The 57,671-nt window shown below is 66.0% G+C and carries 50 protein-coding genes and 1 tRNA gene (2 of these 51 only partly in view); 15 read left to right on the top strand and 36 right to left on the bottom strand.

What is annotated here, in order from left to right:
- The 10 genes from B7P44_RS22985 to B7P44_RS36610 all read right to left on the bottom strand — a co-directional run.
- Positions 1-477: the 5' end (the start) of a cytochrome P450 gene (locus B7P44_RS22985; RefSeq protein WP_157721095.1), read on the bottom strand. It extends 705 nt beyond the left edge of the window; 477 of the gene's 1,182 nt are visible here — the first part of the coding sequence; the start codon lies at positions 475-477; the stop codon falls past the left edge of the window.
- A 61-nt stretch (positions 478-538) separates the two neighbouring features.
- Positions 539-1,333, bottom strand: a complete 795-nt coding sequence (locus B7P44_RS36615; protein WP_157721094.1) for a hypothetical protein — start codon at positions 1,331-1,333, stop codon at positions 539-541.
- A 68-nt stretch (positions 1,334-1,401) separates the two neighbouring features.
- Complete coding sequence (locus B7P44_RS22980) at positions 1,402-2,937, bottom strand: class I adenylate-forming enzyme family protein (protein ID WP_162296927.1); 1,536 nt, start codon at positions 2,935-2,937, stop codon at positions 1,402-1,404.
- Between the two features lie 68 nt (positions 2,938-3,005).
- The gene (locus B7P44_RS37215) at positions 3,006-3,533 is read right to left on the bottom strand and encodes a cispentacin moiety biosynthesis protein AmcG (RefSeq protein ID WP_162296926.1); all 528 of its coding nucleotides are present in this window, start codon (positions 3,531-3,533) and stop codon (positions 3,006-3,008) included.
- Positions 3,534-3,599: 66 nt separating this feature from the next.
- Entirely contained in the window at positions 3,600-4,778 is a 1,179-nt protein-coding gene (locus B7P44_RS22975; RefSeq protein ID WP_084908284.1) for a cispentacin biosynthesis acyltransferase subunit AmcF, read from the bottom strand.
- Positions 4,779-4,822: 44 nt separating this feature from the next.
- Entirely contained in the window at positions 4,823-5,518 is a 696-nt protein-coding gene (locus B7P44_RS22970) for a thioesterase II family protein (RefSeq protein ID WP_084908283.1), read from the bottom strand.
- Positions 5,519-5,742: 224 nt separating this feature from the next.
- Positions 5,743-6,555, bottom strand: a complete 813-nt coding sequence (locus B7P44_RS22965) for an aldo/keto reductase (RefSeq protein WP_084908282.1) — start codon at positions 6,553-6,555, stop codon at positions 5,743-5,745.
- 102 nt (positions 6,556-6,657) lie between these two features.
- Entirely contained in the window at positions 6,658-7,056 is a 399-nt protein-coding gene (locus B7P44_RS22960; RefSeq protein ID WP_084908281.1) for an ectoine synthase, read from the bottom strand.
- 28 nt (positions 7,057-7,084) lie between these two features.
- Positions 7,085-8,440: an adenylate-forming 2-oxoglutaryl-ACP ligase AmcH gene (locus tag B7P44_RS22955; protein WP_084908280.1), complete on the bottom strand. Its 1,356-nt coding sequence runs from the start codon at positions 8,438-8,440 to the stop codon at positions 7,085-7,087.
- A gap of 198 nt (positions 8,441-8,638) precedes the next feature.
- Positions 8,639-9,052, bottom strand: coding sequence for a hypothetical protein (locus B7P44_RS36610; RefSeq protein WP_133117883.1), 414 nt, complete (start codon positions 9,050-9,052; stop codon positions 8,639-8,641).
- Between the two features lie 84 nt (positions 9,053-9,136).
- Between B7P44_RS36610 and B7P44_RS22950 the strand changes: the two genes are divergently transcribed.
- Together B7P44_RS22950 and B7P44_RS22945 are read left to right on the top strand one after the other, a co-directional pair.
- Entirely contained in the window at positions 9,137-9,397 is a 261-nt protein-coding gene (locus tag B7P44_RS22950) for a cispentacin biosynthesis acyl carrier protein AmcB (protein WP_084908279.1), read from the top strand.
- A gap of 280 nt (positions 9,398-9,677) precedes the next feature.
- Positions 9,678-10,865: a multidrug effflux MFS transporter gene (locus B7P44_RS22945; RefSeq protein WP_084908278.1), complete on the top strand. Its 1,188-nt coding sequence runs from the start codon at positions 9,678-9,680 to the stop codon at positions 10,863-10,865.
- Between the two features lie 91 nt (positions 10,866-10,956).
- Here the strand turns inward: B7P44_RS22945 and B7P44_RS22940 are convergent, their stop codons facing one another.
- Positions 10,957-12,072: a hypothetical protein gene (locus B7P44_RS22940; protein WP_133117882.1), complete on the bottom strand. Its 1,116-nt coding sequence runs from the start codon at positions 12,070-12,072 to the stop codon at positions 10,957-10,959.
- Between the two features lie 571 nt (positions 12,073-12,643).
- On the opposite strand from B7P44_RS22940, the gene B7P44_RS36605 reads away from it, so the two are divergent.
- Both B7P44_RS36605 and pbpG read left to right on the top strand, forming a co-directional pair.
- Positions 12,644-12,952 (top strand): hypothetical protein, encoded by a 309-nt coding sequence (locus B7P44_RS36605; protein ID WP_133117881.1) that lies wholly within the window; start codon positions 12,644-12,646, stop codon positions 12,950-12,952.
- A 179-nt stretch (positions 12,953-13,131) separates the two neighbouring features.
- A complete protein-coding gene (gene pbpG / locus B7P44_RS22935) occupies positions 13,132-14,247 on the top strand; it encodes a D-alanyl-D-alanine endopeptidase (protein WP_084908276.1) in 1,116 nt (371 codons plus the stop codon).
- On the opposite strand, the gene B7P44_RS37755 is transcribed toward pbpG, so the two are convergent.
- Entirely contained in the window at positions 14,234-14,356 is a 123-nt protein-coding gene (locus tag B7P44_RS37755; protein WP_265341362.1) for a hypothetical protein, read from the bottom strand. The two genes, pbpG and B7P44_RS37755, sit on opposite strands and share 14 nt — an antisense overlap.
- Here B7P44_RS37755 and B7P44_RS22930 point away from each other — a divergent pair.
- Positions 14,355-15,572: an MFS transporter gene (locus B7P44_RS22930; RefSeq protein ID WP_084908275.1), complete on the top strand. Its 1,218-nt coding sequence runs from the start codon at positions 14,355-14,357 to the stop codon at positions 15,570-15,572. The genes B7P44_RS37755 and B7P44_RS22930 overlap by 2 nt on opposite strands.
- Positions 15,573-15,579: 7 nt before the next feature.
- Here the strand turns inward: B7P44_RS22930 and B7P44_RS22925 are convergent, their stop codons facing one another.
- The 9 genes from B7P44_RS22925 to fdnG form a co-directional block, all read right to left on the bottom strand.
- Positions 15,580-17,427 (bottom strand): autotransporter domain-containing protein, encoded by a 1,848-nt coding sequence (locus tag B7P44_RS22925; RefSeq protein ID WP_084908274.1) that lies wholly within the window; start codon positions 17,425-17,427, stop codon positions 15,580-15,582.
- A gap of 106 nt (positions 17,428-17,533) precedes the next feature.
- Positions 17,534-18,505 (bottom strand): acetyltransferase, encoded by a 972-nt coding sequence (locus tag B7P44_RS22920; protein WP_407924043.1) that lies wholly within the window; start codon positions 18,503-18,505, stop codon positions 17,534-17,536.
- Between the two features lie 346 nt (positions 18,506-18,851).
- A tRNA-Sec gene (locus B7P44_RS22915) sits at positions 18,852-18,947 on the bottom strand.
- Positions 18,948-18,967: 20 nt separating this feature from the next.
- A complete protein-coding gene (gene selB, locus B7P44_RS22910; RefSeq protein WP_084909979.1) occupies positions 18,968-20,893 on the bottom strand; it encodes a selenocysteine-specific translation elongation factor in 1,926 nt (641 codons plus the stop codon).
- Entirely contained in the window at positions 20,890-22,329 is a 1,440-nt protein-coding gene (gene selA, locus B7P44_RS22905; RefSeq protein ID WP_084908272.1) for an L-seryl-tRNA(Sec) selenium transferase, read from the bottom strand. Before selA ends, selB begins: the two co-directional genes overlap by 4 nt.
- Before the next feature lie 24 nt (positions 22,330-22,353).
- On the bottom strand, positions 22,354-23,286 hold the full coding sequence (gene fdhE / locus B7P44_RS22900; RefSeq protein WP_193834305.1) for a formate dehydrogenase accessory protein FdhE: 933 nt from the start codon (positions 23,284-23,286) through the stop codon (positions 22,354-22,356).
- 93 nt (positions 23,287-23,379) lie between these two features.
- On the bottom strand, positions 23,380-24,006 hold the full coding sequence (locus tag B7P44_RS22895; RefSeq protein ID WP_084908270.1) for a formate dehydrogenase subunit gamma: 627 nt from the start codon (positions 24,004-24,006) through the stop codon (positions 23,380-23,382).
- Entirely contained in the window at positions 24,003-24,917 is a 915-nt protein-coding gene (gene fdxH, locus B7P44_RS22890) for a formate dehydrogenase subunit beta (RefSeq protein ID WP_084908269.1), read from the bottom strand. The genes B7P44_RS22895 and fdxH overlap by 4 nt, the downstream gene beginning before the upstream one ends.
- Positions 24,918-24,927: 10 nt before the next feature.
- Entirely contained in the window at positions 24,928-27,999 is a 3,072-nt protein-coding gene (gene fdnG / locus B7P44_RS22885; RefSeq protein WP_157721093.1) for a formate dehydrogenase-N subunit alpha, read from the bottom strand.
- 151 nt (positions 28,000-28,150) lie between these two features.
- On the opposite strand from fdnG, the gene B7P44_RS22875 reads away from it, so the two are divergent.
- From B7P44_RS22875 to B7P44_RS22860, 4 genes are all read left to right on the top strand, one after another.
- On the top strand, positions 28,151-29,065 hold the full coding sequence (locus B7P44_RS22875; RefSeq protein WP_084909978.1) for a YihY/virulence factor BrkB family protein: 915 nt from the start codon (positions 28,151-28,153) through the stop codon (positions 29,063-29,065).
- Positions 29,066-29,456: 391 nt separating this feature from the next.
- Entirely contained in the window at positions 29,457-30,635 is a 1,179-nt protein-coding gene (locus tag B7P44_RS22870; protein WP_084908266.1) for a porin, read from the top strand.
- Between the two features lie 444 nt (positions 30,636-31,079).
- Positions 31,080-31,700, top strand: a complete 621-nt coding sequence (locus B7P44_RS22865) for a helix-turn-helix domain-containing protein (protein WP_084908265.1) — start codon at positions 31,080-31,082, stop codon at positions 31,698-31,700.
- A gap of 54 nt (positions 31,701-31,754) precedes the next feature.
- A complete protein-coding gene (locus B7P44_RS22860; protein ID WP_084908264.1) occupies positions 31,755-32,303 on the top strand; it encodes a GNAT family N-acetyltransferase in 549 nt (182 codons plus the stop codon).
- Positions 32,304-32,533: 230 nt separating this feature from the next.
- Here the strand turns inward: B7P44_RS22860 and B7P44_RS22855 are convergent, their stop codons facing one another.
- Positions 32,534-32,977 carry an HU family DNA-binding protein gene (locus B7P44_RS22855; protein ID WP_042587451.1) on the bottom strand — a complete coding sequence of 148 codons (444 nt, stop codon included), beginning with the start codon at positions 32,975-32,977 and terminating at the stop codon, positions 32,534-32,536.
- 258 nt (positions 32,978-33,235) lie between these two features.
- Here B7P44_RS22855 and B7P44_RS22845 point away from each other — a divergent pair, with 258 nt between their 5' ends.
- Together B7P44_RS22845 and B7P44_RS22840 are read left to right on the top strand one after the other, a co-directional pair.
- On the top strand, positions 33,236-34,354 hold the full coding sequence (locus tag B7P44_RS22845) for an acyltransferase family protein (RefSeq protein WP_084908262.1): 1,119 nt from the start codon (positions 33,236-33,238) through the stop codon (positions 34,352-34,354).
- An 81-nt stretch (positions 34,355-34,435) separates the two neighbouring features.
- Positions 34,436-35,431 carry a dienelactone hydrolase family protein gene (locus B7P44_RS22840; protein ID WP_084909977.1) on the top strand — a complete coding sequence of 332 codons (996 nt, stop codon included), beginning with the start codon at positions 34,436-34,438 and terminating at the stop codon, positions 35,429-35,431.
- A 100-nt stretch (positions 35,432-35,531) separates the two neighbouring features.
- On the opposite strand, the gene galU is transcribed toward B7P44_RS22840, so the two are convergent.
- Both galU and B7P44_RS37210 read right to left on the bottom strand, forming a co-directional pair.
- Complete coding sequence (galU, locus tag B7P44_RS22835; protein WP_084908261.1) at positions 35,532-36,419, bottom strand: UTP--glucose-1-phosphate uridylyltransferase GalU; 888 nt, start codon at positions 36,417-36,419, stop codon at positions 35,532-35,534.
- Positions 36,420-36,659: 240 nt separating this feature from the next.
- Positions 36,660-36,803 carry a hypothetical protein gene (locus tag B7P44_RS37210; protein WP_010099202.1) on the bottom strand — a complete coding sequence of 48 codons (144 nt, stop codon included), beginning with the start codon at positions 36,801-36,803 and terminating at the stop codon, positions 36,660-36,662.
- Between the two features lie 216 nt (positions 36,804-37,019).
- Between B7P44_RS37210 and B7P44_RS22830 the strand changes: the two genes are divergently transcribed.
- A complete protein-coding gene (locus B7P44_RS22830) occupies positions 37,020-38,198 on the top strand; it encodes an acyltransferase family protein (RefSeq protein WP_084909976.1) in 1,179 nt (392 codons plus the stop codon).
- A gap of 232 nt (positions 38,199-38,430) precedes the next feature.
- Here B7P44_RS22830 and B7P44_RS22825 read toward each other — a convergent pair whose 3' ends face one another.
- The 3 genes from B7P44_RS22825 to B7P44_RS22815 are packed head-to-tail and all read right to left on the bottom strand — an operon-like array spanning position 38,431 to position 44,560.
- Positions 38,431-40,884 carry a glycosyltransferase family 4 protein gene (locus B7P44_RS22825; protein WP_084908260.1) on the bottom strand — a complete coding sequence of 818 codons (2,454 nt, stop codon included), beginning with the start codon at positions 40,882-40,884 and terminating at the stop codon, positions 38,431-38,433.
- On the bottom strand, positions 40,881-42,347 hold the full coding sequence (locus tag B7P44_RS22820) for a flippase (RefSeq protein WP_084908259.1): 1,467 nt from the start codon (positions 42,345-42,347) through the stop codon (positions 40,881-40,883). The genes B7P44_RS22825 and B7P44_RS22820 overlap by 4 nt, the downstream gene beginning before the upstream one ends.
- A 26-nt stretch (positions 42,348-42,373) precedes the next feature.
- Positions 42,374-44,560, bottom strand: coding sequence for an NHL repeat-containing protein (locus B7P44_RS22815; RefSeq protein ID WP_162296928.1), 2,187 nt, complete (start codon positions 44,558-44,560; stop codon positions 42,374-42,376).
- Between the two features lie 465 nt (positions 44,561-45,025).
- Here B7P44_RS22815 and B7P44_RS22810 point away from each other — a divergent pair, with 465 nt between their 5' ends.
- Genes B7P44_RS22810 through B7P44_RS22800 form a run of 3 tightly spaced genes read left to right on the top strand, consistent with a single transcriptional unit; the run spans position 45,026 to position 48,102 of the window.
- Positions 45,026-46,087, top strand: coding sequence for an acyltransferase family protein (locus B7P44_RS22810; RefSeq protein WP_084909974.1), 1,062 nt, complete (start codon positions 45,026-45,028; stop codon positions 46,085-46,087).
- Positions 46,088-46,118: 31 nt separating this feature from the next.
- Positions 46,119-47,162, top strand: coding sequence for a GDP-mannose 4,6-dehydratase (gene gmd, locus B7P44_RS22805; RefSeq protein WP_084908258.1), 1,044 nt, complete (start codon positions 46,119-46,121; stop codon positions 47,160-47,162).
- Complete coding sequence (locus tag B7P44_RS22800) at positions 47,149-48,102, top strand: NAD-dependent epimerase/dehydratase family protein (RefSeq protein ID WP_084908257.1); 954 nt, start codon at positions 47,149-47,151, stop codon at positions 48,100-48,102. The genes gmd and B7P44_RS22800 overlap by 14 nt, the downstream gene beginning before the upstream one ends.
- Before the next feature lie 10 nt (positions 48,103-48,112).
- On the opposite strand, the gene B7P44_RS22795 is transcribed toward B7P44_RS22800, so the two are convergent.
- The 9 genes from B7P44_RS22795 to trpB form a co-directional block, all read right to left on the bottom strand.
- Positions 48,113-49,303 carry an O-succinylhomoserine sulfhydrylase gene (locus B7P44_RS22795; protein WP_084908256.1) on the bottom strand — a complete coding sequence of 397 codons (1,191 nt, stop codon included), beginning with the start codon at positions 49,301-49,303 and terminating at the stop codon, positions 48,113-48,115.
- 235 nt (positions 49,304-49,538) lie between these two features.
- A complete protein-coding gene (purF, locus tag B7P44_RS22790; RefSeq protein ID WP_084908255.1) occupies positions 49,539-51,074 on the bottom strand; it encodes an amidophosphoribosyltransferase in 1,536 nt (511 codons plus the stop codon).
- A gap of 55 nt (positions 51,075-51,129) precedes the next feature.
- Positions 51,130-51,624, bottom strand: a complete 495-nt coding sequence (locus tag B7P44_RS22785; RefSeq protein WP_084908254.1) for a CvpA family protein — start codon at positions 51,622-51,624, stop codon at positions 51,130-51,132.
- Between the two features lie 6 nt (positions 51,625-51,630).
- Entirely contained in the window at positions 51,631-52,512 is an 882-nt protein-coding gene (locus B7P44_RS22780; protein WP_084908253.1) for an SPOR domain-containing protein, read from the bottom strand.
- Positions 52,513-52,541: 29 nt separating this feature from the next.
- Complete coding sequence (folC, locus tag B7P44_RS22775; RefSeq protein ID WP_084908252.1) at positions 52,542-53,852, bottom strand: bifunctional tetrahydrofolate synthase/dihydrofolate synthase; 1,311 nt, start codon at positions 53,850-53,852, stop codon at positions 52,542-52,544.
- A gap of 101 nt (positions 53,853-53,953) precedes the next feature.
- Positions 53,954-54,826, bottom strand: coding sequence for an acetyl-CoA carboxylase, carboxyltransferase subunit beta (gene accD / locus B7P44_RS22770; protein ID WP_084908251.1), 873 nt, complete (start codon positions 54,824-54,826; stop codon positions 53,954-53,956).
- Between the two features lie 76 nt (positions 54,827-54,902).
- Positions 54,903-55,718 (bottom strand): tryptophan synthase subunit alpha, encoded by an 816-nt coding sequence (trpA, locus tag B7P44_RS22765; RefSeq protein WP_084908250.1) that lies wholly within the window; start codon positions 55,716-55,718, stop codon positions 54,903-54,905.
- Between the two features lie 90 nt (positions 55,719-55,808).
- Positions 55,809-56,660, bottom strand: a complete 852-nt coding sequence (locus B7P44_RS22760; RefSeq protein ID WP_084908249.1) for a DNA-methyltransferase — start codon at positions 56,658-56,660, stop codon at positions 55,809-55,811.
- Positions 56,661-56,669: 9 nt separating this feature from the next.
- A protein-coding gene (gene trpB / locus B7P44_RS22755) for a tryptophan synthase subunit beta (RefSeq protein ID WP_084908248.1) crosses the window boundary here: on the bottom strand, positions 56,670-57,671 show its 3' portion. The gene runs 192 nt beyond the window's last position; only the last 1,002 of its 1,194 coding nucleotides appear in the window; its start codon lies off the right edge, out of view; its stop codon occupies positions 56,670-56,672.

Genomic DNA, 57,671 nt, shown 5'->3' with positions numbered 1-57,671 from the left:
GTTTTCCCGGCCGAAGTCGGGAAACCCGACCAGCTTCGTGACGATCGACAGCGGCATGTACGACGCGAATTTTTCCATCAGGTCGAATTCGCCCTGGCCGGCGAATTCGTCGACCAGTTCGCTCGCGGCCGCCTCGATCTTGCCGCGCACCTCCTCGAGCGCGCGCGGCAGCAGCGGTTCGGCCGTGAGCGAACGGATCAGCGCATGGCGTTCGCCATCGGAAGCGGCGCCGTTCCTGATCCCGAGCGTCAGTTCGTTGCCCTTCGCATCGGCGGCGATCCCCTTGCCGCTGATGAACGTCTCGTGATCGCGCAACGCGGCTTCGAGCGCGTCGTAGCGCGTCAACGCATAGTTTTCGTGGCGAGGCATCCACACGACGGGCCCCAGCGCACGCATCCGTTCGTAATGCGGCCACGGGTTCCGAATGAACTCGTCCGAATAGAAATCGGCATCGTACGATGGGGCAGCAACACTCATGTCTTGATCTCCGTGATTGAAAAAAGAAGCGCGACGCGCGCGGTTCCGGCATGCACGTTCGTTACGCGCCCACGCGCTCGCGGCAACGGATTTCCGCGACCCGCTGGTCGTTTTGCATGAACGCCACGACGCCGTGCGCGTCACCGGGCACAATGTCGAACGGCTGTCGTGGATCGGCATAGCTGAGGAATTGCGCCGAGATATCCGCATCGAGCGCCCCGGGGTTCCGCGCCGTGCCGACGGACAATGCAATGTCGATCATCGTCAGCGCGGGCACGTGATCGACGCGCGCACCGTCCGAAAGCCTGTCGCCTTCCGACGGGAAATACCGGAAATGCCCGTCGGCGAGCGCCGAGAGCTGCGGCACCGCCCGGTCGATCCGGACGTTCGCATAGTCCAGGAATTTCCTGGTCCGGCGGACGAAAGACACGAGGGACGGCGGCAGCACGTTGAACAGCGTCACGACGCTGCGCGCCTCGGTCCCCGATCGGGCGACCAGCGTCGACCTGAGGGTCGCGACTCTTTCGTTGGGCTCGCGCGTCAATTCGACGTGCAGCGAAACCTGATATCCGTCGACTGCATCGATGGTCTCCGTCAGGCGCTCCATCGACTTGATCGCGAGCGAATGGTCGTCGCCGATCCGATGCTCGCGACGGCCGACCAGCACCGACAGCCGATGGCTGATCGCAAGGTCGTTGAGCACCGCGGCGTCCGAGCGAAATGCGGCCGTCTGCGGATCGACAAAGGCGACCGGGGCCTGGATGAAAAGGCCGGCATCCGATTCGGCGCAGGTGAGCGAATCACGTGCGCCATAACAGGACGCCAGCAGATCGATGAGCGTGTCCTCTGCGTGCATTGATACTCCAGTACGGGAAACGGAAACACCGGTTTTGATCGGGCGTCCGGCGCCACGCCACGGCGCGCCTATGCCGTTTTCAGCGATGCTTGATGCGCTCGCTTCCTGATGGCTTTGCGATCGATCTTGCCGAACGCCGTCAATGGAATCTCGTCGGTCAATTCCACGATCTGCGGCACCTTGTACCAGGAGAGGTGTTTCCCGACATGCGCCTGGACGAGGCCGAGCAGGTCGCCCTCGTCGGCGCGCCGATCCGCGGGAACGATCAACGCCTTGAGAAGCGGCTGACCGTCGGGTTGCACGCTGGAATACACGACGGCATTGCGAATCTCGTCCAGCCCGAGGAGAACGGATTCGATCTCGGCGGGATGCACGTTCTGCGCACCGACGATTTCGAGGTCGTCCAGCCGCCCCGAAATGCGCACGAACCCCTCGGCGTCGATCGTGGCCGCGTCGCCGGTTCCGTACCACTCGGTCGCGCCGAAACGAACCGGCGACGCGTCGGCGCGCTCGACGCCGAGCGTGATCGTGGTTCCGGAAACCTGCAGCTTCCCTTCCACGCCCGGCGGCGCCACGCTGCCGGCGTCGTCCACGACACGCGCGTCGTAGGGCGGCAGCACGCGGCCCGACGCGCCTTCCTGCTGGTATCCCGGACCGTTGACGACCATGGCGTGCCCGATCTCCGAACTGCCGAAGATGTTCACCAGCCGGTCGTCGAGATAGGCCCGCAAGCGCTGCTCGAGCACGAGCGGGAGGACCGCGCCGCCGCAGGCCGCCAGTCTCAGCGCGCAAAGCCGGTCGCCGAACCCGTCCGCCAGTATGTGGCCATAGAAGCTGGGCGGTCCGTACAGCATCGTCGCGGCATGCTTGCCGATCAGCGAAGCAGCCCGCTCCGGCGTCAGGCGCGGACGGCTCAGCACGGCCGCGCTCCCCCTGAGCAGCGGAAAGAAGAACGAATTTCCGAGTCCCGCGGCAAAGCACATCCGCGCCGCGGACACGCTCGTGTCGCCTGGCCCGATGCCCAGGTGCGACGCGAATGCCGACGTGAAGACGACCGGATCGCCGTGGCTATGAAAGATGATCTTCGGCAGTCCCGTCGTGCCGGATGAAAACACGCCATAGGCGATTTCGTCGTGCGTGCGATGGGCGATCCCGGTGGCCGCGGCGCCGCGGGAACGCGGTGCGAGCAGCGCCGTCGGATCGACGCACGCCTGTCCCGGCATCGCGACGGACGACACGACGAGCCTGGCGCTCGAACGCGCGACCAACTGCGCCCGTTCGTCCGCATGGATCTCGGGATTCATCGGTATCGGCACCGCGCCGATGCGAAGGGCGCCCAGGAACGTCACGACGAATTCCCAGGAATCAGGCAGGGCCATCAACAGACGGTCACCACCGCGGACGCCGGCATCGACCAGATTGGCCGCGACGGTGTTGCTGCCCTCGAATACCTCGGCGAACGTATACGCTGCGTCGCCCTCATGAAACACCACGCGCTCGCGCCAGCGGAATGCGTCCACCCGGTCTTCGATCACGCTCAACAGGTTCTCGTTGCGGCGCGTCGTTTCCTTACCGGCGCGGACTGCTTCGGTCTCGATAACCATATCTCCCCCATTCTTCTCAAAGAAAAGCCGCGCGTGGCATGACCGGCCCCCGCGCGATCGACGTGCGGTCAACCCGCGCCGGCCTCGTCCGGCCCGGCCTCGCAGAGCCGCAGGACTTGCTTCCTCAAGCCCGCTTCGAGCGAACGGACGATCAATCCCTTGAGCAGATGGGCTTGCGCGCCATGCCGGCGATGCGCAACGACGATCACGGCATCGACGCCATTGCGTTCGATCCAGTAGCGGATCATGGCAACGATGGGGTCCGCGGCATGTTCGGGCGACATCGTCAGCGTCAGCGTCGGCCCGCGTATGCCTTGCTGAAGCGCCGGCACGCCGACCACGATGCTGGGGCTGGCGCCGGCGAAGCGCAGCGGGGAAATGCCGCCCTGGGCCGCCGCACCGGCAAGCTCCCTGATGGTATCCAGGCTGCACTCGTCGCTCACGACGATCATGCCCGTATGGTTCGGCACGATTGCGTCGCTCTCGTCGATGAGCGACTGCACGAAGTCGCCGGTCGCCCATGCCACCGGCGCAGCGTAGAAAGACGGCTTGTTGCGCGACCTGATTTCGCTATACAGGGTCGTCTTCACGTTCATCGAGGTAGGCTCCGCTTCGAGTGGTCAGGTATCGTCGAGGGCGCGAATCGCGTGCTGCGCCGGGATTCATTGCGGTCGCCCGCGCGCGATCAGGGCCGTGTTGAATCCCCCGAAGCCGAGCGTGACGCTGGCGCCGTACGGACTGCGAAGCGGCCGACCGCCGGGCGCCGGAAAATTCGCCGCGATCTCGGCGATCGGATCGGTCAGCCCGACCGTGGCCGGCGCCCGCCGCCGGTTCAACATCTGCAGGAGCAGGATGAATTCGATCACGCCACAGGCGCCGAGCGAGTGTCCCAACGCGCCTTTCGTTCCGACGATCGTCACGTCGTCACGGTTTGCGAACACCTCGCTGATCACTTTCGCTTCGAGCGCGTCGTTCAATGGCGTCGCGGTGCCGTGCGCGTAATAGAGCGCAAGATCGTCATAGGTCAGTTCGGCGGCGAGCAGCGCGCGCTCCAGCGCAAAGCGAACCGACAGCCCCGACGGATCCGGGGCCGTCAATCCGAATGCATCGTTCGCCGCGCCCACGCCGATCAACTCGCCGGCGTGCTCGGCGCAATCCGCGCTTCTCATCAGCACGACGGCCGCCGCCGCTTCGCCGAGCAACATGCCGCTGCGCGCCACATCGAACGGCCGGTGCTGCTCCGCCGTCATGGTGCCGAGGCGCGAGTGCGCGAGGCGCTTCGCTTGCGTGACGATATCGGCCGCGACGACGACCGCGACGTCGACCGCACCGGCATCGAGCATCGCGGCGGCCACGCCGAGCGCGTCGGATCCCGACGAGCAGCCCGACCCCACCACGACCGGATCGAGATCCCACTCCAGGCTGCGAACGCAATCCCTGGCCCACGTCGACATCGTGTCGTCGCCGGCATCGTCGATCAAGTGGCCGTAGCTCGTGGCGAACACGCACGCGCACCGCTTGCGGTCGCGCCGGATGTCCACCGCGGTGCGGCTCAGGGCCTTGCGGGCGACGTCCGTCGCGAGATGGCGCTGCCATATGCGCTCGGGCTTTGCAAAATCCGGCCGGTTCGGGATGACCGCGGCCAGCGAGTTTCGCAACGCCCACGGCGACGCCTGGACCGAATGGCCCGAGCGCCCCTCGAACAATGCATCGAGCGTGGCCTCGTCTTCCCCGAGCGGGGTCGTCATGGACCACGCGGCAACAGCGAGTGCTTTCATGTCGATCTCTCGTCGTTCCATGCCGGATCTGCACGGGCCCCGGCCCGGTGTGTTGCCGGCCATTCACCACCGGAAATGTCGCGCAACGCCGGACAGCCGGCCGCGCTTCAACGATCGACGAGCTTGTCGAACGCCTCGATGCACGAAGCCACCTGGCTCGCCTGGTCGAAGATGAAATAGTGCTGCCCGTCCAGCCACTTCACCGCCACGGCCCCGGATGTGTAGTCCCGCCATTCCTCGAGCGCGGCCGCGTTCGTCATGTCGTCGTCCCGTCCGGCCAGCGCGAGGACCGGCACGTTGATCTTCGTGTTGCCCGGATCGTAGTCGCGCGACATCTTCTGATCGGCCCGGATGATGGTCAGGAACTGTCTCGACATCGCGAAGTTCAGCCCTCGCGGCACACCGCCGATTTCCTGCAGCGCGTCGAAGAAACGCCGGTCGTCGAGTCCCTCGACGTGCCGGGACCAGGTGGTCGCGTACTTGGGTGCATTGCGGCCGGACGCCACCATGAAGCGCGGCAGGCGCTGCTCGCGCGCCTCCAGGAGCTTGATGACTTCGAAAGCCAGGAGCGCCCCCATGCAATGGCCGTGAATGATGTAGTCGCCGCTCGTCGTATCGATTTGCTCGACCGTCAGCGCCGCGCATTCCGGAATCGAATGTGCGAAGGGCTCGTGCGACCGCTTGCCGCGCCCCGGTATCTCGACGGCAACGACGCGCCCGGCCTGATCCGGAAAGGCTTCGACATAGGAACGGTAATTCGACACGCTACCACCGGCATACGGAAGCAAATAGATGTTGTTCATCGTGAAAGACCTTACCTGTCAGTTTGAATGACGCGTTCCCGTGAGCGCCCGATGTTGGTTCGACGCGCATCCTTCATTTCACGGCAAAGCATGTCCGGATCGAACGTCCCCTGGATAGCCTCCACTACAGAGGAGTCCGACTCATATCCGGCATGAATCGCCCGGTACTTCCCCTGGCCTGCTCGATCAATCACGATCGGCTGTTCCGCCGTCCCGATCGCCCGTCAAGCAGGGTTTCTCGCCTGCACGACGCGTACGCCGGCATTCAATGCGTAGATCCTGTCCATTTCGTCGTCGCTCAGCGCGAAATCGAAAATATCGAGGTTCCGAATCAGATTTTCCGCCTTCGCGGCCTTGGGCACCGCACCGACGCCCTCCTGCTGCATCAGCCAGCGCAAACCGATCTGGGCGGCGGTCCGGCCGTACTTCTCGCCGATCTCGCCGAGCGCGGGTTCGCCGCATAAGCGCCCTTGCGCCAGCGGGCTATGCGCAACCGTGACGAGCCCGGCGTCGTTCGCGCGCTTGACCGCCTCACGTTGATCGAGCAGCGCGTGATATTCGATCTGACTGCAAGCGAGCGGCGTGCCGAAGACCTGCGTGCATTCGTGAATCATCTCCGCGCTGAAATTGCTCACGCCGATGGCGCGCGCCTTGCCCTGCGCGAGCAGGGTCGCCAGCGCGTCGAGCGTTTCCGCAAGCGGCACCTTCTCGCTGGGCCAATGCAGCAGCAGCAGGTCGACGTAATCACAGCGCAGTTTCCGCAGGGAATTTTCAGCGGCGAGCTGCATGAATTTCCGTCTGAAATGCGTCGGCCATACCTTTGTCGTGACGAAGATATCCTCGCGGCTGATCCGCGCGTCGCGAATCGCATCGCCAACCTCTGCCTCGTTGCCGTATGCCTCCGCCGTGTCGAGATGCCGATACCCGAGCTCGAGTGCCTGGCACAGGACGTCGTAGCCCTCGCGCCCCTCGAGCTTGTACGTTCCCAATCCCAAAGCCGGCATCGCTCCGCCACCGCGAAGATGCAAGTACTTCATCTGGCGCTCCAGAGGGATTTCAATGATTGGCCAGGCGCGGGCAATCACCCGTCAGACCGCGCGTTTGGGCGCCCGACCGAATTCCAGGCGTGAATTCCCGGCTTAGTCGGCGTCGACGAGAAGCGGAAACGATCCGTCGGCATCGTGATCTTCCCTTCCGGTCAACGGAGGATTGAAGACGGCGATTGCGCGAAAAAACGTCTTGGTGCGGACGATATGACGTTCATGCTTGTCGAGAACGTACATGTCGCCTTCCTTGATGGTGAAGACTTCGCCCGTCTCCTTGTTCGTCAGCTCGCATTCCCCTTCGAGGCACATCACCGCCTCGATATGATGCTTGTACCAAAGCTCCACTTCCGTCCCGCTGTTGACGGTCGTCATGTTCAGCGAGAAGCCCACGCCATCCTTCGCAAGGATGAAGCGCCTGCTTCGCCACACGCCCGATTCCGCCACGACATCCCGTTCCGTTCCTTCGATGCTCTCGAGTGATCTGATTATCATGGTGTCGGCCCAGTGCTCAACGCGTTCGTTATTTGTGGAAATCGTCCGGCCGCTTCTGGATCAGCCGGTCCGGCACCTCGTGCAGCCGGAGGGACGCCTTCATGAATTTCCTGATCTCGTCCAGGTCCAGTGCCTTGTCGTCCTTGGCCCACACAAGGGTGACCAGCGAATTCTCGTCGCCTTCGATGGTGCGTGCGAACTCGATATCCGGATGCTGTTGCGCAACGCGGTCCACGCTCCTCGCATTCAGCTTCTCGCCCTTGATGATCAGGATGTCCGACTTCCGTGCGACGTAACGGAGATAGCCGCGCGCATCCTTCGTAAACAGGTCGCCGGTCTCCAGGAAGCCGTCATCCGTCGTCGGCTGCCGCGCGATATTTGCGCCGACCTTTCTGCGGCACACCGACGGCGTCTTGACCAGCAGCTGGCCGACCCCTTCGGCATTGGGCGCCACGATCTTCGTCTCGACGCCGTCGAACGCCCGGCCGACGGAGTCGTACGTCTCGGGCGACGAATCATGCGCGGGCAGGACGGACACGCGCGGGCCGGCCTCCGTCAGGCCATAGGTGACATACAGCTCGTTGATGAACGGCTTGCCGAGCAGGCTCGCAACGTCCTCGCGCGTCATACGATCGCCGCCGATGCTCAGCGAGCGCAACGGCGGGAGAACCGCGTCCTTTGCGAGCAGGTCCCGGGCAATCGTCGGCGTGATGCCGCTCACCGTGATCCGCTCGTCGCGGATGACCTCGGCATAGCGTTTCGCGTTGAACGGCGGACCATCGATCTTGAGCTCGCACCCGCTGATCATCGCGCCGATGCTCTGGGTGACCAGTCCATATGTGTGATACATCGGCAGTACGACGAGCTGCCGGTCAGCCGCCGTGATGTTCAGCGTCCGGTTCGTCATGCCCGCGTTGCACGCAAGCGTATCGACACTGTGAACGCAGGCCGTTTGCGATCCGGAAGTCCCGGTGGTCAACAGGAGCACATCAAATGGCTCGTAGGCCGGTGCAATCGCCGCCAGGACCGCGGCATTGAACGTGCCGATCTTGTCGCGGGTTTTCGCTTGAAAGCGGGCCGCCTCGACCTGCGGCCCGACAACGGCCGAGATATTCAACGACTCGCAAAGCGCATGGACAAATGCCGTCTTTGACGACGGCGCGACCGCGCAAGGAACAAGGCCATTCGCAAGTATGGCAACCCAGTGAAACAGGAATTCGGCACTATTGGGCGCGATAATCGCGACAGCGGACCCAGGCTGCAATTTCAGATTTGCATAACCCTTTAATAACAGCTCGTATTTCGGCGGAGCATCACCAAAATCAGAAATTCGCCGCGCAATATCATCAATCCCATCAATAATCATGCTGGCTGCTGCGCTCATTCCGTCTTTTCCTATTTATCTGGAAAGCCACGCAAAAGGGGCGGCCATCTCCGCACCTTTATTTGTCGTCTCAGGTTCTGCAATAGTCGGATTTATTGGCGAACCGATCGTAGCCCGCCCGAACAGCACGAGTCAAGAAATTTCTAAGCTTCCAAGATAACTTCATAAGGGCTCGCGAGCGCGACGACGAGAGTTCAATCAAATGAAACAATTGTCGAATTTAAATATCTCGCCGTGCGCAAACCCGGGGGAACCCGACCGCCACGCCGGATCGATCCATATCGTTTCGAAGCTGACAACACTGCCGGGTTGACTTACCATCCGGAGCAGGAAATACTCGGCACCACAAGAAAGATGAAATGATGACCCCGACATTTCAAGGATTGAAATTTCCGGAAGCCGTCGGCGCCATGCATCTCCATGACGGACGTTGACATATCCGTCATGCGCTCTCGCATCAAGATGTGTAAACCCGAATTTATAATCGCATCCCGTCTCGATCGACACAAAACCGCAACCGAAGTCAAAATAACCCGGGAGTTTGGTACACTTGCCGCGCAACTCGCGCGCCGCTCGTTTTGCGCCGTGAATATCAAATCGACCCGCGGCCATCCCATGCTCGGAATCAGCGCAGCAGGTACGTCACGAAGTTGCACCAGTCAAATGTGAGAGCCCTAGGCATCGAGGAAAAAGATAATGGAAAAAATCGAGAACAGCCTCAAAGACATCCTGATCGAAGATCTCTACGTGGAAGTCGAGAAAGACAAGATTCTTTCAACCCATTCCCTTCGACAGGATCTCGGCGTCGATTCGCTCGGATTCGTCGAATTGAAGGATCAGATCGAGAAGCGGTTCAAGGTCGTCATCGACGACGATGCATTCACGCCGGAGAACTTCTCGACGATTGCCACCCTGGCCAGCCTGATCCATGCGTTGAACGGCGCCAGCGTGCAGTAACGCGGATTGCGCGCCGGCGTTCGCTCGAACGCGCATCCGGCCACTCCCGCATGGCCATCATGGCACGAGGTGCGTCGCCGCACCCCGTACGCCGCAGCTTCGTCACCACCGATCGTGGCGTACGGCCGCTCGACCGGGGCACGCCGGCCAGGCCTTCCCTCTTCCCGAGCCGGCCGACCCGGAGCATCGCCGGCACGATCCGGTCACGCAGCCAGGATGAAGGCCCATCCCGGATTCCGGACGCCCGCTCCGCCACAACCGCCCGCACGGAAGCACGTCCATGACCTTCCAGGAAAAGAAGATATTGTCGTTGATCATACTGCTGGTCGTTCTGAGCCAGATGACGATCGATATCTACTTGCCGTCGGCTCCGGAGATGGTCCATGCGTTCTCCGCCAGCCAGCAGGACATTCAGTTCAGCATCGCCGTTTTCCTGTTCGGATACGGCGGTTCGCAGATCATTTACGGCCCCCTCGCCGACTATCATGGACGCAAGCCGATCCTGCTGTTCGGCCTCGCGCTTTTCCTGCTGTCGTCGATCGGCATCGTGCTGTCGAACCACGTCGTCGTCCTGCAGTGGTTGCGCGCAACGCAGGGGCTCGCGCTGGGCGCCACCAGCGTCTGCGCGCGGGCGATCATGCGCGACACCTTTCAGTCCGCCAAGCTGCCGATCGCTTCCTCCTACATGGCGATGGCCTGGGCGCTGGTCCCGATCCTGGCTCCGGCGGTCGGCGGCTATCTGCAGCTCTACTTCGGCTGGCGCGCGTCGTTCTACCTGCTCATCCTGTTTGGCCTGGCATTGATGCCGTGCATCGGCTTCCAGTTGCCGGAGACGCTGCCCCGGAAAAACACGGACATGCGACTGGCGTCGCTTTACCGATCCTACGGGTCGCTTTTCAGCCACCCCGCCTTCCGCTCGAACGTGATGCTGCTGGCGTTGCTGTTCGGCATCTTCAGTCTGGTCAATGTCGCATGTCCGTTCGTCATCCAGATCAAATACGACCTGACGGCAACCGACTATGGCTGGGCCATGCTGCTCATATCGAGCGGCTACCTGATCGGATCGACCACCAACAATCGAGCGGCCAGACGATTCAACCAGGTCACGATCATCGGCTTCGGCATGAGCATCCTGATCGCGACCGTGACGCTCAACCGGCTGTTGTCGGGGTTCGTCTCGAACGACCTCCTGACGCTCGTTTCCTCTCTGTTCTTCATCTACATGTCGCTCGGCCTGATCTTTCCCAGCAGCCTGTCGTCGTGCCTGAGACCTTTCGTCCACAACGCGGGCAGCGCGAGCGCCATGTATGGGCTGATCGTCTTCTGCGCCGGATTCGCGATCAGCAGCGTGTACGTTTACGGATTCGTCGTGAACCGCGACTCATTGGACTGGGCATTGCTGATCAGCGCGGGGCTGATGCTTGCCTGTTTCCTGTTTTACGTTCGCCCCGCTCAAAAGCTCTCCTGACCGGCGTCGCGGCGAGCCCGGCAACACGGCCCGGTTGCCGGCGCCCGCATCGAGACCGGGCCTCGATGCGGATTGCCGGTCGCACGTCCGCTTACGCGTGAGCGGCTCGCGTGCCGACCGCCGCGATCGCGACACGCGGTGCGATCAGGTAGCGCATGCCGTCGATCGTCCTGATGGTCAGCTCCGGTACGAGCCAGACGTCCGCCACGTCGTTCACGCGGGTGTCGCGACGCAGTTCGGCCAGGTCGGCATCGGCGAGCCGGAAATAAGGCGACAGCAGATTGTCGAGCATGCGCGTGGAAAGACCTTCCTGCCCGACGATCCGGCGCAGGCGATCGAGTGCGAACAGGTCGATCAGGTAGTCGAAGAACATGCCGCGTGCGTCGAAGTCGCCGCAGGTCGCCTCGAGCGGCATCACGAACGGATCGTAGACAAGATGTTCCGACACGTCGACGAACCCGGCGCCGTGAAGCAGGCCGGCGAGTTCGCCGCGCTCGAAGTGCCGGTACGCGTGACCGCACCCGCGGAACTCGTGGATGCACTCCGCATACCAGTCGGCCGTCGGGCTGTTCTCGATGAAATCCTGCAGCACGAAGGTCCCGCCCGCCTTGAGCCGGCGGCCGGCCGCGGCGACAAATGCCGCGCGCGCATCGGGCGGCACGTGATGCGTGCCATAGGCGGATACGCCATAGTCGGCAAACGCGTCTCGCAGGAGCGGCGTGCGCAGGTCGCTGTAGAAAACCAGCCGGCCGTCGTCGTGCGCCTGCCGCACCATCGTGATCGATACATCGTTACCGACGTAGCTGGGCCGGTCCTCGACGAGGCTCTGCATCACGCGATCGAACGTACCGTTGCCGGCCAGCGCGTCGAACAGCACGTGATCCTGCTGCCAGCGACGGCTGCGCTGCAGCAGGCGAGCGAGCGCGAGATAGCCGTGACGACGCGACAGCGCCTTGCCCACGCTCAACTGCTGGCGTCCATAGTGGCCGCCGACGCTTTCGTGAGAAAAGCCGCCGGATTCGATCTTGCGCAGGTCGGACAATATCGCCACGAGGTCCATGTCGCGCATTCTGTCGAAATCGACATAACGCGACGCGTGCGGAAATCGGGCCTCCATTTCGACAAGGATGTGCGAATACGAATCGCCTTCTTCGGTGATTTCCGTTGAATTGAATGCGTCGTTGTCGGCCACAGCAGTAAGCGTCATACATATTCTCCGAATGAACATGCAAAACCGGCTATTTGTGAGTTTGATCAGAGACTGATCATGGAAGAAACAACTGCCACGCTGAAAAGGAAGATCGTCAATCATGATCCGACGCATGCACGGGGCGGCGCGAACGCCGGCGTTGTCACGCCGGGCGCCGCGAGTCCGGCGAATACCATGCGAAACCCGTGCAGGGACCGCGTGCCGCCGATGCCGCGCCGCGCGCTATCGGCCTGCGCCGAGTCATCGGAGCTGCGAAACGTGTCGCCCGGGTCCGCCGCTCAAGCGTTGATGCGATCGCGCGCGGCAAGGTACGCGTCGATGCGAGGGAGGAATTCGGTGCGTGCTGAAAGGAGTAACGACCCGGTCATGCGCGCACAAAGCGACACCCCGCTTCGCCCATGACCGTTTTCATTTGATAGTGTTGACCTGCACGCGTACATACAACGTGTCCCCTCGGAATGTTGTAGTCAATCTCGTGTTTGGTATGCGAGCGCGACGTCAAATCAGCCACTGGCAGCTACCGCGTCCGTTACCGCGACAGCCTGGCCCCGTACCGGCGCCTGGTTGAATGCCCCCGACTCCGACTGCGCCGATTCCTTCTTCTTCTCATCCGCTTTCAGATATCGCGCCGGTATTCGCCACGCTCAGGCTCGCTTGCTGTTTCAACCACTTTTGCATCTTTTCGCACATCGGCCATGCTTCGATGAAACAGTTGTCAAGCGCGTTGATTTTTACATGGCTTATTCCAAATAAGCAAGTTCATTGCAGCGTCATTCATAAGCACAAGCAAGCCCGCCGGTTTATTTACGCCGACGAAACGATATCCTGGAATATTTCGGCACAAGGCATTTCGAATTTACCGGATCAGCATGAATGACGGTAACAATCGCACGTACCGCATGGCGCCGCCTGCGCGGCGAACCGGCCGCCCGGATGCTGGAAATTGCCGATTGAACTTAATGATCCGGGTTAAATGACAGCCCTATCTGATTGTATTTGCTTGTCTAAATCATCTTCCATATAATCGATCAACATTCAATCCGAATACAGGGCCTCATGAAAGCGAAACGCCAGTCACGCTGGCGCCTGGGCGGTGGAACCGTCCTGCGCGCCCCGCACCGAAGCATCGTGCCCATTGCTGTCGCATGCCTGCTCGCTTTCACCTGGCCCGCCGCCCACGCGGCATCGAAATCGAAGTCGCACGCCACGACGGCTCCGGTCGCTCACAAGAACCCGGCCCGTGCGAAACCGCTCCCTGCCACGACGGTCAAGCGCGCGGCCACGCGACACGGTGGCCGCGCCGGCACGCACAAGGCTTCCGGCGCGATCCGCAAGGTGGCGTTCTCGCCGCGCCGCGCGCCGGAAGCGCGTTCGTTCGAGCTGACACCGTCGCCGCGATCGCTGGCCTTGCGCTCGAACAACGTGCTGATGGTCGACGACACTACCGGCGAGACGCTGTTCGACAAGAACGCGCAAGCGGTCGTGCCGATCGCGTCGGTCACGAAGCTGATGACCGCCATGGTCGTGCTCGACGCGAACGCGCCGCTCGACGAACCGATTCAGGTGACGGAAGACGACCGCGACTACGAGAAATTCACCGGCTCGCGCCTGTCGGTCGGCTCGACCCTGAGCCGCTCGGACATGCTTCACATCGCGCTGATGTCGTCCGAGAACCGCGCCGCGGCAGCGTTGTCCCGATACTACCCGGGCGGCCGGGCCGCCTTCATCGACGCGATGAACCGCAAGGCCAGCGCGCTCGGGATGACGAACACGCATTTCGAGAATCCGGCCGGCCTGTCGAAAAACAATGTGTCGACCGCGCGCGATCTCGCGAAGATGGTCGGCGCCGCGTACCAGTACCCGCTGATTCGCGAGTATTCGACCGATGCCAATTACGCAGTCGATACCGGGCGCGGCATCCTGAGGTACCGCAGCACCAACATCCTGCTGCGCGATCCCAGCTGGAACATCGATGTGCAGAAGACCGGCTTCATCAACGAATCGGGCATCTGCCTCGTGATGCGCGTGACGATCGAAGGACGGCCGATCACGATGGTCCTGCTCGACTCGTCGGGCAAGCACTCCGATTTCGTCGACGCGGCCCGCCTGCGGACCATGGTCATGTCGGGCGAGACCCGCCTCACCGCAGCCGGCGCGGTCAGCGGCAGCTAGCCGTTCCCGCGCGCGGCAGCTTGCCCTGCCGCCGCGCGTCCTTCACGCCCGACGGCTCGCGCGCCATTCGACCCACCTGGCGCGCGGCCGCGCTCTCGTCGTTCCTCATGGACACCTCGCGACCGGCCGGCAACTGCGAATTCCCGTTTTCCGCGCTACGCGTGACGACGCTCTCGCTCGATTACGCGAAAGGCTTCATGCTGCCGCTGCTCGTCTATCAGCAGAGCGGCGGAAGCACGCTCGCCGTCGGCATTGCCTACTTCGTCGAATTCATGCCGCGCGCGCTGCTGTCGCCCATCTTCGGCTCGATCATCGATCGCAGCGTCGGCAAGCGGCTCGTGTTCGCCGTCGAAGCGCTCCGTCTCGTCTTGATGCTCGCGTGGATGCTGCTCGGCAAAACCCATTTCGGCTGGATGCTGTCGAGCGTCGTCTCGCTGCTTTCCGGCATGTCGCTCGTCTACTACGAGGCGACCGCTGCGCAACGGCTCTCTCCGGAATCACTGCAGCGATTCCAGACGCGCTCGCAGTTGCTCGAGCCGCTCGCGCGGCTCATCGGGCCCGGCGTCGCCGCGCTCGCGTTCTCGCATCTTTCCCCGCGCGCGGCGATCGGCGTCCTCGCGCTCGGCTACGGCCTGCTGCTGGCGGGATCGATCGCGTGGCGGCCGGCGACGACGCGTGTCTTCGCCACCGTCACGGGCCGCTGGACGCTGGCGTCCGAATGGCGCCGCTTCGCGGCGCTCGCGCAGAATACGAAACTGCTGGTGCTCACGTTCGCGGCCGGCCTGCTGAACGTGTTCTTCGGCGTGTTCCAGTCGCTGATCGCGCCGACGATGATCGGCCTCTACGGCCTGCCGGTCGCGTACAGCGCGATGCCGAGCTTCGTCGGCGGCGCCATCTCGTTCGTGCTGTGCTTCCTGATCCCGCGCGTGTCGAAGAATCTGTCTCCGGCGGATTTCGGCACGCTCGGCACGCTGTGCCTCGTCGCGGCGGCCGTCGTGGCGGCGGTCAACCTTGGGCCCTGGCCGTTCTGTCTTGCGTTCGGGCTACTGATCGTCGGCAGCGCGCTATACGGGATTTTCTTCCGCCACATGCGCTACGAACTGATTCCGGAGCATCAGCTCGCACAGGGCATCGGCGCGACCACCTCGGTCACGACCGCGTTCCTCCCCGTCGCCGGGCTCGTGACCGCGGCGACCACCGACTATCCGTCCGTGCTCGTCATCGGAACCATCGGGATCGTCGTCGCCGCCGCGCTCTATGGGTCGATCCGCTTCGCCGCGGGCGCGCGCGCCGCCGGCGACCCGCTCGCGCCCACCGACTCGTGACGCACGCTCAGAACGTCGCGCCGAGCGTCGCGAACAGATTGTAGGCGCGACGCTGCGCATTGCCGACGTCGGCCTGCACGCCCAGCTTGCCGCGCCACGTGCGGGTCGCCTGGATGCTCGCCGAGATCGACAGTCGTCCGTAGGTCGCGCGGGTGCCGTCGACCATCGTGTTGATCGGCAACTCCGGCGCGTAGCGCTGGGACGTGACGAGCGTCCGGTCGTTGAACGCGTCGTGACGCAGCGTCGCCTCGGCGCTCAGTTCGCCGCCCCGCAGCCCCGCGATCGCGAGCGGCGCCACGATGCGCATGCCCGCTCCACCGCTCACGCCCTTCAGCCGCTGCATGCCGACGTTCTGCACGAGGAGCGCGTCGCCATTTTCCGTATAGCCGCGGGTGACGAGCTGCGTATAGCCCAGGTCGGCGACGGGGCCGACGTCGACCATGCCGAACGGGTACAGGTAACCGACCTTGACGATGCCGCCGAAGTCGAATCCGTTTGTATTCGCGCTGATCGACTGCGGCAGGACGCCCGCGCGATCGAACCGGTAAGTCTCCCACCCCGCGCCGAAATAGGCGCGCGCGAACAGCCCGGCGCGATCGAACGCGTGATAGATGCCGAGCCGGTACGAATGGAGCCCGAGCGTGCCCTGCCCGCCCGCAACCGATGCGTTCGCATTGCCGCTCGAGAACAGCGCGCCGAACCGCGACGCGCCGGACAGCCGGTATTCGGCGCCGAGCGAGAACGTCTCCACGGTGCTGCCGAATTCGTCGATGCCGGCCGCCGCGCCGTGGAAGCTGCGCGTATATCCGCCGTCGGCGAACACCGACAGGCGGTCCGATACGGCAACGCGCGCCGGGCCGGCGGGACCGCCGTCGGCGCTCATCAGCGCCTGCAGCGCGCTCGCCCGCGCGACATCGAGGCCCATTTCCGGCGCAACCGCGATCGCGGCCGGCGCGTTGAGCTGGTTGGCGATATACCGCGCGATGAACGCATGGGCACGCGTCATCATGTGCGTGCCGTCCGCGGTCAGATACGTGTTCTGCACCTCGACGGAGCCCGTCTTGCACGCCGCCACGTTGCGGCACTGGACCTCCGGCGTCTCGTTCAGCCCGTACGCGGACGGATTCGCGCGCATCTGGTTCAGCAGTCCCGCCACGTCGAACAGATGGATGTTCACGCCCTGCCGCGCGAACTGGACGAGATCTCCCGGCAGCTTGCCGTTGTAGTCGACGTAACCGGGCCGCGTGCCGGCGGCGTCGTTCAGGTTCAGGATGACAAATTGACGGCCGCCCGCGTCGATCAGGCGCTGCATCTGCGCATTGACGTTCGACAGCGTGTAGGCGCTCATTTCCGCGATATTGGTCGGCCTGGGCACGCCGAGAAACGGCTCGATGCCGTTCAGGCTCGCCTTCGTCAAGTCCTGGTCGTTCGTTCCGATCCAGATGCCGACCAGATCGTCGGACCGCAGATGCGGATGGGCGCTCAGCAATTCGTCGACCTGATCGGTGAAGCCCGGCAGATTTCGCCAGGTCGGCCGGTTGGGCGCGATGTTCAAGTAACCGCCATGACCGCTCAACGCGCCGTTGATCGCGTAATCGTGGTCGGCCGCGAAGTTCGCGCCGATGAGGCTCGGCAGATAGTCCGCCCAGACCGGCCCGTTCGACGACCGGCCGTCGCGGAAGATCGTCGACGTCGCGTTCGGCAGGATGCCGGTCAGCCTGACGACACGGCCGTTGTCGGTCAGGCTGTCGCCCAGCGCGTAGAACGCGTATGCATGGGCCGCGGCCGGCGCCGCGAGCACGGCCCCAAGGATGACCGCCCGGAGCGATCGCAGGATCGGACTGTTGATTTTCATGTGGCGGAACGCCGTCTCTCAATATTGAAATGATGTGCGCGGGCAGCGCGCGAACTCGCCGCACGCGCTCGGAAGCGCGGTGTTCCGCGCTGGAGGATCTCGCCGTTCAGTCGGCGAATGCAGCCTTGAAACTGGCCGCGAAGCGGTCGACGTCGACCTCGGGAAGATGATTGATGCCCGCCGCGAGCCGGCGGCCGCCGCCCGTGTCGAACGACCGGCAGAAGTCGTCCGCGCCGAGCGGGCGGCAGGCCGGCACGCGGACGCTGACCACATAGCCGCCGCCGCGCCGTGGACTCAGGATGGCGAGCGCGCGCGCCGGGCCGAGCTGCGTCAGTTCGTTCGCGAGCACGCCGCTCACGCGGCGCGCCCAGCGTTCGTCGGGCAGCACGAGCATTGCCGCGCCGGGCATGTCGAATTCGGGGGACACGGCGCGCGCCGCCTGCAGGTCGTCGCGATATCCATCCGCCAACACCGGCAACATGCCGGAATCCGCGATGAACGCGAGCGGATCTGCGTGCGGCAACATCGCGTCCGCCAGCACCTGGGGCGGGTAGAACAGATCGTCGATATCCTCGCCGTACGCGTTGTAGTTCAGACAGCGGCCAAGCAGCGCGAGCGCGTCGACGACCTCGGGCGCGAGGCCCTGCTCGCGCCCGAGCGCCTGCCCGACGGCCGGCAGCGAGTCGCCGAATGCGGCCGCCACGGCCCATTTCACGTAACGTCCGTCGACATGGCGATTCACCAGCGTACTGGTGCAGACATCGGGCGCGGTATCGATATGCGACTCGAAGCGCGGGTGCGCCGGCAAGTCGCCCGCGTAGTGGTGATCGAAGTAGCGCACCGTAGCGCCGGCGCTCAGGAGGCGCTCGACGTCGGCGCGGTTTCTGTCATGCGACAGATCGAGCACGGTCACGCGACAGTCGGGGCCGGCTTCGACGCGCGACAACAGCTGGATGTCGCGCTTCACGCCGGTCACGAGCGCAGCGCCCGCGCCCTCGCTCAGACGTAGTTGCTGCAACGCGCAGAGACCGTCCGCGTCGCCGTTGAAAACGAAGATATCTTTCGCCGAATTACGGATCGCATCCTTCGCCTCGGCATCGGCATGCGTGCTGGACGCATCCCGAGGTATCGGCGTGAAATCGTTCGCTGCCACGTCGCCCTCTTCATTATTCAAATATTATTTGATCGACCTGCCGATTCACTGATCAGCATGCTTTTAACCCGAGTCGGGTTGCGAGGTCAATGCGTTTTCCGTGACGGTATCGCGTGATTCAGAAAAACGGATGCTGAACGGATGCTGCGCGTGGTTGGCCCGGCGACCGGGCCTTCGAAATCGCGACGATGCGATGCGTGACGCAATTGAATGATTTCGCGCCCGCTTCAATAAGCGTGAAATTTCGCGGTCGCGAAATCCTGAAGCGTTATGGCGGAAAGCAGCAGGAGTCGAACCTACCTAGGAGCGTCTGACACCCCTAACTGGATTTGAAGTCCAGCCGTACCACCGGATACGAATGCCTTCCCTGGGGAAAAAAACAGATACCTACGCCGTCGTATCGAGCCAGCCGCTATCAGGGCGCAGGAAGTGAAGATCGCGGTGGAAGCGAGTATACCCAACCCGATCGAAGAATTCGAGGATCTGGATCGCACGCTTGCGGCCAAGCCCCGTCGCATCGCGGAACGTCGCGGCATCGACGCCACTCGCGCGCGCCTGCGCGAGCTGCCCGACGAGCACGGCAAGTTCCCGCACCACGTCCGCGTGATAGAACAGGTCGCGCACGACCTGATGCACGTCGCCGCGCCGCGCGAGCTTGCGCAACAGCGCGCGCACCGCATCCTCGGCCGCGCCGGTCGTGCCGGCGAGATCGCGCACCCACGGCGGATCGAAGCGCCCGGCCCGCACGAGCGGCAACAGCGTCTGCGCGAGCGCCTCCTCGCGCGCATCCAGGCTCACCGCATGCGACGGCAGATGCAGCCAAGGGCCGCTTCGCGCCGCTTCGCCGCCGTCGACCAGCGCGTCGACGAGCGCACGCCACAGCACGTCGTCGACGAGCGGCGCCGCCATCCGGCGCAAACGCGCCGCATCGAGGCCCTGCTCGTCGGGCACGCGCTCGTGATACGCACGCAGCGTGTCGAGCGTTTTCGCCTGCAGCGCACGCCAGTGCTCGCGCGCGATCACCCAGCCGTCGTTCGCCGCCGGGCCGTGCTGGCCGATCGCCAGCGCGGCGTCGGGCAACGTCAGCGCCTCAGGCGCGAAACCGGTCAGGTGCGTGAGCGTCGCGCGCGCAAGGCCGAGCGGCGCCTGCGCGAGCAGCGCGTCGAGCCGCCCTTCGTCGAGCCACACCGCGAGCGCGTCGAGCCACGCGCGGCGCGCGGGCGTGCGGCGCTTGCGTGCAGGCCCGAACGGATCGAGCACGCGGCCGCCGCCGACCGTGCGCGTCGCTTGCGGATTGCGCACGATGTAGCGGTCGCCCGGCAGCGCGAACACCGGCTCGTCGAACACCAGTTGCGCGCGCATCCGCTGGCCCGCCGCGAGCGATTCGCCGTCGAGCAGCGCGACGTGCGCGACGCGATGCAGCGTGCCGAGATGCACGTGCAGCGGCGCCCAGTGCGTGAGCGTCAATCCTGCATCCGCGAGCAGCGTCAGCTCGACGTCGATACGCGGCGACGTCGCGACGAGCCGCGCGTCCGCGATCGTGTCGCCGCGCTCGATGTCGGCCTTGTCGATGCCCGCGAGATTCAGCGCGCACCGCTCGCCCGCGTGTCCGACGTCGACCGGCCGGTTCTGCGCGTGAATGCTGCGCACGCGCGCCGCGCGGCCGGTGCGCACGATCGCGAGCGTCTCGCCGGTGTTCGCATGACCGGCGAACGCGGTGCCGGTCACGACCGTGCCCTGCCCCGCCAGCGTGAACACGCGGTCGACCGCAAGCCGGAACAGCCCGTCGTCGCGGCGCGCGCGCCAGGCGATCGCCGCATCGGAAAGATGACGCTTGAGCGCCGCGACGCCGGCGTCGGCCGCATCGGTCGCGCAGGTTTCGAAGACAGGCGCTTCGGCGAGCGTCGATTCGTGCAGCCATGCGGCGATCTCGTCGCGCACCTGCGCACGCCGCGCGTCGTCGACGCGATCGCCTTTCGTCAGCGCGATCGCGCCGTGGCTGACGCCGAGCAGTTGCAGGATCGCGAGATGCTCGCGCGTCTGCGGCATCACGCCGTCGTCGGCGGCGATCACGAGCAGCGCGAAGTCGATCCCGCACGCGCCGGCCGCCATCGTATGGATCAGCTTTTCGTGTCCGGGCACGTCGATCAGGCCGAGCACGTCGCCGTTGTCGAGCGGCGTATACGCATACCCGAGCTCGATCGAGATGCCGCGCGCCTTCTCTTCCTTCAGGCGATCGGTGTCGACGCCGGTCAGCGCGCGCACCAGCGTCGTCTTGCCGTGATCGATGTGCCCCGCGGTGCCGACGATCATGCCGACGGCTCCGCGCTGCGCGCGCATTGCGCGACGAACTCCGCCTCGTCGGCGGCTTCGAGGCAGCGCAAATCGAGCCGCAGCGCGCCGTCGGCGATGCGCCCGAGCACCGGGCGCGGCCATCCGCGCAGCCGCTTCTCGAGCTGCGCGAGCGCGCGGCCGCCGCGCTTGCCGTCCGGCGTGCGCACGACGAGCCCGGCGCTCGGCAACTGATCGACCGGCAGCGCGCCGCTGCCGATCTGGCTGAACATCGGTTCGACGCTGACCGCGTAGCCGCTGCCGAGCGCCGCCTGCAGCGCCGGCTGCACGCGCGCGGCCGCCGCGGCGATCTCCGCTTGCGGGCGCGTCAGCAGGCGCAGCGTGGTCAGCCGTTCGCGCAGGAATTCCGGTGCCTGGTACAGGCGCAGCACGGGTTCGAGCGCGGCGAGCGTCAGCTTGCCGACGCGCAGCGCGCGCTTGAGCGGATGCTTCTTGATCTTGCCGATCAGCGCGCGGTCGCCGACGATCAGGCCGGCCTGCGGCCCGCCGAGCAGCTTGTCGCCGCTGAACGTGACAACGTTTGCTCCACCGGCCACGGTTTCGCGCACCGTGGTCTCGCGAGGCAGCCCCCATTGCGTGAGGTCCGCGAGCGTGCCGCTGCCGAGATCGACGGCGACCGGCAGCCCGTGCTCGCGCGCGAGCGGCGCGAGTTCGGGCAACGTCACTTCCTTCGTGAAGCCGGTGATCGCATAGTTGCTGCAATGCACCTTCATCAGCAGCGCGGTGCGCGGGCCGATCGCCTCCGCGTAGTCGCGCAGATGCGTGCGGTTGGTCGTGCCGACTTCGCGCAGCCGCGCGCCGGCGCGGCTCATGATGTCGGGAATGCGGAACGCGCCGCCGATCTCGACCAGTTCGCCGCGCGACACGATCACCTCGCGCTTCGGCGCGAGCGCCGACAGCGTCAGCAGCACCGCGGCCGCGTTGTTGTTGACGACGGTCGCCGCCTCGGCGCCCGTCAGTTCGCACAACAGATCGTCGATCAGGTCGTCGCGGTCGCCACGGCGGCCCGTCGCGAGGTCGAACTCGAGATTCAGCGGCTGCGTGAGCGCGGCGACCACCGCGCGCACCGCGTCGTCGGGCAGCAGCGCGCGGCCGAGATTCGTGTGCAGCACGGTGCCCGTCAGGTTGAACACCGTGCGCACCGCGCCGGCGCTTTGCGCGGCCAGCGTCCGCGCGACGGCCGCGGCAATGCGCGTTTCGTCGAGCGGCTCGGCCGCCGCCGGATCATGCTGCGCCGCGGTGCGCCAGCGCTCGAGTTCCGCGCGCACCGCCTGCAGCACGCGCGTGCGGCCGTATTCGTCCAGCACCGGCTGGAGCGGCGCCGACGACAGCACGCGCTCGACGGACGGCACGCGCGCCAGCAGCGCGTTCAGCTCGTTGAGGCCTGGTTCAGTCACGTGGGGTGGACTCCATGCAAAGCTTCAACCTTCGCGCGGCGCTTCCGGCCACAGCAACGGGTTCGGCGAACTGCGCTGGTAGCCGGCCTCGTTCATCAGCAGGTCGAGCGTGAGGCTCGCGAGATCGTCCGCGAGCGGCTCGAAGTCGTAGTCCTTGTTCTGGTAGCCGATCTTGCGGTACGTCTTGCATTCGTCGCACGATTCGGCCTTCACGGCTTCGCTGCCGCCCTCGATGCCGTGATACGCGATGCCCTTGGTCGAATCGCAGTGCGTGCACTTGGTGCGCACCATGTGCCATTCGGTCGTGCACAGCCCGCATTGCAGGAACCGGTAGCCCTCGTACTGGCCGCCGACGCGCACCACGCTCGCGACCGGGTGCGTGCCGCACACCGGGCACAGCCCCGGCTGGTCGAGGAACGGCACGTCGGCCGGCTGCGTGCGGGTCGCGAGGTCGGTCCAGACCACCTGCAGCGCGGCCATCAGGAACGGTGCGGTAGCCGGGTCGACTTCGGCGAAGCGCAGTGCGAGGATCGCGTCGGCGTGTGCGTCGAGCTCGGCCGGCGCCATCAGGCGGAGACGGTCGAGCAGCTTCGCGAGCGGCGGATTGACCAGCCCGGCGCCTTCGACGCGGTCGAGCAGTTCATGCAGCACGGCCCGCCATTGCGGATCGCGCTCGCCGCCGAGCGCCGGCGCGAGCGGCATCGAATGCTGCTGCGCGCGCGCGATCGCGTCCTGCGACGGCATCTGCACGGCGAAGTCCTGCAGCACCGCGTGCTGCGCGTCGGCGACCACCGCCATCAGCCGCAGGTAGCCGCTGATCGGGTTCAGGTCGGCGAGCTGGCGCAGGCGCGCGGCGCGCGCGGAGAAAACCGTTGCGCGTTCCGGCAGGCGGAAGCGCGGGATCGCCGAATGATCGAGCGCCGAGATTTCATTCGGTTCGAGAATGCGTTGTGTCACGAGTGTGTTGTCCAAAAAAACAAGCGCCGACGTATCGGCGCTTCGGGCGGTTCCGACGACGGACGGGGCGGCGCGCCACCCCGTCCCGGCGCGCTACTTCACGCTTTCACGGAACCACTTCGGGTGGTGCTTGCGCGCCCAGCCGAGGGTGACCGTGCCGCGCACCATCGCCCGGATCGAGCCCTTGACCCACAGCGCCGCATAGATATGCGTGACGATGCCGGCAATCAGCACGAACGCCGCGACGGCATGGACTACTGCCGCGAGCCGGATCACCCCGATCGGGAAGTAGAACGAGAAATACCGCCGCCAGATGACGATGCCGGACAGCAGCAACAGCGCCAGGCACGCCACCAACGTGAAGAATAGCAGTTTCTGTCCGGCGTTATAGCGGCCGATCTCCGGCAGCTTGTCCTCGCGGTTCGCGAGCACGTCGTCGATCTGGCGCAGCCATTGCACGTCGTCCCGGTCGAGGACGTTGTGATGCCAGTAGCGCACCACCATCACCGCGAACGACACGAACATCACGAGGCCGACGAACGGGTGCAGGATCCGCGTCCACTGGCCGCCGCCGAACAGCGCGGTCAGCCAGAACATCGACGGATGGAACAGCGCCAGCCCGGACAGCGCGAGCAGCACGAACGTGATCGCGGTGATCCAGTGGTTCGTCCGCTCGTTCGCCGTGTAGCGGACGATCAGGTTGGGGTCGTCATGCTTCATTTCACGTCCTCCTTGATGCGTCGCGCCTCGTCGCGGGCGGCGGTTTCCTCTTCGTCGGTCACCTCGTTCGGGCCGACCCGGATGTAGTGGAAGAAGCCCGCGAGCGCCGTCAGCGCGATGCCCGCGACCGCCAGCGGCTTCGCGAAGCCCTTCCACAATTTCACCATCGGGCTGATCGACGGGTTGTCCGGCAGGCCGTGATACAGCGACGGCTTGTCGGCGTGGTGCAGCACGTACATCACGTGCGTGCCGCCGACGCCCTGCGGATCGTACAGCCCCGCATGCTCGAAGCCGCGCTCCTTCAGGTCCTCGATCCGCTCGGCCGCGTGCTGCTTCATGTCCTCCTTGGTGCCGAACACGATCGCGCCCGTCGGGCAGGTCTTCACGCAGGCCGGTTCCTGGCCGACCGCGACGCGGTCGGAGCAGAGCGTGCACTTGTACGCGCGATGATCCTTCTTCGAGATCCGCGGGACGTTGAACGGGCAGCCGGTCACGCAGTAGCCGCAACCGATGCAGTTCTCCTCGTGGAAATCGACGATCCCGTTGTTGTACTGCACGATCGCGCCCGGCGACGGGCATGCCTTCAGGCAGCCCGGGTCCTCGCAGTGCATGCAGCCGTCCTTGCGGATCAGCCATTCGAGGTTGCCGTCCGGGTTCTCGTATTCGGCGAACCGCATCACCGTCCACGAGTGCTCCGACAGGTCGGCCGGGTTGTCGTACACGCCGACGTTGGTGCCGACTTCGTCGCGCAGGTCGTTCCACTCCATGCAGGCCGTCTGGCACGCCTTGCAGCCGATGCACTTCGATACGTCGATCAGTTTCGCGACGCTCCCGGTCACCGGCTCGCGCGCCGTGGGCGGCGGCGTGGTGGTGGCCGAGACGCGCTTGATATCCAGCGATTGCAATGCCATCTCGTTCCCCTTACGCCTTTTCGACCTTCACCAGGAACGACTTGAATTCCGGTGTGTACGAGTTGCCGTCACCCACGGACGGAGTCAGGGTATTGGCGAGATAGCCGGGCTTCGTCAACCCCTTGAAGCCCCAGTGCAACGGGATGCCGACCGTCTGGACCTTCTTGCCGTCGACCGTCAGCGGCTTGATCCGCTTCGTGACGAGCGCGACCGCGACGATGTGGCCGCGCTTGGACGACACCCTCACGCGATCGCCGTGCACGACGCCGACTTCCTTTGCGAGGTCTTCGCCGATCTCGACGAATTGCTCGGGCTGGATGATCGAGTTCAGCCGCGCATGCTTGGTCCAGTAGTGGAAGTGCTCCGTCAGACGATAGGTCGTCGCGACGTGCGGGAATTCCGCGACCTTGCCGAACGACGCGCGGTCATCCGGGAACACGCGGGCGGCCGGGTTGTTCAGCGCCTGCGGGTTGTTCGGATGGAACGGGTTCGCGGCGAGCGGCGTCTCGAACGGCTCGTAGTGCTCGGGGAACGGACCTTCGTTCATCCCGGCGCGCGCGAAGAAGCGTGCGACGCCTTCCGGGTTCATGATGAACGGGCCCATGCCGCCCTCGGGCGATTCGTCGGCTTTATAGTCGGGAATGTCCGGGCCCGACCACGCGCTGCCGTTCCAGCCGATCAGTTTCCGGGTCGGGTCGAACGGCTTGCCGTTGACGTCGCACGACGCGCGGTTGTACAGGATCCGCCGGTTCGCGGGCCACGCCCACGCCCAGCCGAGCGTCTGGCCGATGCCGGTCGGATCCGAGTTGTCGCGCCGTCCCATCTGGTTGCCGGCCTGCGTCCACGACCCGCAGAAGATCCAGCAGCCGCTCGCCGTCGTGCCGTCGTCCTTCAGCTGCGCGAAGGCGGCGAGCTGCTCGCCCTTCTTCACGAGCGTCTTGGCCGGATCCTTCGGATCGGGCAGATCGGCGAGCGCACGCCCGTTGAACTCCATCGCAAGCTCTTCGGGCGTCGGGCTTTCCGGGTTCGCGTACGGCCAGGTCAGGTTCACGATCGGGTCGGGGAACTTGCCGCCATCTTTCTTGTACGCATCGCGCATGCGCTGGAACAGCCCCGACATGATCTCGAGATCGCTGCGCGCCTCGCCCGGCGGCTCCGCGCCCTTCCAGTGCCATTGCAGCACGCGGCTCGAACTCACGAGCGAGCCGTTTTCCTCCGCGAAGCACGTGGTGGGCAAACGGAACACCTCGGTCTGGATCTTCGACGAATCGACGTCGTTGTAGTCGCCGTGGTTCTTCCAGAACTCCGACGTCTCGGTCGCGAGCGGATCCATGATCACGAGCCACTTCAGCTTCGCGAGCCCCGCGGCCGTCTTCACCTTCGAAGGCGCCGCCGCGAGCGGGTTGAAGCCCTGGCAGATGTAGCCGTTGATCTTGCCGGCATTCATCAGCTCGATCGTCTGCAGCAGGTCGTACTGCTTGTCGAGCTTCGGCAGGTAGTCGTAGCCCCAGTTGTTCTCGGCGGTCGCCGCATCGCCCCACCACGACTTCATGAAGCTGACGTGGAAGGCCTTGTAGTTCTTCCAGTAGCTGAGCTGGTTCGGCCGCAGCGGCAGCTGCACGCGCTTCTTGATATAGCCGTCGAAATCCTGCTCGGACTGCATCGGCAGCGTCATGTAGCCCGGCAGCAGGTTCGACATCAGCCCGAGGTCGGTCAGCCCCTGGATGTTCGAGTGGCCGCGCAGCGCGTTCATCCCGCCGCCGGCGATGCCGATGTTGCCGAGCAGCAGCTGCACCATCGCGCCGGTGCGGATGATTTGCGCGCCGATCGAGTGGTGCGTCCAGCCGAGCGCGTACAGCACCGTGCCGGCGCGGCCTGGAACGGCCGTTGTCGCGAGCATCTCGCAGACCTTCAGGAACTTGTCCTTCGGCGTGCCGCACACCTGCTCGACCATCGCGGGCGTATAGCGCGAGTAGTGCTGCTTCAGCAGGTTGTAGACGCAGCGTGGATGCTGCAGCGTCGGGTCGACCTTCACGAAGCCGTCGTCGCCACGTTCGTAGTCCCAGCTCGACTTGTCCGGGTACGCGTGCTTCTCCGCGTCGTAGCCGGAATAGATGCCGTCGTTGAACGTGAAATCCTCGCGCACGATGAACGAGAAGTCCGTGTAGTTCTTCACGTACTCATGCTGGATCTTGTCGTTCGTCAGCAGGTAGTTGATGACGCCGCCCAGGAAGGCGATGTCGGTGCCGGTGCGAATCGGCGCGTAATAGTCCGCCACCGAGGCGGTGCGCGTAAAGCGCGGGTCCACGACGATCAGACGCGCCTTGCGGTGCGCCTTCGCTTCCGTTACCCACTTGAATCCGCACGGATGGGCCTCGGCTGCATTGCCGCCCATCACCAGAATCACGTCCGCGTTCTTGATGTCGACCCAATGGTTCGTCATCGCTCCACGGCCAAACGTCGGGGCAAGACCTGCCACCGTCGGGCCATGTCAGACACGCGCCTGATTGTCGAACGCGAGCATCCCCGTGCTGCGGATGACCTTGTGCGTCAGGTAGCCGACCTCGTTGCTGCCCGCCGACGCGGCCAGCATGCCGGTCGTGAGCCAGCGGTTGACCTTCGCGCCGTCCTCCGTCGTCTCGACGAAGTTCGCGTCGCGGTCGGCCTTCATCAGCTTCGCGATCCGGTCGAGCGCGTCGTTCCACGAGATGCGCTCCCACTTGTCCGAGCCGGGCGCACGGTATTCCGGATGCATCAGGCGGCTCGGGCTGTGGATGAAGTCGATCAGGCTCGCGCCCTTCGGGCACAGCGTGCCGCGGTTGACCGGGTGATCGGGATCGCCTTCGATGTGGATGATGCTGGACTGCGCATTCTTCGCGCCGTCGCCAAGGCTGTACATCAGGATGCCGCAGCCGACAGAGCAGTATGGACAGGTGTTGCGCGTTTCGACGGTTCGCGCCAGCTTGTACTGACGGACCTCCGCGAGCGCTTCGGTCGGCGAGAAGCCCATGAGGGCAAGACTCGATCCGGCGAGCGACGTGGCGGTCACTTTCAGGAACTGGCGCCGGGACATTTGTAGCATGATGGTCTCGGCTTTATTGTGGGGGGATCGAAAGGAATTATAGACAGTTCACGCAACTATGTTCGAATCTTCGTATCAATATTGAATTGTCCGATGTGCACAAATGAATCTTTACGTGGCGCCGGCCTCCCGCGTCACGACCCGATACGCGATGAAACCACATATTCCCGCTGATGCGACACGCCTGGCAAGACGGCAGGCCAACTGGGCACTGGCCGCCTTCCGGCGCTTCTCGTCCGACCGCTGCACGACGATGGCCGCGAGCATCGCGTTCTACTCCGCGTTCTCGCTCGCGCCGATGCTCGTGATGGTGATCGCGGTGGCCGGCTGGTTCTACGGCGACGACGCCGCGCGCGGCCAGGTGTTCGAGCAGGCGCACCAGTTGATCGGCGACGATGCCGCGGCGAGCGTGCAGACCATCGTCCAGAACGCGCACCGCAGCGGCGAGCGCGGCGGTCTCGCGACGCTGATCTCGTTCGGCGCGCTGGCGCTCGGCGCGTCGGCCACGTTCTCGTCGCTCAGCGCCGCGCTGAGCGTGATCTGGCCGGCGACCGAGAGCCGCTGGTCGAGCGTCCTCGGCCTCGTGCGGGTGCGGCTGATCTCGTTCGGGCTCGTGCTCGGCGTCGCGTTCCTGCTGATCGTGTCGCTCGTGCTCGACACCGCGATCACGTTCGTCGGCACCTGGCTGTGGGGCGATTCGCCCTATATCGCGATCACCAACCTGCTGCAGTTCTTCGTCGGCATCGGGGTCCTCGCGGGCGCGTTCGCCGCGCTGATGAAGTTCCTGCCGGACGCGCGCGTCGCGTGGCGCGACGCCGTGATCGGCGGCACCGTGTCCGCGATCCTCTTCTCCGGCGGCAAGAAGCTGTTCGCGCTGTATCTCGCGCATGCCGGCACCGCGAGCGCGTTCGGCGCGGCCGGGTCGTTCGCGGTGCTGCTGATGTGGCTGTACTTCTCCGCCGCCGTGCTGCTGCTCGGCGCGGAATTCGCGGCGGCCCGCGGCGCAGTGCGCGAGCGGCTGGCCAACGCATGGGCCGAAGCGGCGCCGGCCGACCGGCCGCGTTGATGCCGGCGTATTCCGCGCAAATAGCACAACTCGCTCATCCAGGTCTCTTCGGGCTGTTACGCAGTCGTGTCCACGCGCTTGCAGGTTCGCCGGTGTCCATGCGGCGCGCAAGCGCATCCGCAAACGTTTGCCTTCCCCACTTTCCTCGCATCATTGCGCCGAACCGGCCGATCTCCGATGCACCACGATGGAACACACAACAATCGCATTGCAGCAGATGTCAACTATTTCAAAAATAGGAATGGTCTTCGATGTCCTTGATCTATATGGGTTTTTCCGCGCTGTGATGTTTTGGAGACACTTTATTTTTTGAGCTTTCTTGCGTGTGTGGCAGTGAGCTATTCTGCAATCCGCAACAAATAACGAATCCCTCGCGTGGAGAAACTCAACGATGAAGAAACTCGCTCTGTCTACCCTCTCGCTGGCTCTGCTGGGTGCAGCCGGCGCCGCACAAGCTCAATCGAGCGTCACGCTGTACGGCGTCGTCGACACGTCGATCGCTTGGGTTCACGGCAATAACGGCCAGGCCAACAACTCGTGGCAAATGCTGTCGGGCAACCTGTCCGGCAGCCGCTGGGGCCTGAAGGGCTCCGAAGACCTGGGTGGCGGCCTGAAGACGATCTTCCAGTTGGAAAACGGCTTTGACGTCGGCACCGGCGCGCTCAACCAGGGTGGCCGCATGTTCGGCCGTCAGGCTTACGTCGGTCTGGAACACGCCCAGTACGGTACGCTGACGCTGGGTCGCCAGTACGATCCGAGCGTCGACCTGGTTCAGGCCGTGACGGCCGACAACTACTACGGCGCGTTCTTCGCAACGCCGGGTGACGTCGACAACAACGACAACAGCATCCGCGTCAACAACGCGATCAAGTACACGTCGCCGGTCTTCTCCGGCCTCCAGTTCGAAGGCATGTACGCACTGAGCGGCCTGGCGGGCCAGCCGGGCACGGGCCAGTCGTGGAGCGCGGGTCTTGCGTACAACAACGGCCCGTTCGGTATCGCCGCGAGCTTCCTGCGCGTGCAGAACAGCAACGATCGCACGATCACCGCGAAGGGCACCGGCGGCTGGAACAGCCCGACGGCGACCGGCATCGGCGTCGAGAACAACCCGATCCTCGGCATGTACGCAACGGCGAGGTCGGCCAACATCGCGCAAGTCGCAGGCCAGTACGGTATCGGCCCGGTGACGTTCGGCCTCGGCTACAGCTTCGCGCAGTACAAGCCGGACACCCTGTCGTCGTTCACGTCGCAAGAGAAGTTCAACACCGGCCGCGCATTCGTGAACTACCAGGCATCGCCGGCGCTGCTGCTGGGCCTCGGCTACGCGTACACGAAGGCGAGCGGCGACACGGACGCGAAGTACCACCAGGTCTCGCTCGGCGCGGACTACTCGCTGTCGAAGCGCACGGATCTCTACCTGCTCGGCGCGTACCAGCACGCGAGCGGCAAGCAGCGCTTCGCCGCTGGCGTCAACGGGACCCAAGACGCGCAAGCGTCGATCGGCTCGTACGGCTTCGCCGGCAAGAGCTCGCAGGAAATGGTCGCACTGGGCATCCGCCACAAGTTCTAAAAACAACGTTCCCGGCACGCGGCGTCTCCGGACGCCGTGCCGCCGGCCTGCAAAGCCAGTCATCGGTTTCGGCCATGACTGGCTTTTTTCTTGCCTGCTTCCCGCCGCGTGCCGTCGCAGCGCGCCCGACGCACCCTCGCATTTCGCGGCCTCGCGCCCGAGCGCAATCCGCCCCAACCTCGACCGGCAGGCCGGACGGCCAACCGGCGCGTCATGCCGCTACCGCGCACGGCGTACGCGCGTCGTCCAGCCCCTCACCCCGCAACGACCGCATTCTGATCGAACCACGGCCGCCAGGCCGGCCTGCGAACCGACGCGCCATGCCGACATGACTCGCCACCGCGCGAAGGCCACGCGCCGGCTCTGGCGCCGACGCGTACGGTCTCGCCCCGGTCGGGATTCTTGTCGCCGCGATATTCCACTATACTGGAGTTTAAATTCATTATGATGGAGCACCCCGTGCCCACCGACAACACCGTTGACACCGACACCGACGTCAACGAGCGCATCGCCCGCCGCGTGCGCGCATTGCGGGCGACGCGCGGCCACACGCTCGATGCGCTGGCCGCCCGCAGCGGCGTCAGCCGGTCGATGATTTCGCTGATCGAGCGCGGCGCGGCCAGCCCGACGGCGGTCGTACTGGACAAGCTCGCCGCCGGGCTCGGCGTTTCGCTTGCCAGCCTGTTCGACGGCGACCCCGACGACGCGCCCGCGCAGCCGCTCGCGCGCCGCGCGCAGCAGGCGCAGTGGCGCGACCCGGCCTCCGGCTACGTGCGGCGCAATCTCTCCCCGCCCGGCTGGCCTTCGCCGATCCAGCTCGTCGAGGTGAATTTCCCGGCCGGCGCGCGCGTCGCGTACGAAGCGGGGGGACGCGAGAGCGCCGTGCATCAGCAGGTCTGGGTCATCCGCGGGCGCGTCGACGTCACGCTAGGCGATCAGGTACACGCGCTTCGCGAAGGCGACTGCCTGGCGATGCGGCTCGATCAGCCGCTGGTCTTCAGCAACCCGACATCCCGTCCCGCACACTACGTCGTGGTCCTTTGCGAAGGACACGCGGCCGCCTGACGATCGCGCGCCCGTCCGCTCGAGCAACACTTCCTCCAGCCAACAGGAGCCTGAATGAACCCTTCCGAACACCACGACGACGTGCGCTTCGTCGATTGCAGCGAGGCCGAGCACGCGGCGGCCATCCTCGAGATCCTGAACGAGGCCATCGTCAATTCCACGGCCCTGTACGACTACGCGCCGCGCCCCCCGCAGGCGATGGCGGCATGGTTCGCGACGAAGCGCGCAGGCGGCTTTCCGGTGGTCGGCGCGGTCGATGCGTCGGGCCGCTTGCTGGGCTTCGCGAGCTGGGGCACGTTCCGCGCATTCCCCGCCTACAAGTACACGGTGGAACACAGCGTGTACGTGCATCATGAGCAGCGCGGCCGCGGGCTCGGCGAGCGCCTGTTGCGCGAACTGGTCCGCCGTGCGCGCGACGCGCAGGTCCATGTCCTGGTGGGCTGCATCGATGCGAGCAACGCCGGCAGCATCCGCCTGCACACGCGGCTCGGCTTCACGCATGCCGGCACGCTCGCGCAGGTCGGCTTCAAGTTCGGCCGTTGGCTGGATGCGGCGTTCTACCAACTCACCCTGGAAACGCCCGATCAACCGCAGGACGGTTGATCGAATGGCGAAGCGGCAACGCAACGGCGTTGCATGCGCGCAGTCGAGGCCGGGCCGACCCACCCGATAGCCGCGCGCGCATCAACGCATCGCGCGTGCCGCGCTTCGCCCCATCGTCCAACCGCGTCCCGTTCCGCGCTGCAATAAAAAATCCCCGTGCGCTTTCGCACACAGGGATCGTGGGACACCCGACGGCCACCTGCACGAAACAGGCGACCGTTGCGCCGCAGTTAAGCAGCCGCGTCCTTCAGCTTCTTCAGCGCACGTGCCTTCACGCGCACGCTGGCCGGCTTTGCCGGGAACCAGCGCTCTTCGCCCGTGAACGGATCCTTGCCGAAGCGCTTCTTCTTCGCCGGCACGGCTTGCGCCGTGATCTTCAGCAGACCCGGCAGCGTGAACTCGCCTGCGCCCTTCTTGTGGACCGAGCCCAGCACGACGTTCTCGAGTGCGGCCAGCACTGCCTTGACAGCCTTCACTTCGACAGCTGCGCGCTCAGCGATGTGCACTGCGAGCGATGCCTTCGTGAACTTGTCCTTCAGCGGCGTCGGAGCGGCGGGCGCCTTCGCGACAGCCTTCTTGGCCACTACTTTCTTCGCGGGCGCAGCTTTTTTGGCAGCCACTTTCTTGGCCGGTGCGGCAGCCTTCTTGGCCACCTTTTTTGCGGAAGTCGCCATGTTTCTCCTACCAGGTGTGGTCGTTGGATACACGAAGCGCACAACGTGCGCGCTTCAACGCCGGATTCTACAAGCGCCTCGACGCTTCGTGGAGTACTTTTGCGCGTTTTCCGCGGGTTTTCTGCAGGTTTTGTTGCGTGCTGCAGACTACGACACTGCCCGGCACGCAAGAAAACGCCTGTACGTATGCATCAAAACGTGAATTACGTTCGATATTTGTGCGCCTATAGTGGCCGTGCCCAATGCCAGGACACCTTCATGCGCGAAGTCAGACACGTCAAGGGACTCGACGGCCTGCGAGCCATCGCGGTCATCCTCGTCTTCCTGTCCCACAAGGGCCACGTCCTCGCGATCGACGTGGGGAGGCTTGGCGTGTGGACGTTTTTCTTCATCAGCGGCTTCCTGATCGTGGGCGAGCTGCACCGCAGCCGACAGGCGGTCGAGCACGGCACGTTGTCGCGCCGCCATGCGCTCAGCCTGTTCCTCGCCAAGCGCGTGCTGCGAATCTTCCCCGTGTATTACCTGCTGCTCGCGTCGCTCGCGATCGCGCATGCGCTGTTCTATCAGCGCGGCGTCGACCTCGGCCTCGCATGGCACGCCCTCTTCCTGTCGAACCTGTGGATCGGCGTCGTCAAGAACGGCTGGCCCGGCACTACATCGCATTTCTGGAGCCTCGCCGTCGAGCAGCAGTTCTATCTGATCGCGCCGCTCGCGCTGCTCGCGACGCGCGCGGCGCGGCACATCGCGCTCGGCATCGCGGCGGTCGCGCTCTGCGCGGCCGCGCATCTCGGCCTCTATCTGGCCGACGCGTCGCCGGTGCTGATCTACGCGTTTTCCCCGTGGAATTTCGCGCTGATCGCGCTCGGCGGCATCGGCGCGATGGCGCTCGCCGAGCACGGCCCCGCGGTGGCGCGCTACGCGCCGCCCGGCTGGCTCGCGGCGGCGGGCGTCGTGACGTTCCTCGTGCTGCCCGCATGCGTCGCGCTGCCGGGCGCCGCGGCGGGGCTCGCGGATTTCGGGCTCTCCGCGTCGCTCGGCGCACTGCTGCTGTGGATCGTCCGCGAGCCCGAACATTCCGCCGTCGCGCTGCTGGAATGGCCGCCGCTCGTCTATCTCGGCACGATCAGCTACGGCTTCTACCTGTTTCACAACCTGATCCCCGGGCGTTTCGGCGCGACGCAAGCGCTCTACCAGTACACGCGGTTGCCGCCGTTCGCTCGGGACGTGCTGCCCCAGATGCTGCAATTCGGGCTCGCCATGCTGCTCGCGCATCTTTCCTGGCGCTATCTCGAAAAACGGCTGCTGGATCGCAAGAAGCCGATTGCCGAACGGCTGACGCGCCATTTCGCGGCGCCGCAACGCACGTCCGTGCGCTGAGCCGGCTTGCAACGGGCCGGCGATGCACTACGCTTTCAGCAGCAGGTCGGTCGCCGATACGCGGTGAACAAGGACGTCGCCATGCTTACGCGTGAAAGCCATTGTGCGTGTTTCCGCCGTGTCGCGCCGGCATTGCTCGGTCTCGTGCTTGCGCTCGCGCCGTCGGCCGGACGGGCGCAGGCGCGGATGGAAGTGATCCCGTTCGAGTCGCTGACGATGACCGACGACGCGTTTCTCGCGGGCCGCGAGGACGGCAAGCCCGTCACGATCGCCGGCGAACTGCGCCTGCCGCGCGTCGGCAGCGAGCGCTTCCCGCTCGTGATCCTGCTGCACGGCTCCGGCGGGATCAGCAGCTACGTGACCGACTGGGAACGCGAACTTCTCGCGATGGGCGTCGCCACCTTCGTGATCGACAGCTTCACGAGCCGCGGCCTCGTCAGCGTGAACGACGACCAGGCGCAGGTCGGCCGGCTCGTGCAGATCGAGGATGCGTACCGCGCGCTCGCGGTGCTCGCGAAACATCCGAGAATCGATCCCGCGCGCGTGATGCTGATGGGTTTTTCCCGCGGCGGCCACAGCACGCTGTATGCCTGCCTCACGCGGTTCCAGCGGATGCACGCCGCATCCGCGGCCCGCTTCGCCGCGTACGTCGCGTTCTATCCCGGCTGCCCGGTCGCCTATCGCGACGACGACGACATCGCCGCGCGGCCCGTGCGCGTGTTCGCCGGCACCGGCGACGACTACACGCCGATCGCGCCGTGCCGCGCGTATGTCGAGCGGCTGAAGGCCGCGGGCCGCGACGTCCGCCTGACCGAATACCCCGGCGCCCGGCACGTATTCGACGGGCGCGCGTACGACCCGCCGCTGACCTTGCCGAAAGCACAGACATTGCGCCACTGCCGGCTCGTGGAAAACGACCGCGGCCAGGTGATCGATACCGACACCCGGCAGCCGTTCTCGTATGCCGACGCGTGCGTCGAGCGCGGCGCGACCATCGGCTATGACGAAAAGGCGGCCGCCGACGCCAGAAAGGCCGTCGCGACCTTCGTCACCGAGACGCTCAAGCCGGCCCGCTAGCGGATTGCAGCAGGCCCGCGCCCATGAAAAACGCCCCGGCGCACAAGGCGAACCGGGGCCAACGGAACAACCACCACCTGAAACTTGACGCGCAGGGCTGCTAAGCGACGGCAGCCAGCGCAGGCAAACAGGTCCGCAGGTACGCTTCGAACTCGCGGCTCACTTCCGGATGCTGGAGCGCCAGCTCGACGGTCGCCTTGAGGTAGCCGATCTTGCTGCCGCAATCGAAACGCGTGCCGTAGTAGCGATACGCGAGCACCTGCTCGTGCGCTAGCAGCGACTGCACCGCGTCGGTCAGCTGCAGCTCGCCGCCCGCACCGGGCTTGATCTTGCGCAGGTGATCGAACAGCGTCGGCATGAACACGTAGCGGCCGACCACGCCGAGATTCGACGGCGCATCCTCGGGCGACGGCTTCTCGATGATGCCCGACAGCTTGATGATGTCCTCTTCCCACTCACGGCCCTCGATCACGCCGTACGAGCGGCTGTCCTCGCGCGCGATCGTTTCGACGCCGATCACCGAGCTGTGATAGTGGTTGAACACGTCGACGAGCTGCTTGAGCACCGGCTGCTCGCCGTGCAGCAGGTCGTCGGCGAGGATCACCGCGAACGGCTCGCCATGCACCAGCTTCTCCGCGCACAGCACCGCGTGGCCGAGACCGAGCGCTTCCGGCTGGCGCACGTAGAAGCAGTCGACGTGGCTCGGCTTGATGCTGCGCACCAGCTCGAGCAGCTTCTCCTTGCCGCGCGCCTCGAGCTCCGCCTCGATTTCGTATGACTTGTCGAAGTGATCCTCGATCGCGCGCTTGCTGCGGCCGGTCACGAAGATCATTTCCGTGATGCCGGCATTGATCGCTTCCTCGACCGCATACTGGATCAGCGGCTTGTCGACGACGGGCAGCATCTCCTTCGGACTCGCCTTGGTCGCCGGCAGGAACCGTGTGCCGAGACCGGCAACGGGGAACACGGCCTTGGTAACTTTCAACATGATTGCATCCTGATTGCGTTGAGCGCGCCGCCTCGCATCGTTTCGCGACACGGCACAATGAATGTCCGGATGGCGCGGCACGATTCAATGGCACATTGAAACCGGCCCGCCGCCGCTATTACCGGCGGCACCTAATCGCGCTACCGGTTCGATTAATGGATAATCGTCGCCAAGCCGGTCGATATTGCCGGTGAGCTGCATCGACCGACGACAATTTACCGATTTTCCGGATACAAATTTTTACGATTCGAATTCCTCGACATAGGGCGCGCCGCCCCACTCGAAGCGCGGTCGAATCGGCTCGTTCTTCAGCGCTTCGCGGTATGCCGACACTACGGCCATGACCACCAATACCGCCGCGCTCGCGATCCAATGCATGTCCATCTTGCCGCTCCTTGCGTCTATCAACTGGAGCTTCAAGCTATCAGAAAAAAATCGACAAATAATTGGCCGTGCGCTGAAACCGATATCGCCGCCCGATAAAACCGCAATCCTGAATCCGATTATTCCACGGCGAGATTTTTTTATTCATTGAGCGAATTCTTCCGGATTACGATGGTGCGAAACTTCCCCTTCATCCGTCGCAAGGAACCGAATCGCATGCAAGCATTCAGCGGATCGACTTTGAATGCGCCGCCCGCCGCCGATCACAAGGAGCACGTGATCGACGCGATGCGCGGCTTCGCGGCGCTGCTCGTCGCCTATTTCCACTGCCGGCAGGTCGTCTGGGTCGGGATGCAAAGCTTCCATCGCGCTTACGGCCACACGCTCGACCCGAGCGTGATCGTCGGCTACCTGACGTTTCCGTTCGCGTGGGGCTCGGCCGGCGTGCCGATCTTCTTCGTGATCAGCGGCTACTGCATCCACCGCAACGCGGCGCTCAAGCTCGCCGCCGATCCGGCCTACCGGCTGAACGCGCCGAATTTCTGGGCGCGCCGCTTCGCGCGCATCTATCCGGTGCTGCTCGCCGCGCTGCTGTTCACGCTCGCGCTCGACGCGATCAGCCTGCAGATCGCGCCCGTCAGCCACAAGATCCGCGACGTCGGCCTGAGCGCGTTCCTCGTGAACCTGTTCTCGCTGCAAGGCGTCGCCGGCTATACGTACGGCTCGAACGGCGCACTGTGGACGCTGTCGCTCGAAGTGCAGTTCTACGCGATCTACCCGCTGCTGTTCGCGATCCGGCGGCGCATCGGGATGCCGGCCGTCGTGGCCGGCATCGCGCTCGTCAACGTCGCGTCGGCCTGGCTGCTCGAACGGCACGACCTGCAGTTCTTCACGTCGTACTGGCTGTCGTGGACGATCGGCGCGTGGATCGCGGACGTGCGCGCACAGCAGGCGCGTACGGCGAACGCCGCCGCGCCGTCGCGCGCGTGGTACGCCGCGGCCGCCGTGCTGCTCGCCGGCGGCTGCGCCGCGTTCCACTATGGCCAGTACGGCGCGTTCCAGCTGTGGGCGGCCGGCTTCGCGTGCTTCCTGTACCGCGCGCTCGCCCGTCCGCCGCGCACGACGCCGCCGCTCGCCGTGCTCGGCTGGTTCGGCGACTTCAGCTACTCGCTGTACCTGATCCACCTGCCGCTGTTCGTCTGCGTCGGCTCGGTGCTCTATCGCTCCGAACTGCAGCTGTCGATCTGGCCGTCGTTCGCGTTCATGGCGCTCGCGATTCCGGTCGCCTACCTGTTCTATCGGCTGTTCGAACGGCCCGCGATGATGTGGTCGGCAAGCCTCAAGCCGTCGCGCGGCGCGCGGGTCGTCGCGCCGGCGCCCGAACGGGCCGTCTGACCGCCTGACCGTCAGGTCTGGCAGCAAGCCCCCCGCGTGACACATCGCTGCGCGGGGGCTTTTGCTTGATGACTGTCGCGCCCGGAACGAATCGCCGCGGCGCCCTCCGCCTTCAGCACGACCCGCCAGCTTCCCTCGCACGAACAAAGCCCCCGCGCAGCACATCGCCGCGCGGGGGCCGATTCAACCTGCCGCATGCCGGGGCCGAACGTCGGCCCCCGCGGGCGACGCGCTACCGCTGCTTCGCCGCCCGCGCGGTATCCGCGAGGATCTTCTCGACGCGTTCCACGTAGGTCTTCGTGCCGAAGCGGCGCAGCGCCGTCACGTAACCGCTCGCGACGAGGCGCTCGCGCAGCGCGCGATTCGACTGCAGCGCGACCAGCGCGTCGCCCAGCGCATGCGCGTCGCCCGGCTCGCACAGCAGGCCGTTGTCGTCGTGCTCGATGATCTCGACGACGCCGCCCGCGCGCGCCGCGACGACCGGCCGCCTCGCAAGCATCCCTTCGACGATCACGCGCCCGAACGGCTCGGGCGTGATCGACGTGTGCGCGACGACGTCGACCGCCTTCATGCACGCGGCCACGTCGCGCTGGAAGCCGAGGAAATGCACGCGGTCGTCCATCCCGTGCCGCGCGACGGTTTCGTGCAGTTGCGCCGCATAGTCGTCCTCGCCGAACAGCGGCGCGCCGACCAGCACGACGTGCATGTCCGGATGGCCGGCGGCGGCTTCCAGCAGCAGGTGCTGGCCTTTCCAGCGCGCGAGCCGGCTGAACGAGCCGACCAGCCACGCGTGCTCGGGCAGCCCGAAGCGCACACGCAGCGCGGCCTGGCTGACGCCGGCCAGCGCGTCGAACGGCTCGGCCGAGATGCCGTTGAACACGACGTCGACGTGCTGCGGCGTGAAGCCGGTCAGCGCGCGGAACGCCTGCGCGGACGCGTCGGAGTTCGCGATCACCCGCGTCACGCCGAGCCGCGCGCAAACCTTGATCGCGAGCAGCTGCTTGCGGCCGAAATGATCGTCGCTGACGATGTCGCGCAAGTGCCAGACCACCGGCTTGCGCGCGAGCCGCCCGGCCAGCGCGGCGACCACCATCGCGCGCTGGGTGTTCGCGTAGATCACCTCGGCGCGGCGCGCACGGCGCGCGACGTCGCGCACGAGCCGCAGCAGCTGCGTCACCGCGCCGGCCGACACGCCGCCCTGCTTGCGCACGCCCGCGAGCGCGCCCTGCTCGACGACGTCGACGCGTGCACCGATCTCGTCGAGCGCCGCGCGAAACGGCCCGTCGGCGAACAGCAGCACGTCGGCGTTCGCGCGCATGTGCTTCATGATCTCGAGCAGCGACAGCTCGGCACCGCCCAGCACGCCGCTCTGGTCGAGCACGAGCGTCGCCGGGCCGCGCGCGGCGGGCGGCGGCGCGGCGCCCGCGCCTTGCCACGCGGTCGCGCCGGGCAGCGCGGCCTCGACGTAATCGAGAAAGCGCCGCCGGAACGTGTCGGCGGAAAACCGCTCCGCATTCGCGCGGCACGCCTGCGGCGTGAAGCGCTGCGGCGCGCGTTCGAAATCGTCGACGGCCGACACGATCGCGCGCGCGGTCTGCTCGTCGAAGAACAGCCCGGTCGGCCGCGCGCCCGACTGCGGGTCGAGCACGGTTTCGAGCGCGCCGCCCTTGCCGTACGCGATCACGGGCGTGCCGCAGGCCTGCGCCTCGACCACCGAGATGCCGAAATCCTCCTCGGCCGCGAACACGAACGCCTTTGCGCGGCGCATCCGGTCGTGCAGCACCGCGAACGGCTGGTAGCCCATGATCTCGACGTTCGGCCCCGCCTTCGCGCGGACCTTCTGCATTTCCGGGCCGTCGCCGATCACGACCAGCTTGCGCTCCGGCATCTTCGAGAACGCCTCGACGATCAGGTCGATCTTCTTGTACGGCACCATCCGCGACGCGGTCAGGTAGAAATCCTCCTTGGCCGCGTTCAGCGAGAACGCGTCGACGTCGACCGGCGGGAAGATCACCGCGGCGTCGCGCTGGTAGACCTTCCGGATGCGCCGCGCGATGAACGCGGAGTTGGCGACGAAGCCGTCGACCGCATTCGCGGTGCGCGTGTCCCAGTTGCGGATGTAATGCAGGATCATCCGCGCGAGCAGCGATTTCGGTCCGTGCGTGAGGTTCGACTGCTCCAGGTACTGGTGCTGCAGGTCCCACGCATAGCGGATCGGCGAATGCACGTAGCTGATATGCACCTGGTCGGGCCCGGTCAGCACGCCCTTCGCGACCGCATGGCTGCTCGAGATCACGAGGTCGTAGCCCGACACGTCGAGCTGCTCGATCGCGAGCGGCATCAGCGGCAGGTAGCTGCGGTACTTGGTGCGCGCGAACGGCAGCTTCTGGATGAACGACGTCGTGACCGGCTTGCCGCGCACGAACGCGCGGTCGTCGAGAAAATCGACGAGGCTGAACAGGTCCGCGTCGGGAAAGCACGCGATCAGCTGCTCGAGCACGCGTTCGGCGCCCGCGTAGGTGACGAGCCAGTCATGGACGATCGCGACGCGCAGCGGGCGGGCCGGATGGCGCGCGGGCGCGGCTTCGCGGGGCGCGGCCTGGCGCAGCGCGACGGCGTCGGCCGTCACCGACGCTTCGGCCGTAGCCGCGTTCAGGATGGCGTGTTCCGCCAGATCGCGATTCATATGGGTTTCCTCGCATTGATACGGACGATCAGGCCGCGGGCCAGCGTGCGCAGCCCCGGCGTCATCGTGAGCGACCACGCGACGTTCAGCACCAGCACGACCGCGCAGATGACGATCGATTCGACGAGCCCCGGCCACGCGTGCGCGAGATAGAGGCTCGCAAGCAGGAACGCGAGATGCGCGGCCATGTCAAGCACGATCGCGCGCATCCGGATCGCCGACAGGTAAAGCAGCACGCCGTAATCGACGAGTGCGCGCGCGGCGACGACGACCGCCGCGCCGATCAGCCCGAAATGATGGATGCCGAGCCACAGGCCGCCGACGAAGAACGGCATCTGGACGAGCCCGGCGAACGCCGCGCGGGACGGGTTGACCTGCGACTGGATCAGGATGCGCGTCACGCTCGCCTGCCCGACGAGCCACACGCTGATCACCAGCACGCGTCCGACCGGCGCCGAGTGCGCGGCGAGATCGGGGCCGACCCACAGCGCCAGGAATGGCCCGAGCGCAAAGATCGCGACGATGGCGATCGGCGTGAACACGCCGTTCAGGAATTCGAGCGACTGCCGCGCGAGCGTATCCGCGTGGTCGCGGCCGACCGCCGACAGGCGCGGGAACAGCGTGCGCACGAGCGCGTTCGGCAGCATGTTCAGGCGCGTAACGAGGTTCTGCGGCACCGTGTAATAGGTGACGAACTTCGCGCCCATGCCCGCGCCGAGCATCACGCGGTCGAGCGTGTCGGCGATCATGCTGGTCGTGCTCGCGATCAGCATCCAGCCGCCGAAGTTGAACAGCCCCTTCGCGGTGCCCCATTGCGGCGGATCGATGCGGCGGATGCCGAGCACCTTGATGCTCGCGTGGCCGAGCATCACCGCCGCGATCAGGCGTGACACGACCGCCGCGGTGAGCACCGTCTGCAGGTTCGGCGCGATCCACCACGCGGCGCCGAGCGGCAGCAGTTGGAACAGGAACGTGCCGATCGTCTGGTTCGTGTTGAACACGCCGAACCGCTCGGCGCCGTTGATCGCGCCGGCGAACACCCACGACACGTTCGCGAGCGGAATCGCGAGCGCGAGCCACGGCAGCGCGAGATACACCTCGTGCTGCATCGCGGCCGACACCTTGGTGAAATACGCGGTATAGACGAACGCGCCGGAGTAGATCAGCAGCCCGCCCACGATGCCGGTGCCGAGGTTCAGCCAGAACGCGCTCCAGAACACGCGCGCGCTTTCGGCGTCGTCGCCGCTCGCGAGCGCCTTCGAGATGTGGTTCTGCGCGGCCATGCTCATCCCGAGATCGAGGATCCCGAAATAGCCGATCAGCGTCCACACGAGGCTGACGACGCCGTAGCGCTCGACCCCGAGCGCGTGGATATACGCGGGCACCGTCACCAGCGACACGAAGGTCGGCAGGATCAGCCCGATGAAATTGATCGAAACGTTCTTGAGTATGCCTTTGTCCATGCTTGTGCCTTGTGGCGTGCCACCCTTCACGGTTTCCAGCGATACATCAGCACCTTGCCGCGCGCGTCTTCCTCGACGAACACGAGGTACTCGCCGCTCTCGCGCTTCGATGCGCTGATGCCGAACGGCACGTCGACCCAGCCGGACGCCCGGCCGACCTCCGGCCCCGGGTTCATCACGCCGATTTCCTTGCCGGATTCCTTGTCGTACACGTGGATCTTGCCGACCGGCTCCACCGCGAAGATGTAGCGGCCCTCGACCGTGATGCTGGCCAGCGTCAGGATCGGCTTCGCGTCCGGCTGCCACGGCAGCGCGATCGTGTAGCGCGCGACCGGGGAGCCGGTCGACCACTTGTCGAAGCGGATCAGAACGCGGCCCACTTCCTTGCTGATGCCGGGCTGCGGCGGCGCGTCGGGCGTGTAGCCGGTCACGTACAGCGTGTCGGACTGCGGCTCGTAGATCGCGCGGCGCAGCTGCGTGAACGGCTGCGGCATCGGATAGGTCGTGACCTTGTCGTACGAGTAGACCGGGTTGCCGGCGCGGTCGACACCGCCGTAGCGGAACCGGTGGATCCCGCGCGCGTCGCTCGTGCGCCAGATGTCGCCCTTCGTGTCGACCCACCAGCCCCAGCCGCCCGCCTTCGCCTTGCCCGTCGTGTTGATGTCGAACTCGTCGACGTCGAGGCGGCCGTTGCCGTTCGCGTCGCGCCACATCCAGTCGCCGCCCGGCGGCTTGTTCGGCACCTTGTCGACCGGCCGCGCGCGGCCCGCGATCAGGCCCGACGGAATCGCGACCTCGCCGTCGCGCTTCGGATCGAAGCGGTAGATTTTCAGGTGATCCGCGTACATGTCGGTCAGGTACAGGAACGTGCGGCCGTCGACGCGACGCGCCATCGGCGTGCCCGGCCACTGGTCGGTGTGGAACACCGGATCGTCCGGATACTTGAAGCGGTTCGACAGGAAGCCCGCGTACTTCCACTCCTGGCCGGGCGGCTTCGACAGGTCGAGCTCGAAGCGCTTGTTGCCCGTGTACACGCTGTTCGGCCGCGCGGGGTCCATCCATGCGCCGTCGACGAACAGCAGGCCCTGCACCTGCCAGCGCAGCTTGCCGTCCGGCGCGTAGCTCTCGAGCGTCGCGCCGAGGCCCGCCCCGATCGTGTCGTGGCGCGGCCCGATGCCGTTGGTCGCGACGTAGATGTTGCCGGCGCGATCGACGCCGACGCCAGTCAGCCCGTTGAAGCGCTGCGGCCCCGGCCGGCCCGGCACCGCGCCCGAGAAGATGCCGCCGCGCTCGCCGAGCGTGCCCGACGGCGCATAGCCGTTGTCGCCTTTCGCGAAGATCAGGACCTGCTGGCGCGGGCCGTTGTCGGCGACGAGCACGCGGCCTTTCGCATCGACTGCAACGTCGACCGCGTCGGTGTTGTCCGGCAGCGCCGGCGCATCGTCGATCCTGCGGCCGTCCGCGCGCATGTGCACGAGATGCGCGGGCCCGTTCAGCGTATCGGTCAGCAGCCACACCGTGCCGTCGGCCGCGAGCGCGATCCGGCCCGGCTCGTGCGCATTCCACGCGCCCTTCTTCTGCATCGTCTCGGCGTCGTACACGACGACTTCGTCATGCGCCGGATTGGTCGCGAACAGCGTCCTGTCGTCGGCCGCGAGGCCGCCGACTTCCGCCTTCAGCTCGCCCACGTCCGATCTCGCGCTGGCCGGCACCTCGTTGAGCATCATGAAGCTCGCCGCCATCCGCGCGCGTCCGGCGTCCGCGCGCCCGCCGGCCACGACTTGCGGCGCGGCGCGAAACGGCGCCGGCTGCTTCATGTCGCCGATCGCGCGCCGCGAGATGCCGAACCATTGCTTGCCCTTCTCCGGCCAGATGCCGGGCGACACGAGGTGGCCGCGCTCGTTGCCGACGCCGATCGCGACATACGCGTACTTGCTGTTGACCGCGACCGCATTGCCGCCGAGGTTGCCCCAGCCGTGCGTGCCGCCGGCGAAGCCGAGCATCTTGCCGTCCTGGTAGACGCTCGCTTCCGCGCCACTCTCGTCCCACGGCGCATTCGTATACACCTTGCCATCGGGCGTCACCGCGATCGCGCGAATGTCGATCTGCGTCCAGGAGCCGTCGCCGTAACCGAACGTATTGCCGATCCAGGACGTCGTCGCGGGCAGCACCGTTTCGGCCGGCGCGGCCCAAGTCAGCCATGCCGCGCACATCGCGATGGCGGCCAGTATCAGACGTTGCAAAGCGCTTCTCCATTTGCTGCTTCAACGATCCGGCGCGGCGGCCACGGGCCGCGCGAATGCCGTATCGCTAAATGGGTTTCAAACGTCGCGATGCAGGTTACAAGCAAAAATAATCACAAGAAATTTGGAAATATTTGGGGATGTTTCTGCGTGAAATATCGAACCGGAACCCATTCCGAAACACGCGCCGAGGCGGCAAGAACGACCGCCCGACGGTGGTGAGGCTGTAGAAAATGCCGCGCCGGAGCGCCCGGCCCGGGCATCTCGGCCGAAAAATTTTCTTTTGCAATGCGCACGAAAGGAAATCGGATGATTTCCATCAACCCGATGACGTGCGTTTTTTTGCCGATTTCTTTTCCCTAGAATCAATTTCGATTCGATATATCACTTAATCGCATGAATGACGTTCACGCATCGAATGCGCGGCGCGCCGCGATGACGGTTTCACGCACCGCCGACACGCCCGTGCCGCAACACGGCCGCATCGTCCAGCTCGACGGGCTGCGCGCGATCGCCGTGGGCGCGGTGTTCCTGCAGCATTCGCTGAAGGCGCCGCTGTGGATGGGCGTCGACCTGTTCTTCGTGCTGAGCGGGCTGCTGATCACCGGCATCCTGCTCGAGCGCAAGGCGCGCGGGCAGTCCTACTTCAGCCATTTCTACGCGCGGCGCGTGCGCCGCATCCTGCCGCCGTACGTGCTGCTGCTGGTCGTCTCGACGCTGCTGTTCGGCGCGAGCTGGCTGCCCCACTGGCCGTGGTTCGCGTTCTTCTCGACCAACATCGGCCTGTCGCTCGGCAGCATCGGCCACGACAGCCTCAACGTGCTGTGGTCGCTCGCGGTCGAAGAGCAGTTCTACATCTTCTGGCCGTTCGTCGTGCTGTGGTGCTCGGAACGCGCGCTGCTATGGATCGCGGCCGCGCTGATCGTCGCGGCTCCCGTGCTGCGCGCGATCGCGACGCCGTGGTTCGACTCGTTCTGGCCGATCTACTACCTGACGCCGTTCCGCATGGACCTGCTCGCCGCGGGCGCGCTGCTCGCGATCGTGCTGCGCCGCGACCGGCGCGCGCTGGAGCCGTTCTATCCGCTCGCGATCGCCGGCGCGCTCGTGTCGCTCGCGATCCTCGGCTGGCTGCACCTGTCGTTCCCGCGCTTTCGCGCAGCGAACACGCCGCTGTCGAACGCGGCGCTCTACAGCGTCTCGCTGCTGCTGTGCACGTCGATCGTCGTGATCGCGCTGCGCGGCCGCGGCCTCGTGCAGCGCGTGCTGACGAACCCCGTGCTCGTCTACGTGGGCACCGTCAGCTACACCGTGTACCTGATCCACCTGAGCGTGCTGTACGCGCTCTGGCCGCTGCACCTGAACCGCTACCTGAGCGCCGTGCTCGCGCTCGCCATCACGCTCGCGTATGCAACGGCGAGCTGGTACGGCTTCGAGCGGCGCCTGACGCGCGGCCCTGCGCGCAGCGCATTGCCGGCGGCGGCGCGCAGCACTGCCTGATTTTCTCCATCGTTTCGACTAGGACATCGCCATGAGCCAAACTCGCAAAGCCATCATTACCGGGGTGACGGGGCAAGACGGCGCCTACCTGACCAAGCTGCTGCTCGACAAGGGCTATCAGGTCACCGGCACCTATCGCCGCACCAGCTCGGTCAATTTCTGGCGCATCGCCGAGCTCGGCGTCGACACGCATCCGAACCTCTCGCTCGTCGAGCACGACCTGACCGACGCCGGCTCAAGCCTGCGCCTGCTCGAACGCACGCAGCCGGACGAGCTGTACAACCTGGCCGCGCAGAGCTTCGTCGGCGTGTCGTTCGACCAGCCGTCGACGACCGCCGAGGTGACCGGCCTCGGCACGCTGAACCTGCTCGAGGCAATCCGCGTCGTCACGCCGAAGACGCGCTTCTACCAGGCTTCGACATCCGAAATGTTCGGCAAGGTGCAGGCGATTCCGCAGACGGAAACCACGACCTTCTATCCGCGCAGCCCGTATGGCGTCGCGAAGCTGTTCGCGCACTGGATGACCGTGAACTACCGCGAGTCGTATGGGCTGTTCGGCAGCAGCGGGATCCTGTTCAACCATGAGTCGCCGCTGCGCGGCCGCGAATTCGTCACGCGCAAGATCACCGACACCGTCGCGAAGATCAAGCTCGGCAAGGCGACGCGCCTCGAGCTCGGCAACCTCGACGCGAAGCGCGACTGGGGCTTCGCGCTCGAATACGTCGAAGGGATGTGGCGGATGCTGCAGGTCGACGAGCCCGACACCTACGTGCTCGCGACCAATCGCACCGAGACCGTGCGCGACTTCGTGCGGATGGCGTTCGCGGCCGCCGGCTACCAGATCGAATGGACCGGCAAGGGCGAGCAGGAGCGCGGCCTCGACGCGGCGACGGGCGACGTGCTCGTCGAGGTGAATCCGAAGTTCTACCGGCCGGCCGAAGTCGACCTGCTGATCGGCTGCGCGGACAAGGCTAAAGCCAAGCTCGGCTGGTCGCCGCAGACGACGCTCGAACAACTTTGCCAGATGATGGTCGAAGCGGATTTGACGCGCAATCGCCACCATGACACGTATTAAACGCTTGTCGCGCCGTGCGTTCGTCACGGGCCTGACCGGCTTCACCGGCCGCTACATGGCGGAGCGCCTCGAAGCGGCCGGCTACGAGGTGTGGGGCACGACGGCGCCCGGCGCGCCGCAGCCCGACGATCCGGCGCTCGCGAACTGCACGCTGCTGCCCGTCGACCTGCTCGATGCGGACGCGCTGCGCGCCGCGGCCGCCGATGCCCGGCCCGACGCGGTCGTGCACCTCGCCGCGCGCGCGCACGTCGCACAGGACGATCCGGCACAGACGTACCAGGTCAACATCGTCGGCACGCGCAACCTGCTGGCCGCCGTCGCGGGCCTCGACCGCCGCCCGTCCGCGGTGCTGCTCGCGAGCAGCGCGAACGTCTACGGCAACGCGACGCCCGGCGTGCTCGACGAAACCGTCGCGCCCGCGCCCGCGAACGACTACGCGGTCAGCAAGCTCGCGATGGAATATGCGGCGAAACTGTGGCACGACCGGCTGCCGATCGTGATCGCGCGCCCGTTCAACTACACGGGCGTCGGCCAGGGCGAAGCGTACCTGCTGCCGAAGCTCGCCGCGCACTATGCGCGCAACGAACCGCGCATCTCGCTCGGCAATCTCGACGTCAGCCGTGATTTCTCCGACGTGCGCGACGTGACGGCCGCCTACTTGCGGCTGATCGAGGCCGCGCCGGCCGGCGAGACGTTCAACGTCTGCTCGGAGCACGCGTACGCATTGAAGGAAGTGCTGGCGATGCTGTCGCGCATCGCGGGCTACGTGATCGACGTGACGGTCGATCCGCGCTTCGTGCGCGACAACGAAGTGAAGAGCCTGAGCGGCTCGCGCGCGAAGCTGCGGCACGCGGTGGGCGACCTGCCCGTCACGCCGCTCGACGAGACGTTGCGCTGGATGGTGGACGCGATGCGCGGCCCGCAGGCCGCGCACCCCTGACCCGCTCCGCTCAGCCTTCGAGGCCGCGCGCGAGGTCGTTGCGCAAGTCCGTCGCGTCTTCGAGACCGACCGCGAGGCGGATCAGCCCTTCGGTGATCCCCGCCGCCGCACGCGCTTCCGGCGTGATGCGGGCGTGCGTGGTAGTCGCCGGATGGGTGATCGTCGTGCGCGTGTCGCCGAGGTTGCCGGTGATCGAGATCAGCTTCGTGCCGTCGATCACGCGCCATGCGTTCGCGCGCTGCTGCTCGGGCGTGTCGCCCTTGAGCTCGAACGACACGATCGCGCCGCCCGCCTTCTGCTGGCGCTTTGCGAGTGCGTGCTGCGGATGCGATTCGAGCCCCGGATAGAACACGCGCGCGACGGCCGGATGCGCATCGAGCCAGCGCGCGATCTCCAGCGCGTTCGCCGACTGCCGCTCGACGCGCAGCGACAGCGTCTCCATCCCCTTCAGCAGCACCCACGCATTGAACGCGGACAGCGTCGGCCCCGCGCTGCGCACGAACGGGAACACCTTGCCCATGATGAACTCCTTCGAGCCGACCAGCGCGCCGCCGAGCACGCGGCCCTGGCCGTCGAGGAACTTCGTCGCCGAGTGCATCACGACGTCCGCGCCGAGCTTCAGCGGCTGCTGCAGCACCGGGCTGCAGAAACAGTTGTCGACGACGAACAGCGCATTCGCGGCCTTCGCGATCTTGCCGATCGCGTCGATGTCGGCGAGCTCGGTCAGCGGGTTCGACGGCGTCTCGAGGAAGAACATTTTCGTTTCCGGACGGATCGCTGCCTGCCACGCGTTCAGGTCGGTCGGATCGACGAAGGTCGTCGTGATGCCGAACTTGCTGAAGATCTGCGAGAACATGCCCAGCGTCGAGCCGAACAGGCTGCGCGAGCTGACGAGGTGGTCGCCCGCCTGCAGCGCGGCCATCACGACCGACATGATCGCAGCCATCCCCGACGCGGTCGCGATGCACGCCTCGCCGCCCTCGAGCGCCGCGAGGCGATCCTGGAACATCGTCACGGTCGGATTGGTGAAGCGCGAATACGTAAAATAGTCTTCCGAATTCGCGAAGCGCTCGGCCGCCTCGGCCGCGTTCTTGAAGCAGAAGCTCGACGTGAGGAACAGCGCTTCCGAGTGCTCGTTGAAGTCGCTGCGCAGCGTGCCCGCGCGCACGGCAAGCGTGTCGAAGTTGAGGGAGTCGTCCATGTTCCGTTTTTCCGTTTTCGATGTCCGTGCTGCGCCGCACGGACCAAACCAAACAAAAAAGCCCGCTATGCATCGGCATCAGCGGGCTTCGTGCGGTACGACAGCGGTCGACTCGGGCCGGCTGCCGCCGGCCTTCGCTTTAGCTGTTTGGGGATGAAACCCCGCGTCCGCAAGCTGAAATCAAATCGACGCAAGGCCACATCCTATCACGCCTGTTCGACGGCGTGCGTCGGCGTCACTCGACCGACAGCTGCAGGTTCATCTGCGAGCGCACGGCGCCGTCGCCGCTCGTGTCGCGGTCGGCCTGCGACGCCGGCGCGAGACGCGCGCGCTCGATCGAATCGAGATACTCGGGCGTCACGTTGCCGGTGATGTAGTTGCCGTCGAAGCACGACGCCTCGAAGCGCTCGAGCTTCGGGTTGATGTCGCGCACCGCGCGGCGCAGGTCGTCGACGTCCTGGTAGATCAGGTGGTCGGCGCCGATGATCTTCGCGACTTCCTCGTCGCTGCGGCCGTGCGCGACGAGCTCGCCGCGCGTCGGCATGTCGATGCCGTAGACGTTCGGGAACTTCACGGGCGGCGCCGCCGACGCGAAGATCACCGACTTCGCGCCCGCGTCGCGCGCCATCTGCACAATTTCGTGCGACGTCGTGCCGCGCACGATCGAGTCGTCGACGATCAGCACGTGCTTGTCCTTGAACTCGATGCTCATCGCGTTGAGCTTCTGGCGCACCGACTTCTTGCGCACCGCCTGGCCCGGCATGATGAACGTGCGGCCGACATAGCGGTTCTTGAAGAAGCCTTCGCGATACTCGACGCCGAGCTTCGCGGCGACCTGCATCGCGGCCGGCCGCGACGAATCGGGAATCGGCATCACGACGTCGATCGGCACGTTCGGCAGCTCGCGCTTGATCTTCTCGGCGAGATAGTCGCCCATGCGCAGGCGCACGTTGTAAACCGGCACGCCGTCGAGGCACGAATCCGGACGCGCGAGATACACGTACTCGAACATGCACGGGTTGAGCGTCGGCGCGTCCGCGCACTGCTGGCTGTGGAAGTTGCCGGCCTGGTCGATGAAGATCGCCTCGCCCGGCCGCACGTCGCGGACGAATTCGAAGCCGATGCCTTCGACCGCGACCGATTCCGACGCGAGCATCCATTCGGTGCCGTGCTCGGTTTCCAGCTTGCCTATGCAGAGCGGACGGATGCCGAACGGATCGCGGAACGCGAGCAGGCCGTAGCCGGCGATCAGCGACACGATCGCGTACGAACCCTCCAGGCGGCGATGGACGCCCGAGACCGCCTTGAACACCGAGGCCGGGTCGAGCTCGAGGCCGGTCGTCGACAGCTGCAGCTCGTGCGCGAACACGTTGAGCAGCACTTCGCTGTCGGAATTGGTGTTGAGGTGCCGGCGGTCGATCCGGAACATCTCGTCCTTGAGTTGCTTCCAGTTCGTCAGGTTGCCGTTGTGCGCGAGGATGATCCCGAACGGCGCGTTCACGTAGAACGGCTGCGCCTCCGCCTCGCTCGACGCGGAACCGGCGGTCGGATAGCGGACCTGACCGATGCCGTACGTGCCGGGCAGGCTGCGCATGTTGCGCGTGCGGAACACGTCGCGCACCATGCCGTTCGCCTTGTACATGTGGAAATTGCTGCCGTCCGCCGTCGCGATGCCCGCCGCGTCCTGACCGCGATGCTGCAGCAGCAGCAGGCTGTCATAGATCAGCTGGTTGACCGGGGATTGGGAGATAACGCCTACGATGCCGCACATGGCATGTCCTTCTGAGAATACAAAAACGGTTCCGTCCTGCCCGGCCGCGCGGTCATCACACGCGCACGTACTGGGCCATGCCGTCGGGCAGGAGCGACTTCAGCTCGTGCACGCCCTCTTCGGCTAGCGGACGCAAAAGCGCATTGCGCCAGAATTCCTGTTTGGGCAACTCGGTCAGCCCGGCCGCGGCGACCAGCAGCACGACCATCACGCCGCCGCGCACGAGCCCGAACATCATGCCGAGCGACCGGTCGACGCCGCCGAGGCCCGACACCTGCGCGATCCGCGACAGCAGCGCGTTCGCGACGCCGGCGACGAACACGACGCCGATCACGAGCAGCGCGAACGCGAGCACCCACTGCGTCAGCGCGCCGCCCGGCCAGGTCGCCGGGATGTACGGCACCACGAGCCCGACGTAGCGGCTCGCGATCACGATCGCCGCGATCCAGCCGATCAGCCCGAAAATCTCCGACACGAAGCCGCGCCACGCACCGCGCAGCGCCGATAACGCGATCACCGCCAATACAGCGTAGTCGAAAGCCGTCAGCATCGCGCGTTACTGGGTCAAGCCGGCTTCGCGCACCTTCGCGATCGCCGCGGAGGCCGCCGCACGATCCGCGAACGGGCCGGCACGCAACAGTGTAGCCGTGCTGCCATCCGCCTGCTTGCGGTGCTCGACATATGCGGGCACGCCCGCCGATTTCAACTTGGTCGCCCACGAGCGGGCCGTCGCGTCGTCCTTGAACGCGCCGAGCTGCACCGCGAAGCGCGCGCCGGCGGGCGACGACGGCGTCGCCGCGTCGCCGCCGTCCGCGCTGGCGGCATCGGCGTTCGCGACGGCCGCGGGGGCGGGCTTCGGCGCTGCCGGCTTGGCTGCCGGTTTGGTCGATTGAGCGGGCGCGGCCGGCGCCGGAGCGGGCTTCGGCGCGACGCTTGCGGTCGTGGCGGTGTCGGGTTTTGCCGCCGGCCTGGCGGCATCCTTGGCGACGCTCGGCGCCGCGGGCGCCGGCGCGGCAATAGCGGCCGCGGCGGCCGTCTCGGACGCGGGCGGCTCGTCGTGCGCGACGCCTGCCTGCACGTCGGATGCATCCTCGTCGCGCGACGGGGCCGCATGGTGCGCGGGGCGGTTGGGAATGTCGATCGCGATGTCGTCGGTCACCGGCTTCGGGTGCGAATCGAGCACCATCGGCAGCACGATGACGGCGGCCACCACGAGCGCGATCGCGCCGACGAGGCGGCGGCGCGCACGTTGCTTTTCTGGAAGGGTCGGATCGAGGAGCAGTGCGTCCGATTCCGGACGCTCGGTGCGGCGCGCGCGCCGCTCAACGCGTTCTGTGCGTTCAGTGCGCTCGCTACGCACGTTCCGGGAGGTCCCGGTACGACCGCCGCGCCGGGTGGGCGCGTCGTCGTCTTTCTTGCCGAACGAGAAAATTCCCATGAATGGCTGAGTCCGAAACTGCCCGTCAGTCAGTGTTGCTGCGATTTACGATAGGCCATTACGCCAGCTACCGTATGGAAACTGCCGAAAACCACGATTCTATCATTCTCCGATGCTCTTTTTAGTGCATCGCGAAACGCATCGGCCGGCGACGTGTAGCGCGTGACGCTCGAATCCGGGCCATCCTCGACGCCCGCGTGGCGCAATGCGGCTTCGAGCTGCCCGGCGTTCGCCGCGCGCGGCAGCGGCAGGTCCGTCACGCACCAGTGGTCGATCTCGCCCTTCAGGTGCCGCAGCACGCCGTCGATGTCCTTGTCGTGCATCGCGCCGAACACCGCGTACGTGTACGGGAAGAAGCCCATGTTGCCGAGATTCTGCGCGAGCACGGCCGCCGCGTGCGGATTGTGCGCGACGTCGAGCACGATCGCCGGCTTGCCCGGCAGCACCTGGAAGCGGCCCGGCAGCTCGACGTTCGCGAGCCCGAGCCGGATGTCCTGCGCGGACACCGGCAGCACCGCGCGCAGCGATTCGAGCGCGGCGAGCGCCGCCGACGCGTTGATCAGCTGGTTGGCGCCGCGCAGCGCCGGGTACGCAAGCGCCGGGTAGCGCTTGTCGCGGCCGAGGTAGCTCCACTGCTGGCGTTCCGCGCCGGGCTGCGCCTCGCAGCGGAAATCGCGGCCGACGAGCCACAGGTCCGCGCCGATCGCTTCCGCGTGGTCGATCAGGGTCTGCGGCGCGGCCGGGTCGCCGCAGATCGCCGGCTTGCCGGGCCGGAAGATCCCGGCCTTCTCGAACGCGATCTGCTCGCGCGTATCGCCGAGGTATTCGGTGTGGTCGATGTCGATGCTGGTGACGATCGCGCAGTCGGTATCGATGATGTTGACCGCGTCGAGCCGGCCGCCGAGGCCGACTTCGAGGATCACCGCGTCGAGCCCGCGCGACGCGAACAGGTGCAGGATCGCGAGGGTCGTGAATTCGAAATACGTGAGCGACACCGGCTCCGGCAGCGACGTGCGCGCGGCTTCGACGGCCTCGAAGTGCGGCAGCAGTTCGTCGTCGCCGACCGTCTCGCCGTTCACCCTCGCCCGCTCGTTGAACGCGAGCAGGTGCGGCGACGTGTGGCAGCCGACCTTGTAGCCGGCGCGCACGAGGATCGTCTCGAGGAACGCGCAGGTCGAGCCCTTGCCGTTGGTGCCGCCGACCGTGATCACCGGACACGCGAATTCGAGCCCGAGCGCCGCCTTGACCTGGCCGATGCGGATGAGGCCCATGTCGATGCCGACCGGGTGCGCGCGTTCGAGATGCGAAAGCCACGCGTCGAGAGTGGGAAAAGTGCTCATCGGATCAAATCTGAATCGGTACCGCCACTACGCAAAAAAACGAAGCGCGCCGCCTGGCGATCGAGCCAGGCGACGCGCGCGGTTCACAACCCTGGCGCCGATCAGGCCAGCGCGTCGGCCGGCTGGCGCTGCAGCAGCGCGAGCAATTGCGCGATCTCGTCGCGCAGCTTGCGACGGTCGACGATCATGTCGATCGCACCCGTTTTAATCAGGAATTCCGCGCGCTGGAAGCCTTCCGGCAGCTTCTCTCGCACCGTCTGCTCGATCACGCGCGGGCCGGCAAAGCCGATCAGCGCCTTCGGCTCGGCGATCACGACGTCGCCGAGAAACGCGAAACTCGCCGACACGCCGCCCATCGTCGGATCGGTCAGCACCGAAATGAACGGCAGCTTCGCTTCCGCCAGCTTGGTCAGCATCGCGGTGGTCTTCGCCATCTGCATCAGCGACAGCAGGCTTTCCTGCATCCGCGCGCCGCCCGAAGCGGTGAAGCAGATGAACGGCACTTGCTGCTCGAGCGCATTCTGCGCGCCGCGCGCGAAGCGCTCGCCGACCACCGAGCCCATCGAGCCGCCCATGAACGAGAACTCGAAGCACGCGGCGACGACCGGCAGCGTGTGGATCGCGCCGCCCATCACAACCATCGCGTCGGTCTCGCCCGTATCGTCCATCGCTTCCTTCAGACGATCCGGATACTTGCGGCTGTCCTTGAACTTCAACGTATCGACCGGCACGATCTCCTGGCCGATCTCGTAGCGGCCTTCCGGATCGAGCAGCGCATCCAGGCGCTCGCGCGAGCCGATCCGCATGTGGTGATCGCACTTCGGGCACACGTGCAGGTTCGCGTCCACGTCGTTGCGGTACAGCACGGCCTCGCAGGACGGGCACTTGATCCACAGGCCTTCCGGAATGCCCTTGCGGCTTTTCGGGTCGGTCTGCTTGATCTTCGGCGGCAACAGTTTGTCGAGCCAGCTCATCGTTTGGTTTCCTGTTCCGTGGCAGGCCGGGCGACATGCGCCCGGACCCGCTTTCCTATGTTGCTAGGTTGTCTATTTACGCGGCCGTCTTGCCCGCGCCGTCCAGCGCGGCGCGCATCTCGGCGACGAACGCCTTCAGCGCGGCGACGGCGCCTTCCGGCGCGGCGCTCTCGAGGAGCTGCACCAGACGGCTGCCGATCACGACGGCGTCCGACACTTCGGCCACCGCGCGCGCCGTTTCAGCGTCGCGGATGCCGAAGCCGACGCCCACCGGAACCGGCACACGCGACTTGATGGCCGGGATTTTACCCGCAATGCTCGAAACATCCAGATTTCCGGCGCCGGTCACCCCCTTGAGCGACACGTAATACACGTAGCCGCTCGCGATCTTGCCGACATCCGCGATGCGCTCGTCGGTCGACGTCGGCGCGAGCAGGAAGATCGGATCGATCTGCGCGGCGCGCATTTTTTCCGCGAACACGCCCGCCTCTTCCGGCGGATAGTCGACGACGAGCACGCCGTCGACACCAGCCGCATGCGCTTGCTCGGCGAACGCGTCGACGCCCATCCGCTCGATCGGGTTCGCATAGCCCATCAGCACGACGGGGGTTGTCTGGTTGGTCTCGCGGAAGCGCTTCACGTCGGCGAGCACGCTCTTCAACGTGACGCCGCGTTCGAGCGCGCGTTCCGACGAGCGCTGGATCACGGGGCCGTCGGCCATCGGGTCCGAGAACGGCACGCCGAGCTCGATCACGTCCGCGCCGCCCTCGGCGAGCGCGTGCATGAAATCGACGGTCTTCGCGGGGTCCGGATCACCCGCGGTGATGAACGGGATCAGGCCCTTGCGGCCTTGATCGGCGAGTGCGGCGAAGGTCTGCTGGATACGGGACATGGCAATTTTCCTGTGTCGATCCGGAGTTAGCGCTTTAGCGCTTACTCCGGTCCCATACAAAGTATGCGTTCGGCGAAGCGGCGGCGCGACTTACGCGCACGCCTGCGCGTCGAGCGCGGCAATGCGCTCGTGCGCGATCGCGCAATAACTTTCGTTGATCTCGTAGCCGACGAAGTCGCGCCCCTGCCGCGCGCAGGCCACCGCGGTCGTGCCGCTGCCCATGAACGGGTCGAGCACGCGGCCGCCCGGCGGGCAGCTCGCGAGCACCATCCGCTCGATGATTTCCAGCGGCTTCTGGGTCGGATGATCGACGCGCTCCGCGTGCTGCCGGTGCAGGCGCGAGACCGACCAGACGTCCTTCGGGTTGTAGCCCATCTCCAACCACTTGCTGCCTTCGAACAGCTTGCGCGAGCGGGCCTTCTTCGTGTCGGCGTCGTACGGGATGCGGACCGGATCGAGATCGAAGTAATACGCCTTGGACACCGCGAAAAAGCCGATGTTGTCGTGCACCGACGTGAAGCGGCGCGTCGTGCCGCCCATGCTCGGCACGCGCCGGTCCCAGATGATCTCGTTGATCATCGTGAGCTTCGTCTTCAGGAAGCTGAAGATCTCCGGCGCATACTGCCACGTGCAGAACACGTACATCGACCCGCTCGGCTTGAGCTTCGGAATCGCCAGCTCCAGCCATGCAAGCGTCCACGCAAGGTGGTCGTCGCCCGAACGCTTGTCCGAGTCGTTGCCGTAATCCTTGCCGAGCCCGTACGGCGGATCGGCGACGATCAGGTCGATCGACGCGTCCGGCAGGCGCGCGGCTTCGGTCATGAAATCGCGGTTGTGCAATTCGATGCCGGCGCGCAGCGCGCGCGGCGTCGCGACGACGGCTTGCACCGCCTCCGCTCCGCTCGCGGCGCCGCCCGCCGGTTCTTCGATCAGGTCACGCATCGGTCGGGGTCAGAGCGAAATGCCCGATCGCTCGGCGACCGTGTGCATGTCCTTGTCGCCGCGGCCCGACAGGTTGACGAGCAGGATCTTGTCCTTCGGCAGCGTCGGCGCGAGCTTCACGCCATACGCGATCGCGTGGCTCGATTCGAGCGCCGGGATGATCCCCTCGATCCGGCAGCAGTCGTGGAACGCCTTCAGCGCTTCCTCGTCGGTGATGCCGACGTACTGCGCGCGGCCGCTGTCCTTCAGCCAGGCATGCTCGGGGCCGACGCCCGGGTAGTCGAGGCCCGCCGACACCGAATGCGTCTCGATGATCTGGCCGTTGTCGTCCTGCAGCAGGTACGTGCGGTTGCCGTGCAGCACGCCCGGGCTGCCGGCGATCAGCGACGCCGCGTGACGGCCCGTGTCGAGCCCGTCGCCCGCCGCCTCGACGCCGATCAGCTGCACCGACGTGTCGTCGATATACGGATAGAAGATGCCCATCGCGTTCGAGCCGCCGCCGACGCAGGCGATCACCGCGTCCGGCTGCCGGCCGGCGAGCTCGGGCATCTGCACCTTGCACTCGTCGCCGATCACGCGCTGGAAGTCGCGCACCATCATCGGGTACGGGTGCGGGCCCGCGACCGTGCCGATGATGTAGAACGTGTTCTCGATGTTCGTGACCCAGTCGCGCATCGCTTCGTTCAGCGCGTCCTTCAGCGTGCGCGAGCCCGATTCGACCGGCACGACCGTAGCTCCAAGCAGCTTCATCCGGTACACGTTCGCGGCCTGGCGGCGCACGTCCTCGGCGCCCATGTAGACGACGCACTCCATCCCGAAGCGCGCGCAGATCGTCGCGGTCGCGACGCCGTGCTGGCCGGCGCCCGTCTCGGCGATCACGCGCTTCTTGCCCATCCGCTTCGCGAGCAGCGCCTGGCCGATCACGTTGTTGATCTTGTGCGCGCCGGTGTGGTTCAGGTCTTCGCGCTTCAGGTAGATCTGCGCGCCGCCGAGCGTGTCGCTCCAGCGCTG

It is taken from the genome of Burkholderia ubonensis subsp. mesacidophila (assembly GCF_002097715.1).
GTDB classification, from domain to species: Bacteria; Pseudomonadota; Gammaproteobacteria; order Burkholderiales; family Burkholderiaceae; genus Burkholderia; species Burkholderia mesacidophila.
Note: the sequence above shows the minus strand (reverse complement) of the source record. Positions and strands in the feature narration are given on the sequence as shown.

Excerpts from the sequence above, each read along its gene's own strand:
- B7P44_RS37210 (WP_010099202.1), bottom strand. The coding sequence starts at position 36,803 with ATGGACATGCATTGGATCGCGAGCGCGGCGGTATTGGTGGTCATGGCC.
- B7P44_RS22795 (WP_084908256.1), bottom strand. The coding sequence starts at position 49,303 with ATGGACGACTCCCTCAACTTCGACACGCTTGCCGTGCGCGCGGGCACG.
- B7P44_RS22760 (WP_084908249.1), bottom strand. The coding sequence starts at position 56,660 with ATGCGTGACCTGATCGAAGAACCGGCGGGCGGCGCCGCGAGCGGAGCG.
- B7P44_RS22970 (WP_084908283.1), bottom strand. The coding sequence starts at position 5,518 with ATGAACAACATCTATTTGCTTCCGTATGCCGGTGGTAGCGTGTCGAAT.
- B7P44_RS22870 (WP_084908266.1), top strand. The coding sequence starts at position 29,457 with ATGAAGAAACTCGCTCTGTCTACCCTCTCGCTGGCTCTGCTGGGTGCA.
- B7P44_RS22980 (WP_162296927.1), bottom strand. The coding sequence starts at position 2,937 with ATGGTTATCGAGACCGAAGCAGTCCGCGCCGGTAAGGAAACGACGCGC.
- B7P44_RS22780 (WP_084908253.1), bottom strand. The coding sequence starts at position 52,512 with ATGGGAATTTTCTCGTTCGGCAAGAAAGACGACGACGCGCCCACCCGG.
- B7P44_RS22815 (WP_162296928.1), bottom strand. The coding sequence starts at position 44,560 with ATGTGCGCGGCATGGCTGACTTGGGCCGCGCCGGCCGAAACGGTGCTG.
- B7P44_RS22825 (WP_084908260.1), bottom strand. The coding sequence starts at position 40,884 with ATGAATCGCGATCTGGCGGAACACGCCATCCTGAACGCGGCTACGGCC.
- B7P44_RS22925 (WP_084908274.1), bottom strand. The coding sequence starts at position 17,427 with ATGAAAATCAACAGTCCGATCCTGCGATCGCTCCGGGCGGTCATCCTT.
- B7P44_RS22965 (WP_084908282.1), bottom strand. The coding sequence starts at position 6,555 with ATGAAGTACTTGCATCTTCGCGGTGGCGGAGCGATGCCGGCTTTGGGA.
- B7P44_RS37755 (WP_265341362.1), bottom strand. The coding sequence starts at position 14,356 with ATGAGGAACGACGAGAGCGCGGCCGCGCGCCAGGTGGGTCGAATGGCG.
- purF (WP_084908255.1), bottom strand. The coding sequence starts at position 51,074 with ATGTGCGGCATCGTAGGCGTTATCTCCCAATCCCCGGTCAACCAGCTG.
- B7P44_RS36615 (WP_157721094.1), bottom strand. The coding sequence starts at position 1,333 with ATGCACGCAGAGGACACGCTCATCGATCTGCTGGCGTCCTGTTATGGC.
- galU (WP_084908261.1), bottom strand. The coding sequence starts at position 36,419 with ATGTTGAAAGTTACCAAGGCCGTGTTCCCCGTTGCCGGTCTCGGCACA.
- B7P44_RS22820 (WP_084908259.1), bottom strand. The coding sequence starts at position 42,347 with ATGGACAAAGGCATACTCAAGAACGTTTCGATCAATTTCATCGGGCTG.
- selB (WP_084909979.1), bottom strand. The coding sequence starts at position 20,893 with ATGATCGTCGGCACCGCGGGGCACATCGATCACGGCAAGACGACGCTG.
- B7P44_RS22945 (WP_084908278.1), top strand. The coding sequence starts at position 9,678 with ATGACCTTCCAGGAAAAGAAGATATTGTCGTTGATCATACTGCTGGTC.
- folC (WP_084908252.1), bottom strand. The coding sequence starts at position 53,852 with ATGAGCACTTTTCCCACTCTCGACGCGTGGCTTTCGCATCTCGAACGC.
- B7P44_RS22855 (WP_042587451.1), bottom strand. The coding sequence starts at position 32,977 with ATGGCGACTTCCGCAAAAAAGGTGGCCAAGAAGGCTGCCGCACCGGCC.
- B7P44_RS36610 (WP_133117883.1), bottom strand. The coding sequence starts at position 9,052 with ATGGCCGCGGGTCGATTTGATATTCACGGCGCAAAACGAGCGGCGCGC.
- B7P44_RS22940 (WP_133117882.1), bottom strand. The coding sequence starts at position 12,072 with ATGACGCTTACTGCTGTGGCCGACAACGACGCATTCAATTCAACGGAA.
- fdxH (WP_084908269.1), bottom strand. The coding sequence starts at position 24,917 with ATGGCATTGCAATCGCTGGATATCAAGCGCGTCTCGGCCACCACCACG.
- B7P44_RS22845 (WP_084908262.1), top strand. The coding sequence starts at position 33,236 with ATGCGCGAAGTCAGACACGTCAAGGGACTCGACGGCCTGCGAGCCATC.
- B7P44_RS22865 (WP_084908265.1), top strand. The coding sequence starts at position 31,080 with ATGATGGAGCACCCCGTGCCCACCGACAACACCGTTGACACCGACACC.
- B7P44_RS22800 (WP_084908257.1), top strand. The coding sequence starts at position 47,149 with ATGACACGTATTAAACGCTTGTCGCGCCGTGCGTTCGTCACGGGCCTG.
- trpA (WP_084908250.1), bottom strand. The coding sequence starts at position 55,718 with ATGTCCCGTATCCAGCAGACCTTCGCCGCACTCGCCGATCAAGGCCGC.
- B7P44_RS37215 (WP_162296926.1), bottom strand. The coding sequence starts at position 3,533 with ATGAACGTGAAGACGACCCTGTATAGCGAAATCAGGTCGCGCAACAAG.
- accD (WP_084908251.1), bottom strand. The coding sequence starts at position 54,826 with ATGAGCTGGCTCGACAAACTGTTGCCGCCGAAGATCAAGCAGACCGAC.
- B7P44_RS22830 (WP_084909976.1), top strand. The coding sequence starts at position 37,020 with ATGCAAGCATTCAGCGGATCGACTTTGAATGCGCCGCCCGCCGCCGAT.
- B7P44_RS22810 (WP_084909974.1), top strand. The coding sequence starts at position 45,026 with ATGACGGTTTCACGCACCGCCGACACGCCCGTGCCGCAACACGGCCGC.
- pbpG (WP_084908276.1), top strand. The coding sequence starts at position 13,132 with ATGAAAGCGAAACGCCAGTCACGCTGGCGCCTGGGCGGTGGAACCGTC.
- B7P44_RS22975 (WP_084908284.1), bottom strand. The coding sequence starts at position 4,778 with ATGGCCGGCAACACACCGGGCCGGGGCCCGTGCAGATCCGGCATGGAA.
- B7P44_RS22955 (WP_084908280.1), bottom strand. The coding sequence starts at position 8,440 with ATGAGCGCAGCAGCCAGCATGATTATTGATGGGATTGATGATATTGCG.
- B7P44_RS22895 (WP_084908270.1), bottom strand. The coding sequence starts at position 24,006 with ATGAAGCATGACGACCCCAACCTGATCGTCCGCTACACGGCGAACGAG.
- B7P44_RS22840 (WP_084909977.1), top strand. The coding sequence starts at position 34,436 with ATGCTTACGCGTGAAAGCCATTGTGCGTGTTTCCGCCGTGTCGCGCCG.
- B7P44_RS22875 (WP_084909978.1), top strand. The coding sequence starts at position 28,151 with ATGAAACCACATATTCCCGCTGATGCGACACGCCTGGCAAGACGGCAG.
- B7P44_RS22785 (WP_084908254.1), bottom strand. The coding sequence starts at position 51,624 with ATGCTGACGGCTTTCGACTACGCTGTATTGGCGGTGATCGCGTTATCG.
- B7P44_RS36605 (WP_133117881.1), top strand. The coding sequence starts at position 12,644 with ATGCCCCCGACTCCGACTGCGCCGATTCCTTCTTCTTCTCATCCGCTT.
- B7P44_RS22960 (WP_084908281.1), bottom strand. The coding sequence starts at position 7,056 with ATGATAATCAGATCACTCGAGAGCATCGAAGGAACGGAACGGGATGTC.
- B7P44_RS22860 (WP_084908264.1), top strand. The coding sequence starts at position 31,755 with ATGAACCCTTCCGAACACCACGACGACGTGCGCTTCGTCGATTGCAGC.
- B7P44_RS22930 (WP_084908275.1), top strand. The coding sequence starts at position 14,355 with ATGGACACCTCGCGACCGGCCGGCAACTGCGAATTCCCGTTTTCCGCG.
- gmd (WP_084908258.1), top strand. The coding sequence starts at position 46,119 with ATGAGCCAAACTCGCAAAGCCATCATTACCGGGGTGACGGGGCAAGAC.
- B7P44_RS22950 (WP_084908279.1), top strand. The coding sequence starts at position 9,137 with ATGGAAAAAATCGAGAACAGCCTCAAAGACATCCTGATCGAAGATCTC.